The 57,671-nt window shown below is 54.6% G+C and carries 48 protein-coding genes (1 of these 48 only partly in view); 24 read left to right on the top strand and 24 right to left on the bottom strand.

Features of this window, described 5'->3' with window-relative positions:
• The 7 genes from SV7mr_RS08580 to SV7mr_RS08550 form a co-directional block, all read right to left on the bottom strand.
• Positions 1–136 carry the start of a DUF1501 domain-containing protein gene (locus SV7mr_RS08580; RefSeq protein ID WP_145271068.1) on the bottom strand. 1,139 nt of this gene lie to the left of the window's left edge, so 136 of the gene's 1,275 nt are visible here — the first part of the coding sequence; it begins with the start codon at positions 134–136; the stop codon falls past the left edge of the window.
• A 27-nt stretch (positions 137–163) separates the two neighbouring features.
• Complete coding sequence (locus SV7mr_RS08575) at positions 164–2,842, bottom strand: PSD1 and planctomycete cytochrome C domain-containing protein (RefSeq protein WP_419188272.1); 2,679 nt, start codon at positions 2,840–2,842, stop codon at positions 164–166.
• On the bottom strand, positions 2,811–3,998 hold the full coding sequence (locus tag SV7mr_RS08570) for a hypothetical protein (protein ID WP_145271061.1): 1,188 nt from the start codon (positions 3,996–3,998) through the stop codon (positions 2,811–2,813). The genes SV7mr_RS08575 and SV7mr_RS08570 overlap by 32 nt, the downstream gene beginning before the upstream one ends.
• A 52-nt stretch (positions 3,999–4,050) precedes the next feature.
• On the bottom strand, positions 4,051–5,577 hold the full coding sequence (locus SV7mr_RS08565) for a PQQ-binding-like beta-propeller repeat protein (RefSeq protein WP_145271059.1): 1,527 nt from the start codon (positions 5,575–5,577) through the stop codon (positions 4,051–4,053).
• Positions 5,574–6,977 (bottom strand): FecR domain-containing protein, encoded by a 1,404-nt coding sequence (locus tag SV7mr_RS08560; protein WP_145271057.1) that lies wholly within the window; start codon positions 6,975–6,977, stop codon positions 5,574–5,576. The genes SV7mr_RS08565 and SV7mr_RS08560 overlap by 4 nt, the downstream gene beginning before the upstream one ends.
• A gap of 2 nt (positions 6,978–6,979) precedes the next feature.
• Entirely contained in the window at positions 6,980–7,522 is a 543-nt protein-coding gene (locus SV7mr_RS08555; RefSeq protein WP_419188271.1) for a sigma-70 family RNA polymerase sigma factor, read from the bottom strand.
• A gap of 166 nt (positions 7,523–7,688) precedes the next feature.
• A complete protein-coding gene (locus SV7mr_RS08550; protein WP_145271053.1) occupies positions 7,689–8,321 on the bottom strand; it encodes a hypothetical protein in 633 nt (210 codons plus the stop codon).
• Positions 8,322–8,632: 311 nt separating this feature from the next.
• Here SV7mr_RS08550 and SV7mr_RS08545 point away from each other — a divergent pair, with 311 nt between their 5' ends.
• The 3 genes from SV7mr_RS08545 to SV7mr_RS08535 all read left to right on the top strand — a co-directional run bounded on the left by SV7mr_RS08545 (position 8,633) and on the right by SV7mr_RS08535 (position 12,999).
• A complete protein-coding gene (locus SV7mr_RS08545) occupies positions 8,633–10,102 on the top strand; it encodes a NupC/NupG family nucleoside CNT transporter (protein ID WP_419188270.1) in 1,470 nt (489 codons plus the stop codon).
• A 292-nt stretch (positions 10,103–10,394) separates the two neighbouring features.
• Positions 10,395–11,030: a DUF3179 domain-containing (seleno)protein gene (locus SV7mr_RS08540; protein ID WP_419188269.1), complete on the top strand. Its 636-nt coding sequence runs from the start codon at positions 10,395–10,397 to the stop codon at positions 11,028–11,030.
• Positions 11,031–11,472: 442 nt separating this feature from the next.
• Positions 11,473–12,999 carry a hypothetical protein gene (locus SV7mr_RS08535; protein WP_145271049.1) on the top strand — a complete coding sequence of 509 codons (1,527 nt, stop codon included), beginning with the start codon at positions 11,473–11,475 and terminating at the stop codon, positions 12,997–12,999.
• 186 nt (positions 13,000–13,185) lie between these two features.
• Here SV7mr_RS08535 and SV7mr_RS08530 read toward each other — a convergent pair whose 3' ends face one another.
• On the bottom strand, positions 13,186–14,391 hold the full coding sequence (locus SV7mr_RS08530) for a hypothetical protein (protein ID WP_145271047.1): 1,206 nt from the start codon (positions 14,389–14,391) through the stop codon (positions 13,186–13,188).
• A gap of 443 nt (positions 14,392–14,834) precedes the next feature.
• Here SV7mr_RS08530 and SV7mr_RS25200 point away from each other — a divergent pair, with 443 nt between their 5' ends.
• The 3 genes from SV7mr_RS25200 to SV7mr_RS08515 all read left to right on the top strand — a co-directional run bounded on the left by SV7mr_RS25200 (position 14,835) and on the right by SV7mr_RS08515 (position 17,034).
• The gene (locus SV7mr_RS25200; protein ID WP_419188268.1) at positions 14,835–15,053 is read left to right on the top strand and encodes an outer membrane beta-barrel protein; all 219 of its coding nucleotides are present in this window, start codon (positions 14,835–14,837) and stop codon (positions 15,051–15,053) included.
• On the top strand, positions 14,957–15,316 hold the full coding sequence (locus SV7mr_RS08520; protein ID WP_145271045.1) for an outer membrane beta-barrel protein: 360 nt from the start codon (positions 14,957–14,959) through the stop codon (positions 15,314–15,316). The genes SV7mr_RS25200 and SV7mr_RS08520 overlap by 97 nt, the downstream gene beginning before the upstream one ends.
• 431 nt (positions 15,317–15,747) lie before the next feature.
• Positions 15,748–17,034, top strand: a complete 1,287-nt coding sequence (locus tag SV7mr_RS08515) for an outer membrane protein assembly factor BamB family protein (protein ID WP_419188267.1) — start codon at positions 15,748–15,750, stop codon at positions 17,032–17,034.
• Between the two features lie 88 nt (positions 17,035–17,122).
• Here the strand turns inward: SV7mr_RS08515 and SV7mr_RS08510 are convergent, their stop codons facing one another.
• Together SV7mr_RS08510 and SV7mr_RS08505 are read right to left on the bottom strand one after the other, a co-directional pair.
• Positions 17,123–17,443, bottom strand: a complete 321-nt coding sequence (locus SV7mr_RS08510; protein WP_145271043.1) for a hypothetical protein — start codon at positions 17,441–17,443, stop codon at positions 17,123–17,125.
• Positions 17,431–18,324, bottom strand: a complete 894-nt coding sequence (locus tag SV7mr_RS08505; protein ID WP_145271041.1) for a metallophosphoesterase — start codon at positions 18,322–18,324, stop codon at positions 17,431–17,433. The genes SV7mr_RS08510 and SV7mr_RS08505 overlap by 13 nt, the downstream gene beginning before the upstream one ends.
• Before the next feature lie 324 nt (positions 18,325–18,648).
• Between SV7mr_RS08505 and SV7mr_RS08500 the strand changes: the two genes are divergently transcribed.
• Positions 18,649–19,851, top strand: coding sequence for an SHD1 domain-containing protein (locus tag SV7mr_RS08500; RefSeq protein ID WP_419188266.1), 1,203 nt, complete (start codon positions 18,649–18,651; stop codon positions 19,849–19,851).
• Between the two features lie 550 nt (positions 19,852–20,401).
• Positions 20,402–22,000 carry a cation:proton antiporter domain-containing protein gene (locus SV7mr_RS08495; protein ID WP_145271037.1) on the top strand — a complete coding sequence of 533 codons (1,599 nt, stop codon included), beginning with the start codon at positions 20,402–20,404 and terminating at the stop codon, positions 21,998–22,000.
• A 72-nt stretch (positions 22,001–22,072) separates the two neighbouring features.
• Here the strand turns inward: SV7mr_RS08495 and SV7mr_RS08490 are convergent, their stop codons facing one another.
• Entirely contained in the window at positions 22,073–22,267 is a 195-nt protein-coding gene (locus SV7mr_RS08490) for a hypothetical protein (RefSeq protein ID WP_145271036.1), read from the bottom strand.
• Between SV7mr_RS08490 and SV7mr_RS08485 the strand changes: the two genes are divergently transcribed.
• The 3 genes from SV7mr_RS08485 to SV7mr_RS08475 all read left to right on the top strand — a co-directional run bounded on the left by SV7mr_RS08485 (position 22,266) and on the right by SV7mr_RS08475 (position 24,581).
• The gene (locus tag SV7mr_RS08485; RefSeq protein ID WP_145271033.1) at positions 22,266–23,045 is read left to right on the top strand and encodes a potassium channel family protein; all 780 of its coding nucleotides are present in this window, start codon (positions 22,266–22,268) and stop codon (positions 23,043–23,045) included. The two genes, SV7mr_RS08490 and SV7mr_RS08485, sit on opposite strands and share 2 nt — an antisense overlap.
• Positions 23,046–23,135: 90 nt before the next feature.
• Positions 23,136–23,450: a 2Fe-2S iron-sulfur cluster-binding protein gene (locus SV7mr_RS08480; RefSeq protein ID WP_145271031.1), complete on the top strand. Its 315-nt coding sequence runs from the start codon at positions 23,136–23,138 to the stop codon at positions 23,448–23,450.
• Positions 23,451–23,603: 153 nt separating this feature from the next.
• Complete coding sequence (locus SV7mr_RS08475; protein WP_145271029.1) at positions 23,604–24,581, top strand: M90 family metallopeptidase; 978 nt, start codon at positions 23,604–23,606, stop codon at positions 24,579–24,581.
• 53 nt (positions 24,582–24,634) lie between these two features.
• On the opposite strand, the gene SV7mr_RS08470 is transcribed toward SV7mr_RS08475, so the two are convergent.
• From SV7mr_RS08470 to SV7mr_RS08445, 5 genes are all read right to left on the bottom strand, one after another.
• On the bottom strand, positions 24,635–25,897 hold the full coding sequence (locus SV7mr_RS08470; RefSeq protein WP_145271027.1) for a DUF1559 domain-containing protein: 1,263 nt from the start codon (positions 25,895–25,897) through the stop codon (positions 24,635–24,637).
• Positions 25,898–26,047: 150 nt separating this feature from the next.
• On the bottom strand, positions 26,048–26,230 hold the full coding sequence (locus SV7mr_RS08465; protein ID WP_145271025.1) for a hypothetical protein: 183 nt from the start codon (positions 26,228–26,230) through the stop codon (positions 26,048–26,050).
• Positions 26,231–26,594: 364 nt separating this feature from the next.
• Positions 26,595–28,247, bottom strand: coding sequence for a serine hydrolase domain-containing protein (locus tag SV7mr_RS08460; RefSeq protein WP_419188265.1), 1,653 nt, complete (start codon positions 28,245–28,247; stop codon positions 26,595–26,597).
• Positions 28,248–28,542: 295 nt separating this feature from the next.
• Entirely contained in the window at positions 28,543–28,731 is a 189-nt protein-coding gene (locus SV7mr_RS08450; protein ID WP_145271020.1) for a hypothetical protein, read from the bottom strand.
• The gene (locus SV7mr_RS08445; protein WP_419188264.1) at positions 28,728–29,663 is read right to left on the bottom strand and encodes an NAD(P)H-binding protein; all 936 of its coding nucleotides are present in this window, start codon (positions 29,661–29,663) and stop codon (positions 28,728–28,730) included. The genes SV7mr_RS08450 and SV7mr_RS08445 overlap by 4 nt, the downstream gene beginning before the upstream one ends.
• Before the next feature lie 136 nt (positions 29,664–29,799).
• Between SV7mr_RS08445 and SV7mr_RS08440 the strand changes: the two genes are divergently transcribed.
• Entirely contained in the window at positions 29,800–30,417 is a 618-nt protein-coding gene (locus tag SV7mr_RS08440; RefSeq protein WP_145271016.1) for a DUF1990 family protein, read from the top strand.
• Between the two features lie 143 nt (positions 30,418–30,560).
• Here SV7mr_RS08440 and SV7mr_RS08435 read toward each other — a convergent pair whose 3' ends face one another.
• Genes SV7mr_RS08435 through SV7mr_RS08415 form a run of 4 tightly spaced genes read right to left on the bottom strand, consistent with a single transcriptional unit; the run spans position 30,561 to position 39,643 of the window.
• Positions 30,561–31,970 carry a DUF1501 domain-containing protein gene (locus SV7mr_RS08435; RefSeq protein ID WP_419188458.1) on the bottom strand — a complete coding sequence of 470 codons (1,410 nt, stop codon included), beginning with the start codon at positions 31,968–31,970 and terminating at the stop codon, positions 30,561–30,563.
• 59 nt (positions 31,971–32,029) lie between these two features.
• Complete coding sequence (locus tag SV7mr_RS25195; RefSeq protein ID WP_419188263.1) at positions 32,030–35,218, bottom strand: DUF1553 domain-containing protein; 3,189 nt, start codon at positions 35,216–35,218, stop codon at positions 32,030–32,032.
• On the bottom strand, positions 35,218–36,657 hold the full coding sequence (locus tag SV7mr_RS08420; protein WP_419188262.1) for a DUF1501 domain-containing protein: 1,440 nt from the start codon (positions 36,655–36,657) through the stop codon (positions 35,218–35,220). The genes SV7mr_RS25195 and SV7mr_RS08420 overlap by 1 nt, the downstream gene beginning before the upstream one ends.
• A complete protein-coding gene (locus SV7mr_RS08415; RefSeq protein WP_419188261.1) occupies positions 36,647–39,643 on the bottom strand; it encodes a DUF1553 domain-containing protein in 2,997 nt (998 codons plus the stop codon). Before SV7mr_RS08415 ends, SV7mr_RS08420 begins: the two co-directional genes overlap by 11 nt.
• A 584-nt stretch (positions 39,644–40,227) precedes the next feature.
• Here SV7mr_RS08415 and SV7mr_RS08410 point away from each other — a divergent pair.
• The 9 genes from SV7mr_RS08410 to flgL all read left to right on the top strand — a co-directional run bounded on the left by SV7mr_RS08410 (position 40,228) and on the right by flgL (position 49,507).
• A complete protein-coding gene (locus tag SV7mr_RS08410; RefSeq protein ID WP_145271008.1) occupies positions 40,228–41,052 on the top strand; it encodes a flagellar hook-basal body protein in 825 nt (274 codons plus the stop codon).
• Positions 41,053–41,154: 102 nt separating this feature from the next.
• Entirely contained in the window at positions 41,155–41,934 is a 780-nt protein-coding gene (gene flgG / locus SV7mr_RS08405) for a flagellar basal-body rod protein FlgG (protein WP_145271006.1), read from the top strand.
• A gap of 16 nt (positions 41,935–41,950) precedes the next feature.
• Positions 41,951–42,982 (top strand): flagellar basal body P-ring formation chaperone FlgA, encoded by a 1,032-nt coding sequence (gene flgA, locus SV7mr_RS08400; RefSeq protein ID WP_419188260.1) that lies wholly within the window; start codon positions 41,951–41,953, stop codon positions 42,980–42,982.
• Positions 42,983–43,074: 92 nt separating this feature from the next.
• On the top strand, positions 43,075–43,716 hold the full coding sequence (locus SV7mr_RS08395; protein ID WP_145271002.1) for a flagellar basal body L-ring protein FlgH: 642 nt from the start codon (positions 43,075–43,077) through the stop codon (positions 43,714–43,716).
• Positions 43,717–43,734: 18 nt separating this feature from the next.
• Complete coding sequence (locus tag SV7mr_RS08390; protein ID WP_145271000.1) at positions 43,735–44,985, top strand: flagellar basal body P-ring protein FlgI; 1,251 nt, start codon at positions 43,735–43,737, stop codon at positions 44,983–44,985.
• A 49-nt stretch (positions 44,986–45,034) separates the two neighbouring features.
• Entirely contained in the window at positions 45,035–45,421 is a 387-nt protein-coding gene (locus SV7mr_RS08385; RefSeq protein WP_145270998.1) for a rod-binding protein, read from the top strand.
• Positions 45,422–45,473: 52 nt separating this feature from the next.
• Positions 45,474–46,004: a hypothetical protein gene (locus SV7mr_RS08380; RefSeq protein ID WP_145270996.1), complete on the top strand. Its 531-nt coding sequence runs from the start codon at positions 45,474–45,476 to the stop codon at positions 46,002–46,004.
• Between the two features lies 1 nt (position 46,005).
• Positions 46,006–47,967, top strand: coding sequence for a flagellar hook-associated protein FlgK (gene flgK, locus SV7mr_RS08375; protein WP_145270993.1), 1,962 nt, complete (start codon positions 46,006–46,008; stop codon positions 47,965–47,967).
• An 82-nt stretch (positions 47,968–48,049) separates the two neighbouring features.
• On the top strand, positions 48,050–49,507 hold the full coding sequence (flgL, locus tag SV7mr_RS08370; protein WP_145270991.1) for a flagellar hook-associated protein FlgL: 1,458 nt from the start codon (positions 48,050–48,052) through the stop codon (positions 49,505–49,507).
• 36 nt (positions 49,508–49,543) lie between these two features.
• On the opposite strand, the gene SV7mr_RS08365 is transcribed toward flgL, so the two are convergent.
• Positions 49,544–50,932, bottom strand: coding sequence for a serine hydrolase (locus SV7mr_RS08365; protein ID WP_145270989.1), 1,389 nt, complete (start codon positions 50,930–50,932; stop codon positions 49,544–49,546).
• A gap of 629 nt (positions 50,933–51,561) precedes the next feature.
• Here SV7mr_RS08365 and SV7mr_RS08360 point away from each other — a divergent pair.
• Entirely contained in the window at positions 51,562–52,461 is a 900-nt protein-coding gene (locus SV7mr_RS08360; RefSeq protein WP_145270987.1) for a YybH family protein, read from the top strand.
• A gap of 107 nt (positions 52,462–52,568) precedes the next feature.
• On the opposite strand, the gene SV7mr_RS08355 is transcribed toward SV7mr_RS08360, so the two are convergent.
• Positions 52,569–53,006, bottom strand: a complete 438-nt coding sequence (locus SV7mr_RS08355) for a hypothetical protein (protein WP_145270985.1) — start codon at positions 53,004–53,006, stop codon at positions 52,569–52,571.
• Here SV7mr_RS08355 and SV7mr_RS08350 point away from each other — a divergent pair.
• Entirely contained in the window at positions 53,005–54,054 is a 1,050-nt protein-coding gene (locus SV7mr_RS08350) for a hypothetical protein (protein WP_145270983.1), read from the top strand. The two genes, SV7mr_RS08355 and SV7mr_RS08350, sit on opposite strands and share 2 nt — an antisense overlap.
• Before the next feature lie 119 nt (positions 54,055–54,173).
• Positions 54,174–54,818 (top strand): DUF3124 domain-containing protein, encoded by a 645-nt coding sequence (locus SV7mr_RS08345; protein ID WP_145270981.1) that lies wholly within the window; start codon positions 54,174–54,176, stop codon positions 54,816–54,818.
• Here the strand turns inward: SV7mr_RS08345 and SV7mr_RS08340 are convergent.
• Both SV7mr_RS08340 and SV7mr_RS08335 read right to left on the bottom strand, forming a co-directional pair.
• Positions 54,815–56,632, bottom strand: a complete 1,818-nt coding sequence (locus tag SV7mr_RS08340; protein WP_145270979.1) for an exo-alpha-sialidase — start codon at positions 56,630–56,632, stop codon at positions 54,815–54,817. The genes SV7mr_RS08345 and SV7mr_RS08340 overlap by 4 nt on opposite strands.
• A gap of 366 nt (positions 56,633–56,998) precedes the next feature.
• A partial coding sequence (locus SV7mr_RS08335; RefSeq protein ID WP_419188259.1) for a hypothetical protein occupies positions 56,999–57,671 on the bottom strand: 673 nt, incomplete at its 5' end.

Here is a 57,671-nt window from a genome sequence, read left to right as displayed (position 1 = left end):
CCAAGAACACAAAAATCGCCGAGCGTTTTTGCGCGCCGTCGGATGCCAAGGCTTGAAGCCCGAGGTACTGACTAAGCGTTAGTCCCCCCAAGGTACCGACTTGGATAAAGTGACGCCTGTTAAAAGCTGTGTTCACGGTTCTCTCCTCAACTGCTTCTCTGTCTCAGTGATTGAGCAAGAATTCCTTTGAATTCATCATCGCCCACAGCAAATCAGCCATTCCCTCGGCGATCGTCGGTGATTCGCTAAGGTGCTTTTTGGCTCGCGCTCGATCCGCTTGACTCGGCATTCGGCCGACGGTTCGCAGCCAGACTTGCTGGATCAGCAAACCGGTATCTAAGCGCTCTTCGGCTTCTTCGGCATCTTCAATCTCGATCAACCAACCGCTGTCGGCCAAACGCATTCGCATCAACGGATCGTTCTGGGTGAAGATTGCCTGTAACAAGGTCGGCTGATTGACTCGCTCACAATCGCATACGATGGAACGATCGGGTTTGCCAAAGACCTTCATTGCGTGGGTCCCTGCCATCCGCATCGACAAATGCCCAGATGCCCGGCGTCTCAAGTTTGCACGCACCTCACCTTGATCTTCCGGAGCTGCCGTGACTTGCTTGACCCCATCGTAAACGACTTCAGCAGGAATCCGTCGTGGAATCGCTCGGCTAAAGTTACGATGATCATTGCGATTCGATTCGGTTGGTCTCCAGCTTCTCTGATACGTTTGACTGCTGGCAATTTGCCGGTGAAGCCATTTCATGTCATAACCATTGTTCACAAATTCTCTAGAAAGCCAATCAAGCAACTGCGGATGGCTAGGCGGATTCGCAGGCGTAAACTGATCTGGCGGCTCAACAATCCCACGATGAAAGTATCCAGCCCACACTCGATTCACGAACGCTCGGGCAAACCATGGATTATCTGGATCCTGCATCCAATCCATGATGGGCTTACGAGGATCGTCTCCGACAGCAAGCTTGACTTGGCCACTACGAAGGAGACCGAGCGTCATGACCTCTTCTGTCACCGATCGCGTTTTGGTCCTCGTCACAGAATCAAAGAACCGAGAGAAGTCATTGAAATCTGCTTGGGTCCATTGGTCAAAGGGATGTTTATGACATTCAGCGCATTGCAACTGAATCCCCAAAAACGCGTGAGCAACCGACATCGCGGTGTCCTTCGGCTCCTCCAGACTCTGCCGCGTCCAGAAAGATGGCATGCTGCCGCTTCGTCCCGAAAGATCGGCCAACATCAAACCAGCAACCACTTGATCGTAGGGCTGGTTCTGTTGCACGCGCTGATAGATCCACTCGTACCATTGCGAGGCTTTGACATAGCCATCTTCCCTGGCGACCTCCAACAGGCTACTGATTGACTTTGGATGACATCCCGTGAAATCACACAACTTGTTCGTACACCAAGCAGCGTAACTGGGTCGCTCCAGAAGTTCCTCAATTTTGAGTAACCGCTTGTCCTTTGATTGATCATTCAGAAACTGCAGCACCTCGTCGGGCGCAGGAAGTGTGCCAGTCAGATCAATGCTGACACGACGAAGAAACTCGGCGTCTGTACAAGGTTCGGATGCAACGAGGCCAAGTTTACCGAGCTTGGCGTTGACGAAACCGTCGATGGGATGGACCCCGTTCGCTCGAGGCCCCTCGGCGGCCTGGTGATTTGGCTGTGCCATAGGTGCCAATGGCCGTAGCACAGGAATCGCTGCGACCCCGTTATCGTACAAGGCAATGACGTGAGTGTCGCCTTCTCCCGTGGAAGTGGCCAGCCCGTTGCTGCCAACACGCACAATCTCACCCTCGTTGGTTTGAAAACGACAAAGGCAGGTTACGTCCTCTCGTGTTCCGTCCTTCCACTCCGCGATGATCTTGAGTTGCACCTCCTGCCCAGCCTCTCGGAAGAGAATCTCACTTGGCTGACAATGAAGCGCGACAAGTTCTTGATTGGTTGCTTGCGGGGAACTGTCGACAGCGTCCGGCCACGACGCCCCACTGTCAATCCACTGCTTCAAAACCGCAATCGATTCGCTGGGAAGCTTTCCGCTGGGCGGCATCTGCAGCCCATCATCGCGAAACTCAATGGCTTTCATCAAAAGACTCGCGTTAGCATTCCCGGGCACAACGGCCGGTCCTGTATCGCCACCGGCCAGCAAGGCCTCGCGATTGCTTAACGAGAAGTTGCCTTTGCTTGATCGAAAGCCATGACATTCGTAGCAATGATCCTCGAAGATTGGCTGGATTCTTTCTCGAAACAGTGCGTCGGCAGACTGCTCAGACTCCCGCGCTGGAGGATTTCCGGCCACGGCTGACGCCTCCTTGTGAGCCCCTTTCAGGACGGGCCCAGTGGCCCCTGATTCGATCCAGCGAAGCAACAGATGATGCTCCCATGTCCCCGTTGCGAATCGCTGACCGCCCTCGTGATCGGTCTGTTCGGTGGCTTTCATTACGATCAGGCTGTCTTCGGGATCGCCTGTTCGCAACCGCGGACCGCTTCCTGAGTGCGAATCCGCCCGCAGCGCTCTGTGGTCGGACTGAAAGTCGAATCCAAACAGCGACAAACGCAAATTGCCTTGCCCTTGGAAAGACCCATGACATTTCGCGGAGTTACACCCAAGCCGTCCCAGCAACGGCACCACATGTCGTTGAAAGTCCGGAACCGCTCGCGTGTCGCGTTCAGCAAAACGCTGCGATGCTGGGCGGAGGGCCTTGGTGACCTCCGCTTCTTCGGCTCCGAGAGGAGAGCCGAGCAAAACGAATAGAATGAACAGTCGCTTCATCGAGTAACACCTGCCTGCGTTGACACTACTGATCCATTTCCAACGTTTCGGTGACATCCACCGCATCGCTTTGCTTGTTGCGATGAGAGACACTGACTCGAATCTTGTCGCCAGCGCTGATCGCTTCATAGGCATCACGATGCCCACCAAAGAAGCCAGCGACGCGGATTCGTTTGCCAACAATGCAGGCCGCGTCCGTGGCTTGGCTGCCCTCAGCGGGCAGGCTCTCGGCAACCTCTAACAGCACCTCGTAGCCACTCGCCTCGACAACCTTTCCCACAAGTTCTCCCTGAAAGCCTCGAAACTCGTTAGGCGGGACACCGAAGTCTCCAGGCCGGAAAGGAGAGGTGCGTTCAAGCACATGGAACTTGTAACCAAAACCGAGAACGCCAGCTTTAGGATTGAAATCGCCGGTGCGGACTTTGATCGTTTCGCCACGTTTGATCCGCAGCAAGGAATCCAGAAATTGCCCCGAAACACCGACCAACTTCACCCGCGTCCCGATGAGTTTGGCATTCAGTTGTGGCTGGCTGCTGATCACATAATCGACATCGATTTCCATTTCACCCAGTTCGATGTCTTTCGACTTCAAGCGACCGATGACAATGGCGTAGAAATTGAAACTGCCAGGCCGAGCTCCTGTTTTGGTTTTCGCTCCTAACTTGGTCTTTACTCCGCCAGTGGCTTGGCCTTTTTTAGCTTGTGCCCCGGCTTGGTTCTTAAGGTATTCGATCACCTGAGCTTTCGAAGCCTGCTTCTTTTCAATCCAAGCACGCGCGGTTGGATCGGCCATCAACGTTTCATATTCGGCGTCCCAATCCACTTTCTTCGGTGGGTTCGCTTCTTCTGATCCAGCCGCCTTGGTGTTCATCGTTGCCGCCAGGTTGGCCGCGTCTTCTTTCGACAGTTTGCCGGCCTTCACCATTTCATCAAGCTTGCTCTGGAAAGCACTCTTGCCTTTCAAATTGCCAGCGTCTGGGGTTGGCTTGTTTCGATCTTGCTGCTTGGCGGTTTTTCCATTTTGGTTCTTCAACCAATTGATCACGTCTTCCTTGGTGGCTTGTCCGCTTTCAATTTTCTTTTGCACACTCGGATCGGCCTCCAGCAGTCGCTCGTACGCCGACTCCCAACGGGCGGTGGACTTGTCTTGCGCGAAAGCGAATTCACAACACAGAGCAAATGGAATCAGGAGCAACAGGGTAGCTATTTTCATGGTAAACTCTTTGGGGATTCGAAAGTGTTTTGCAAAAGCATAGGAACGCAGCTCACTTGCCTTGAGCTGACTGAAACAATTCGATCGCTTCCTCGGGCGTCAACTTGCCAGCTGCGACCATGGCTTTTAGTTGTGCACCGAGTGCGGCGAGGGGACTGTTCGCTTGAACGTCTGTTTTCTTTTTCGCGGGCTCCGGTTTCCCGGCATTTCGTTTGGGATCAATGTCTGCTGCAATCTGTGCCTCAGTCCGGTGCGACCCGGCTGATACGCAATAGAGGTGAGTCGTGGACCTGAGAATCAGCATGTCGCCGGCAACAGCAGGCGAGGCAATGAATTCGGCATTGAGTTCATTCGATGCCAGTAATCGAGGTTCGTGCTGTGTTGCTTCAAGCACTTTCACTTCACCTTGTTTACTGCTGAAATAAAGTTTGTGATCAGCGAGTATCGGTGACGCCCAATGGTCGCCCCCCAATCGCTTCTTCCAAATCTCTTGACCGGTCTTGGCATCAAGACAGCGAGCAATCCCGCCCTTGGCGGTCACCATGAAGAGCAACCCATCAACGAGAACGGGCGAGGGAATCGCTGGAGTACTTTTGAAGGTGGACCAAACAACATGGGAGTCCGTCACATTTCCCGTTCCATCGGGTCGGATTCCGATCAATGAGTGATTGAGTCCACTCGTAAACACGTAGACGAGTCCATTAGCATAGATCGGCCGCGCAGCCACATTGAAACCGCCTGGGTGGATGGTGCGCCACAGTTCATCACCTGTTTCCGGATCATAGGAAATGATTGCTTCAGCTGCGGGCGCAATCAGCTGACGGCGACCTCCAGCATCGATTAGGGTGGCGGTTGCAAACGATTTCTTGTTGTCATTTGGCTTGCCTCCTTTCTTCGGGGACAGTCCGCGTTCAGAAAGCGTTTCTCGCCAATCCGTTTCAACATTGCGATCGACCTTCCACCGCGTGGCCCCCGTCGTTTTGTTGATCGCAATAAAGAATTGCTGGTCGGTACCATCAAATGCCACATACAGATTCTTCTCATCGACGATTGGCGACGATCCCTGGCGAACAGGTTGATAGACCCGCAAGTCGCGGCGTTCCCAGATCTTTGCACCGGACTTGCGATCCAAGCAGGCGATCCCCTGCGAACCAAAACTCACGTAGACGCGATCCTCTTCAACCACCGGAGTTGGCGTCGCCGGACTGTTCAGATGCGGCGAGTCGAAAACGTAAGCGGGATCGACTTTTCGTTCGATCATCTCGAACACCTTGATGCTCTTGATCACCTCGCCCGTCTGAAGGTTGATGCAGATTGCCCGGGCTTCTTTCTTTTGGTCACTACCAGTGGTCAACCAGATCTCGTTTTCCCAAACCACTGGGGACGACCAGCCTGAATCGGGAATCGCCACCTTCCACCGCACGTTTCTGGCTTCATCAAATTCAATGGGCAGCTTGCTTTGCCGGGCAATGCCATCGCCGTTTCGACCACGAAATTGATTCCAACTGTCGTCAGCTCGCGATGCTGAACTAACGAATGAAACAGCGATCAGAAAAGCAAAGTAAAAACGAGTCTTCATGGTTTATCCCTCAGGGGTGCGTTTGCCAATTCGACACTGGTGATTTCGAATTTTCCGGAGGAAGATTTGGCAACCAACCACCAGTCAGTCAGCTCTAATCCAACCGGAGAGACATCTGTCTTCCTATCGTCCCGGAATTTGTTAAGCGGAAGCTCCATTTCAAACTCCTCACCCACGGCAAACTGGCTAGCGGGGATGGTTGTGCTGTACTTGCCTGCAAAACCGCCATCTGGGAACTCGACGTTGAGTCCGATTTTGACAGGGGTCCGCGAAAACGCCCGTCCCCGCACGAGGATGCTGGACGTTGCCTGCAAGTGGACCGGATGGTCCTGTGAACGACCAACGGACAGAACAAGCAGTGCTCCAACGGGTGAAGACACAGTCCAAACACTGCCAGCCGAATCGTTGAGATGGGCGGTCTGCTTATAGACCTTCAGTGCTTCTTGTTCGGACATTTTGCCACTGGCAACTGCCTTCTTGAGCTTCACACCAATGCCCCAAAGACGTGAAGTCCACTTCCCCATGACGACATCCTGGCGCAGCTCGCTCTGCCAACGATTCACTGGTGAATTGAGCGATTGCAGCGGCAAGGCGTTTTGATTTTCAAGCGATGCAAATACGCATTGCTGAGCTGGCACGTCGACCTCTTTCCCGTCGGGCAACCGCTTGAGTCGAACGCTTCCTTCCTTGACCGTCAGCCGCGTTGATTCCGGCGACGTTTCGACATTGAACTTCGTTCCCAGAACAGTCAACTCCGCAGTGTTCGTGCTGACGATCAGCGGGCGACCGCGCGGTTGTCTTTGCACACGAGCCGAAAGTCTGCCATGCCTTAGATACAACTTCTTTTGCATTTCGGATCCAGCATTCAGTGAATCATTCGAAATCGTCATCGCCGAGAGCCCCGCAAGCGTCAGTGCGGATCGATCTTTAAACGCAAACTCAACAGAGGCATCGGGCGACAACAATTCCAGCGTCCCGCCAGGCAGTTTTTCTCCTACTGCAATCGCGTTGGTCACATGGCCTCCGTCCCCCGTCCAAGCAATCGGGCCGCTTACAGAGGTGACGGTGATGATTTCCTGGGGTGAGCCTGGCAAGAGAAAGGCTTGCGTGACGACCGCGATCAGCGCCACGGTGGCCAGCGCTAGCAAGATCCGAACCGTCATGCGGCGACCGCGATGGTTCTGTTGCCAGTGATCGGCTGATTCGTCTGAAGATGCTTGCTGGACGTCGTCCCGCGATCCCAACTGGGCTTCCTGGCGAAGATTCGCATCCAGTTCCGATTGAACAAGAAAGTCCTCCTGGAGTGCTTGGTCCGATCGCAGTCGGCGATCGAGCTCACGCACCTCTTCTTCGGAGGCGACTCCATGCAAATAACGGCAGATCAATTCATGGGAGTCCATGCTCACTTTGCCTCCGTCGAAATGCGCAAGTGAACACACTCGGTGAGTTGATTGCGGAGTCGCGCCAAGAGCTTATACAGCGCGTTGGGTGACTTTCCCCTCCGCTCAGCCAAACGAACCACCGAATCGAGTGAGTGATGAGGCGCGAGCAACAATTCGCGATGCTCGCGTGAAAACTGTGTGAAACAGCTGTGGAACGCTCGCTCACGGACAGACAGTTCCATCGGATCGCGTCTCTCCGACCGCTCCGCGAGTTTCTCCAACACTTCATCGCTCAAGATCGGTTGCCGTGAGCGGAGTTTCTCCAATTGCCGGAGACACTTGAAGCGAAGAATGACTCGGGCCCAAGGCACAAACCCATCTTCGCTTTCAAGCTGATCTCGTTTTTGCCACATCGTGATGGTGGCTTCTTGAATTGCCTCATCCACCAAATCCCAATCGGGTACGAGCGTCCGCGCGTATCCTCGTAAAACAGGCTCGGCACGAACCAGCAGCGCCAGAAACTGGTGCTCGCTGAGCTCGAATCTTGGTATTGGATGTTCCATACCTGCTTTATTCGCCCCCAATCCCAAAACCTGCCACAAAAGCATGAAAAAGAAGACATTGCCGAGCGTTTTCGAGTCAACGCATGAAGGTTGCTGTCTGCTCGTTAGCGATGGCAACCTTGATCAGCTGGTGACGTGTTGTGATTCAACTGAGAGAGTGCATCAGTTATTCAGAGACACTCATCCTGAAGTCTCGGACAGAGAGCTTGCCATGGGCGAAGGTCAGCATGACCATGCTCTTCTCGCGTGCGAGGGCTGCATGATCGATTTCAGTTTGAAAATCGCCAATGGTCAACAACGCTCGCTTGCCGACCACAGCCAACTGAACCGGTACCCATTTCCCATTCACGCGGGCAAGGTCCGGCATCCCTGCGGGTTTGATCGTGTCTCCCTTATTCTGTTTCGACGACTTGGTGGCCCAGGCAATGACTCGCGTCGGCACCTTCGATTGCCCCGCAGGTGCGTCTTCTCGTTCGTCGGCAAGCGTGACACGAAACACATGTCCGTCACCGTTTAGCGTGAAAACGACACGTCCACAATCTTCTGCCTTCATCTGGAATGAGATTTTGGCGTCACTGAACTTGCGCGGCCACTTCAAAATCGGACCATGATTCTTGAATTGTTTATAGAGGTCAGGGTCACAAACGCAACTGGCAACTCCATCACCAAACTGCCACGCGCCCCGTTCCGCCAATCGTCCCTGAAGCTTGGCATCGCGGAAATCATCATGGAATTCTTCACCAGAGGCAGCATTTCCAATCAACAAAAACGCAAAGACGAAAGAAAAGATTGTTTTCATGTGCGGGTTCAACTCTTGTTGTGCTGGTTCAGCGTGAAACGGAAACGAAAAATGCTTGCGTTATTCTAACTTGAGATGGCTTGGACTGATTGATGTGCTTTAAGCCACCGCCCAAAACCAGACAGATTTTTCGCGTGGCGCCAAAACATTTAGGCTGGATGCGTTTGCAACTTTTAAGGCAAACGCGATCGCGGTCGGTTGCCTGCCCAGGACCGTCACTTCCCGCTGCCAGTCTGTCTGCAGCCTAGGCGGATTAACGCTAGAATATCGCTCATGGTCCACCCGCCACGCCACAATCGTTCGCTGCGCTTATGTATTTGATCGGAGAAGTCTCGCATCTCAATTTCGTCAGCCTGATTGGGATCGTGACCATGCTCGCGCTGGCTGTTGCCGTCAGCTCGGATCGAAAACGCATTCCATGGCGACTTGTCGGGATTGGTCTGGGGCTTCAAGCAATCTTGGCGGCGATGTTCTTTAACTCGCAAAGCTGGACATTTCCGAAGACCCACGATTCCTATCAGAGCCTTGCAACACTTAGCGACAACCAACCGCTCGCTGACATCTTGGACGGTCGCTTCGAAAACGTCGCGGAATTGAAACTGGCGGTGCAGTCGGAAGAGGTCACCACGGAAGAGATCTCCCGTGCGGTCGCCAGCGGTGTGGCCATTGATCGCTTTCACAACGGAATCGTATTTTGGATCGTGGAGTCCTTTTTCGGCACGATTCAAGAAAGTGTAAACGCCGGGGCTTCCTTTGTTTTCAACGTCAATCCTGACCCCGTTGATACCGCCAACAAAACACACCCTCGTGCACTGCTGACGACATTTGCGTTTGGCGTTTTACCCACGGTGATCTTTTTCGCTGCACTCACAAGTGTCCTCTACTACCTTGGTGTGATGCAGCGTTTGATTCGAGCGATGGCTTGGGTGATGCAAAAGACACTGCGGGTCAGCGGTGCGGAAAGTTTGGCAGCGGCGGCGAACGTTTTCGTCGGGCACACGGAAGCTCCGCTAGTGATCAAACCCTATATCAATGCCATGACGCGAAGCGAACTCAACGCGCTGATGGTGGGCGGCTTTGCAACCATCAGCGGCAGCCTGATCGCCATCTTCGCAAGCCTTGGCGTCAGTGCTGGGCACCTGCTAACGGCCTCGATCATTTCCGCGCCAGCAGCATTGGTGCTCGCCAAAATCATGCAACCCGAAACCGAGCAACCGCAAGCGTTGGAAACCACCGAAGCCGAAATGGACCAGAGTGCGGTAAACGTGCTGCAAGCCGCCGCGGACGGAGCGAGCGAAGGCCTAAAGCTAGCCTTGAATATCGGTGCGATGCTGATCGCTTTTTTAGCCTTGATCATGTTCATGGACATTCTACTGCAAGGACTTGGCGGACTCGTGGGCATCGAATTATCTCTGCAACGAATCTTCGGCACACTGTTTTATCCAATGGGTTGGATCATGGGAATCGAGCCAAAGGACTGCACGATCGCGGGGAACCTATTGGGCAAAAAGCTAATCATCAACGAATTCGTGGCCTACATGGGTCTGCTGGAGAGTGACGCGCAGCTTAGCGAACGCTCCAAGGTCATCCTGACCTACGCGTTGTGTGGCTTCAGCAATTTCGGCGCCATCGGCATTCAGCTTGGTGGGATCGGTCCGCTCGCCCCCAAACGAAAAAAGGACCTCGCCCAACTTGGCCTACGGGCAATGTTTGGTGGCATGCTGGCTTGCTGCATGACCGCATGCATTGCCGGCGTGATGTTTGGCATTCTCAGCGAGTGATCTCACGCAGGTTTCGCAACCGCCCCTCACGGTGGCAGATCGAAAGAAAAACGATTTTCGCATCTACGAGAAACTTCTTGCGATTCCTCTGGTTAGTCTGTTGTAGCGCAAACATCATGCTGCGACGACGGTGCCTGGGAATCATTCTCAATCTTTGACAAGGCTGTTGTGGAATCTGAATGATCCACGATCGGGCTCCGATTGAGATGAAGTTAATGACGAAAACTCCCACGCCGATCTGCCAGCAATGGGATTGACGATCGGAAACAATAATGATCTGCGGAGTGAATGCATGAAGAACGGACACCACAAGCGATTTCTGACTGCCCTAGCGATTCTCATCGGCGTTGGATGTCTCGCTGTATTGTCTGTAGCGCATTGGTACCTCAAAGCCGGCGATGCGTTGGCTTTCGAGCTACGTCCGCCAACCGCACAAGAACTTGCCAAGGCTGCTGAGTATGAAAAACTCGTCGCGGGAGGAGTGTTTCACAAGCCACTAAGCCGTGTTGTTGACTACCCCGGGATCACAGCCCCTAAAATGATGGATGCCAACGCAGTCGACCTTCCCGATTCGACCGAAATCGTTGGCGTTGAGATCAACGGAGAGTTCCGCGCTTTTGTGCTCAATGCAATGCTGAGCCCTCGCGAGCATATCATTAACTTGGTCGTGGACGAATGTCCATTAAGTGTCACTTACTGCAACCTGGTCGATTGCGTTCGTGTTTTGACGCGTGCTGGCGACGGACCGATCCCGCTAAACGTCGGTGGAATGGACCAGGACAACCAAATGGTTTTCCTGCTAGAGGGCGCGCGATACGGGCAAGCATCCCCCGGTCTGCCACTCATCGATCACCCCTTCAATCGAACAACTTGGGGCGAGTGGAAAGGCCAGCATCCAACGACAAGGGTTTACCTTGGCAACGGATAACCAGTGCTAGCTGGTCACACGATGCCGCCGAGCGACAGGTCCCCCCACGTGTCGGCAGTGGAGGTCACTGGAAACGTTGCTTCGACTCCCGATCAATGAGAATGCGTTCGCCTGAGATCATTCGGTCTTTACGCGTTCTTGGGCGACTTGCTACGGTTCATGAAAAGACGTCAGTCTGAGCGATTGAATGCCGCGCGTGAATGCCGGTTGATCGCACCCGCTTGGCCAGCAAATCTCACCGCCGGGTTTGGTGAACACCATCCAGAACACGGATCGCTGATCGGACCACCGGTGTTTCACAAACCAATACGCCAACGTCTGCTCGGCGACTCGGAGCGCCAGGCGTGCTGCGGCATCTAAGTCCCCGCAGGCTGCTGCTCGCTGATCACTTCTCCGTGTTACCCGCTCAGTGCCACCGGACTTCTTGAACACAGACGGGATCATGACGGAACAACGTCCCAACGAAGCTAGAATCATTTCGGTGCATGGCACCTTCGCTGCTGCCGATTCTGATCACGGGAAAAAGTGGTGGCAACTCGAGAGTGTCTTCCAGCGCAAGCTTCGATCCAAACTGCGTTCCACCCATCGCATCATGGGCGAAGGTGACGTGTTTCACTGGAGCGGTGAAAACAGTGAACGAGCGCGAGCCAAAGCGGCTGCCGATCTCTTGGAAACTCTCAAGCCGCTGGAATCAGCCAAGATCGACTACCATTTAGTCGGCCATAGCCATGGTGGATCGGTTGTTTGGTCTACGTTAAAACTCGCCACCTCGCGCGGGCTCGAACTAAAACATCTTAAAAGCTGGTCCACGGTGGGAACCCCGTTCCTGCACCACAAGTCTCGATCGCCCCTGAACCCGATTAGCCTCACCTATTTGGTGCTGAGCCTCTCGCTGATCTCTCCGGTGGCTCGATCATTGTGGTTCCTCATCCTGTTGGTCAGCGGACAACTCGATCAAGGGCTGGTCATCAACTCGCATGACGACGTCAACCCGATCATTGGCGTGATTCGCGCTCCGATCTTGGAACTGATCAATCAAATGGGAGTGCCGTTTGAGACCGTTGAAAACGGCATTCGTCTCGGAAGTTTCATTCCCGGTGGCGACGTCTCGTTTTCAGCCTATCTATTGGGCACCTTCGAAGGCTGGGGGATTCTGTTGGCGATCCTCCTGTTTGCCTATCTAACGTTGCTGCTTTGCAGTTACTGCGTGGCCCCGGTTTCCGAAGTCCTTCGCAATGGCTTGGAGAAGCGGCTGGATCAACGCACGTTTCAACGCTACGGCGGGACCTGGTTGGGGATCTGGAGCAAGGATGATGAAGCCATTAACGGCTTGAAGAAAACACTTGAGCTCTCAGTGTCGTTTTTAGGAACGTTGGTCCCTCGCGATCGCATCTACATTTCGGATTTCGTGTCCCTGCCTTCACGGCCTCTGCTGCGGTTGTTCGCTCCGTTTTACAACAGGCTTTTGCGGCCCGCACTGGACTCAAAGATTCGCAAGTTGGTCATCAAAACAGCACAGGGCAACAATCGACCTGCGGCAGACGTCGTCGCTGTGTCCCCGCATCCTATCGTCAAACAAGCGAACGATTCCGGAACAGCCATCCCTCGCTGGTTTGAGCACAAGATGCTGCACGCGGCAGACATGCAAGCACAAAAACTGGGCCCCAAACTGCGAGAGTTCCTGGGTGAGGCCACGTTCTCAACGGGATTGGAGAAAGTTGCTCGAGCGTTAGACAGCCATACGCTGGTTCACACGTCCTATTTTGAACATGCTGAAACGGTAAACCTGTTAGCTCTAAATATTGCCAGTAGCGACTCCCAGTTTCGTTATGCTCAGTCCGGCACAAACACGGATCTCCAAGCTTGGTTCGTTCACTTCCGAAATTGTCAGCGATCCATCATGGGCTTAGAACCGCTCCAGCCTGTCGAACCCGCACGCCGCAGGCTCACTCCACGTCGCGCAGCCTAACGCGTGAAGTGCTGCATTGCCTCACGCTCTGCAGCAGATTCGCCGCAGCATCTGTTCGACCGCAGGGCGCGGCTCGCCACTCGCCGGCCCCCCAGCCGCTGAAACGGTGCGTTGGCCGGCAATCCCTGCTTGCACGGATTCAACGCTGATCCCAAGAGACAGCTGAGTTGCTTTGGCCGAGTTGCCTTACAAGGGCAGTGTCAACAGAGGGGCGGAATCGTCGATGGCGGCCTCTGTTTGAGTATCGAAGATCAGCTTCAAGAGAAAGAACTTGGCTTTGCTATCCTGATCGCGACTATCAATATAGAACCAAGTGTCACGATATTGGACGGCAACTGAAGCACAGGCGGGACGCTTGTCGCAACACTTGACAACGAAGCCGCCGACCATTGAGTCCGAGATGGGATAATCAGCCAACGCGGGGGCGACACCACAACGCAGGTCGCACTGCGGCACCTGCACTCCTCGGGACAGCAGAAACAGCATCTCGAAAAGCGACCGCATGCCAATTTCGATATCCTGACGCGGCAGGTCCTCTTCTTTCAAATAGCCCTCGTACCCTGGTTCAAGCTCAAAGGTCTTGGACTGTGGGTCAATGCCAAGCATCTGGACAAGATTCGCATGCTCTGGCGTGCCAATGGCTTCCGCCGCGAATCGCAACACAGTGAGCTGCTTGGTCTTGCTAAGCGTCAAGCTGTCCCCGTTACCTGAATCGACGAATGTATAACCTGAATTGAGCGCCTGGATCCGGTCCGACGCTGTAATCAATTGTGGGTCCAGGCCTTCGTTGATCGGCACTAACTTTTCGATTCTTCCGACCTCCAGCAAGCGCTGATCCTGCAAGGAACGAACACTCAGGGCGATCATCAGAAACTCGTTGGTCATCTCTGCTGTCCCCGGCATCTGTCCATGATGAGACGGGGCGATGTTGACGTCGTTGATCGACTTGATCATCAGCGGCCAAGTGATCGAAGCCGGCCAGCCCATATAGGCTGCTAAGTACAGCACATCAAGAGAAACCGGTTTCAGCGCAGCCGCAATCAGTTCCCGACCACCTGGGTTAAACGAAACGGTGGGACGTTCCGATCGCGGGCCAGTCAAGCCTGCCGCAAGAGCATCCGGGCCACCTTCAGGAACATTTGCTGCCAGCGTTCCGGAATACGTCCAGTTTCGCTGTGCGGTGATGTTGGTCACACGAAGCAGGCCTGGATATTCGTCGTATCGAAGCCTGACCAAATTGAGCAGCAACTCCTGGTTCCCAACCTCGACCGTCGACTCGTTGTATTCCCGCCAATCACTCACCATCCGCTTTGGCCCCGTCGCGCAACCCGAGAAAAAGGTTGCGACGATGCACAGAAGCACGATGGGAAATTTTGACTTATCTACTGGCATTTCACTTTCTTCAAGGCTTAGCGTTGCAGTCAACGCAAGGACTGCATCGCGCTTTGCTCGACAGGCTCAAGCGGGTTGTTGCGATCTGACGGGATGCGTTTAAACTGGGTGAGCTCCGAACCAACGGTCTCGACGGGGCCTCGGATCGATCCACTAGCCTTCTGGTGGCCTCGCGGTTTCCTGGCTGCGGCGGCTCGTTCCCATGAGCCAACCCGTCGATCCAATCTGCTCCAAGCAATTCGTTTTGGCATGATTGAGTCGCCTGTAGGGAATCTCGGCAATGAAACGGATGTGACCACAGAGTCAATGAGTCAGAACAGCCACTGGATCTAGGACGAGCCTTAATCCCGGCACCATGCTCAACGCTTTGGCAATCGGCAAACTTTGCGCGTGCGCAAGAGTTCACCAACCGGACACGATACAGCTGGCTCGTTGGATTACCGTTGACTTGCAAGTGGGATGATGTTTTCCATCACTGGCTAGGCTTACAAGAGGCCAGTTCAGCGGACGGCGGCCAAGCAGATTGGGACGGCATCGGCCAGTACCTCACTTATTCAGTCAACCGATGCACGAATCGTGGAATGCGACTCGAGTGGTTTCGCGACGAAGAAGGAACCCCTGTTGGACTCAATCGTTCAAGCAATCCAAACTCTGCCCGTTAGACGGAAACTTCTTTTCGCTTTCTGTGGGAGCGAACAACGCACCGACGGACGACGTCGTTTTCCGCCCCGAACTGCGTGCGGATCGGTTTGATGGATCAGATGCTGCCCGCCCATTTAACGATGGAACAGATAACGGCCAGCTCGTGCTTGGGTTCGATGTCATTGTCGGTCTGGAACTGACAGGCTTGGGCGAGAGCCAAAAACGAATTCGACCGAGCGATGGCATGTTGCGACATCGCTGCGGTGTCAGTTTTCGACGATGAAGGCCCCGCGTGTGCCTTGCCCAGTCCGCCTTCCTGGAACGGGTTGCTCGGATTCCCAACTGGCAGATTAAGGTGACGCGAGTCGTCCGGATCGATCACAAGCTTCTGGCGTCAAAGCACGTGCCGGCCGGTATTGGAGGAATCCACATCGCGATTCAAGCTCACTCGGCCCGCCGTGCAATCGGGCTTCACACGCATCGGCGGCATTCTTGGCCACGACAATCGCTGCAACATGCTTACCTGGTCGAGGATTGTGTGGCCGATGAACGTGCAAGGTCAAACGGGCACCCATTCGGGAATCGCCTACGCTACAATGGTGAATGAAGAACATTTGCCCAAAGAGTTGTGACGACTCGTGTTGGTTTCTCCGTGTCAGAGACGGCAATGTTTCCCCGGTCCATTTTCGTCGCGTTTCGTTATTCAATTCCTGAATGGGTACCATCCAAATGCCAGGCTTACGTTCGTTTGCACCTTGCCTTCCCGCCGTTTTGTTAGTCTCTAGTTTCGCTCACGCCGATTGGCCAAAATGGCGTGGACCGGATGACAGCGGAAGCATTGCAGTGGGCACATTCCCGCAGCAGTTGACCGCGTCGGAGACCGCATGGACGGCGGACTTGCCAGGGAAGGGCTGCTCCACACCGATTGTTTGGCAAAACCAAATTCTTGTCACCGCACCGATTGATGGGCAGGATGCGATTTTAGCGTTCGATCAATCCGGCAAGCCCAGATGGCAGACGTCCTTTGATCAAGAGACCGCTGGCAAACACCGCAACGGATCGGGCTGTAACGCGTCACCGATCACCGATGGTTCAGGGGTCTTCGTTTACTTTAAAAGTGGAATGCTGGCCGCGGTCAACCTGGATGGGACCAACCGCTGGCAGACCGATTTGGTGAAACGCTTTGGTCCAGACAATCGCTATTGGGACCACGGCACTTCACCTGTGTTGACCAAGAATCATGTCATCATGGCGCGAATGCACGAAGGCGATTCGTGGCTAGCAGCGTTTGATAAGAAAACCGGCGAACTGGCTTGGAAGGTCGCGCGCAACTACACCGTGCCGAAAGAATCGGATCAGTGTTACACCACCCCGATCGTGATGCAGCACAATGGCCGCGAAGTGGTCCTGGTCTGGGGCGCTGAGCACCTCACGATGCACGACGCGGCCGATGGCTCGGTGGTTTGGAGCTGCGGCGGCTTCAACCCCGAACAAAACAAGTTATGGCCTGCCATCGCAAACCCAGTGATCATCGGTGAGATGGCCGTGATCTGTTTTGGTCGTAACGATCGCGGCATCCCACGAATGTTTGGCGTCCGACTTACCGGCAGCGGCGATGTCACCGAGACCAATCATGTCTGGGTGCGCAACGACATCAGTTCATTTGTTCCCTCACCCGTCGCCTACAAAGGCAAGGTTTACCTGGTCCGAGACAAGGGCCAGATCGAGTGCATTGACCCCGCCACGGGCAAAACCGTTTGGTCCGATCGGTTCCCCAAACACCGCACCTCATATTATGCGTCCCCGTTGATCGCCTCTGACCTCTTGTACGCTCCGCGCGAAGATGGAACCGTCTTTGTCGCCAGTGTCGCCAATGATCAGTTTCAACTGCTCTCGGAAAATGAGTTCGAGCAGCCGGTCATCGGGTCGCCCGTTCCCGACGGGAATCGCATCTTGATTCGAGGTGAGAAGAAACTCTTCTGCCTTACAGACGAGAAGTAAACGCCTGCGAAACAACGGTTCCGCAGGAAGTGTCTTTTGGGGAAACACCGAGACCACCGGCGGAACCAGACGGAAACGCGTTCGAGGTTCAGTCGTCGGTACCGACTTCGCCACCGTAGTCCGTGAAGATCGATTTCACGTGCCCTGCTAAAAGTCGGATCAGCGATGGATCGGCGGACGAAATCGGCTTGTTGACATCAATGTCACCTTTGCGAGCCGCCAACACGATCGCAGCAAGGACGTGCTGAACGTCCACCGGTAGATCCGTTGGTTCCTCAAGCGCGATCGCTAAATCAAAGAGAGTCTCAGCCATCGCGGGATCAACCGTCGCTTGGCCGGACGCGGTGACCGTGATGCCGGGAACAATTTGACGCTGGTTGCTCATGTCAGTCAAACTCAGATGGTCCATCGGTAATCGCTTTGCTTGCGAGATCCCTTGACTTCAATCGTGCCATCAGCATCAAGGCTTAGCAGGGAGTACCCATTCTGGTCGGCTCCCGAACCTTCGACCATCGCGACAAGCGTGCAGTAATGAATTCCGCCGATGTCCTTCAAGTCATTCTTGTGGCTGTGCCCCTGGAACACCGCCAGCACGTTGCCGGAAGCTTCGAGCACCTGTCGCACCTGGGCACTGTTCTTGACTCCGTGCTGGTTGGTCACATCAAGACGTTGATGAGCAAATACAACAGTCTTCTTGTCCGTTGCCTTTAGATCAGACTCCAGCCACTCGACTTCAGCAGCCGGAAGATTGGGGTCGGTCCACTGAAAGTTATTGCGACCATAGGGCTCTCCGTCGCTGCGAAAGCACGCATCGAGCACGACAAAGTGGAATGCTCCGGAATCAAAGGAATAGTACGATCGTTGCTGTTCAACCCCGTCCAAAAACTCCTGTTTCGTCAGCGTCTGAACGCAATGATTGCCAAGCACGTAGTGCCGATGTTTGTGAATCGCAGCAAAGTCTTTATTGATCCGCTTCAGATAACCAAGCTCGGTCTGGACACTGTCGGCGGCGTCGATCAGGTCGCCAAGTTCAACAATGAATGACGGATCATGCTTTCCAAAATGCTCGGCGGCTTCGGCAAGTTTATCAGGCGTTTGCCGGTAGTGACGTGAACCAGCGGCCGGCTTATCGGCATAATGCAAGTCGGTCACAAGCCCAATCTGCAACGCAGAACGACCCTCATCAGCGACGACTTGCTTAGCAGAAAGAGCCGCTGTCGCCAGAACAAGCGAACCGTTGCTTAAGAATGCACGTCGACCGACGCGCGTGTGATGATTGTCAGCCGTCATTCCGAATCCCCTCTGCCACTCGAACCGTTCATTGGCCGCCCAACGTCACGCAGCCGGTTAGTTATACACTGAATCCTGACCGCCCCCATCCTAGCCACAAGTCGCTAACGCTGGGTTCAATCAGCTGCACATCCTCTGAAGCGAACCTGCGGGTCGCCACACGCCTGTGCCGATTCTCTCTTCTGTGGCAATTATCTGTTTTTCAGGGATTCATCCGCCTACTGACTGTCTAATCTGTGCCAGAAAGATCTCAGCGGTGACTTGCGTTGATTTTGCCGTCGCTGACACCGTCAAGCCGTCTCAATGTTTAGCCAGAGGACATCCATGTTGCCGAATCGTTTCCAGCGTCTTTGCGCTTTTTCCATCGCTATCGTTCCCTTGGTGTTCCTTCCAACGCGTTTCGTATCGGCCGACACTTGGACTGACAAGACAGGCCAATACAAGGTCGAAGCGGAATACGCTGGCGTTGAAGGGGCGAGTGTGGTGTTGCGAAAGTCAGATGGCAGCACAATCAAGGTGCCGATCAATCGACTCAGTGACGCCAGCCGTGCACAAGCCAAAAAGCTTTACGACGCTGCCAAGACACCGAGTACCGGCAGTCAACCCGCCGCGCCAGCGAATCCCTCCTCAACCAGCCGGGCTCTTATTGCTCGGAAGCTAAAGTTCAATGCGCCCGTGGCTCCGGCGATCCCAGCGTTGCCATCTTTTCCCGAAAATGCTTCCTTGCAAGAAACAGTGGACTTCGTTGTCGCCCAGTTTCAAGCTGGACACCCGGAAGTTTTTTGGCACGCCCTGCCGGCGGAAGTTCGCAACAAAATTGATAGCCAAGAAATCCGCACCGCGATGAACAAGTCCCAGGGAAACGATCAGAAAGCAACCGAGGAGGTCGTTGGTGTTGCTTTGAAAGTCGTGCAGATCCTGGTGACAAAAAAGCAGTTCATCATGAACTCGCCGATGATGGCACAAGTCCCTCCACCCATGATGCCAATGATTCGTCAAGGCTACGACCCTACGGTCGGCACGGTGTTTGAAACGGTGATGTTGATCGATTCACTAAACCGTGAATCTGAGCAGCGCACCATCACAGAGATCCTCGATGAGCGAGGTCCGAAATTAGGAGCACACATCAAAGGTTTACTCAAGATGGCGCCTCCAGGAATGGTCAGTTCTGTCATGGATGGAATCCAGGTTGAACAACAGAGCTCAAACTCCGGTATCATTCGCGTCCCCAATCAGGAAGGCGGATTAGACGAAACCGAAATGGTTGTTCTTGGTGGCCGGTGGGTGCCCAAGGACATGGCAGTGGCCTGGGATGCATCGAAGGATAACTTGGTCGAGATGATGGACTCGCCAGAGCAGATGCAAGGCAATCCGTTCAGCGGACAAGCGGCATCACAAATGGTGATCATGGCTAACGGAATCCTTGATCCCATGCTGGCCGCCAATAGCCAAGCGGAGTTCAATCAGGCGGTCATGCAAGTCATGAACATGGCGCAAATGTTCATGCCTGCTGGATTGCCACAGTAGTCTGCAACACAAGCATCCGACTGGCTCCAATCTGATAACAGGGACGGGGCCAGTCGATGGCTGGATTCGATCCTCCCCAAGCCTTGTTCTGCCCCAAGGCAAGCCATCCGAGCATGCCTTGATGCAGCATACCGCTCCAGTCACTCTGCCAGGGTCTGTTCGCCCTGGAATCTGCGTTCGGCCGATGGCGGCCTGTTGAGCGGTCTTGCCGTGGCATGGCTCTCTTCAATGCGATTTGCCGCATGGATCGGGACTCTCCCTGACTAGCCACGCGTTGGGGGGAATTGATGCCTGGCCGTGAAGACCTGATTTTGACCATCGTTTGACGCCCCAAGCTCTGGTGACCACCGGCCTAGATTGCCTTCGTGGACTGTGCGGCTTCACTTTTTCGCCTACTGCCACTGGGGCCGGTGTTTGAAGCCATCACTGGCATGATTGGCGACCGCTTTCGGACGGTTTGAACCTTTCAGACTTTCGAGCCGAGTCTTGACAAGCGATGTTGTAAGCAAGAGGCTCCTCACGAAGATTCACCCTCACCATGGCTTGAGAAATGACGCTTGCACTCGTCCACGACCTGATCATTCTTATCGCGTGTGGACTGGTTGCCGCCATCATCTGTCGCATGCTAAACGTCTCCATTCTGATTGGCTACTTGGTTGTCGGAGCTGCCGTGGGACCTGGAGTCTTGGGCTGGGTCAATGACGAGAATCATCACATCTCTCACTTTGCCGAAGCCGGTGTGTTCTTGCTGCTATTTTCGATTGGGTTGGAGTTTTCCATCGACGATCTGAAACGGCTCGGTCGAAGATTCATCATCGGTGGTGCGTCGCAAATGTTGTTTGTGGCCATTCCCGTCGCACTGGTTCTGCTTGGGTATGGTCTGTCATGGCAGGCAACTTTACTGATCGCGGCCGCGGCAACTTTTAGCTCAACGGTGTTGGTCTTCCGAGCGCTTTCCGAGATTGGACATTCCCAGCTTCCTCATGGACGCCGCGCGATTGGCATTCTGCTGTTCCAAGACGCCGCATTAGTACCGTTATTGTTGATGGTCCCGATGCTGACCGATGACGGCGGTGCGCCGTCGGCCGCCACGATCATTCAGCTCGTCGCAATCTCGCTGTCATTCATCGTTGCAGTGATCGGTATCCGACACGTTTTAGCAGAGTGGATCATACCGATCTTTTCGTCCTATCGCAGCAGCGAGCTGGTGGTCCTGTTTGCCGTCGCCTCCATCAGCGGCGTCACTTTGGCCGCTTATCATCTTGGGCTGCCCGCTGCCGTTGGAGCCTTTGCAGCCGGGTTGATCTTTAACGGCAATCGCTGGTCACACCAGATTGATGCACTGATTCTGCCATTCCGCGAAACCTTTGCGGCGATCTTTTTTGTGGGGCTGGGCATGATCTTTGATCCCAGCCTGCTCTGGCATCAACCGGTCTTGCTGCTTGTGCTTCCCGCCATCATCGGATTGAAAGCCATCGCAGCCGCACTGGCACTGTCTTTGACTGGTTTAAAGTTCCGAAATGCAATGGGAACCGGGATCGGACTGGCACACGTTGGAGAGTTTGCCTTTGTCTTACTCTTATTTGGCGTGGATTCCGGCGTTCTAGCAGAGACCGAATACCAGATGGCTGTCTCGATCGCCGTCGGTTCGCTGGTCCTGACGCCGGGACTGATGCGGGCGGGCATTCGTTTAGTCAGACCTGGCGATGAAGAAGCCACCGCCGCGCAGGTCAGCTTGTTTTCTGCACAAGCCAAGTCTGCACTAGTGGTCGGTGCTGGACCGATGGGCCAACAAGCAGCGCTCCATTTGCAATCAACCGGACATGATGTTTGCGTCGTGGACCTCAGTCCTGTGAATCTACATTCGTTGGCGCAGCAAGGGATTCGTACGATTACCGGTGACGGCACGGACCCGACAATCCAGGAAAATGCACAGGTCAGCCTGACGGAACTTGTTGTGATCGCAGTCCCTGACGATGGCGTCGCGATGCAGCTGACGACGTCTGTCCGTGATTCGAACCCGGATTGCAAGATTTTGGTGCGCTGTCGCTACGTTCACAGCATACCGAAACTCAAAAAGCTTGGGGCGACGGAAATGATTGCAGAGGAAACGATCGCCGCAACGGCGCTACTGAAGCTGTTCGATTAGCGACATCCGTTCAGGACCAGAAGCATTTTGATCGGTCGATCTAAACACACCCATCTGCTGTGGGTTTGGCTGTCATGTGACGTTTGCCAGCATCATGACTCGAGACCCTGTGGCAATCCGAGTGACCTTCGAAGCGGGTTCTGCTACAGTATCGTTTTGCGTCAACGCGACAACTTGAAACGACAATGGCACACCTGCGATCGTCGCCCTTCGATTGTCAATCGGATCGCTGGCAACAACTTTAGAACCGTCTCGACGAAGTGGCATGAAAAGTCAACTCCATCCAGCCAATATCAAAGAGGACGTTGCTGGCTTGACCTTAATGGTGTCCTTGCTAGTCAGCCTGCTGATCCTGCCTTTATTCGAAGGCTTACGATCCGGGCGAACCATTTTGATCGTAGGTTTCTCCATCGTCTTTCTGGCGACGATTTTTTCCGCCAAAAAAGGATTTCGTTTTGGGATTCTGATCTTTGCGTTGATTGCCATCCCGGCCAGTTGGGCGACGCTATTGGTCCAGTCAAAGCCTGTCTTTATTGCACACTGCATCGTGGGCTGTGTCTTCTTCTGGTATGTCGGCGCGGCCACGGTCACCAGTGCACTCCAGCGGCACGTCTTAGCCGTCGACTCCGTCTTTCGTGCAATCTCGGCCTACTTAATGTTTGGGCTGGCTTGGGCACTTGCTTATTGGGCCATTGATGTGCAGTGGGACGACTCCTTTCCCACGATCAGTTCGAGTGCCCAATTCAATCCCGATTCGTCGGAGCCCGTGAAGTTCTCTGAATTCATTTATTACAGTTTTGTCACCATGTCCACGCTGGGATACGGCGACATCACGCCTGAAGGTCGCGTGACGCGAACCATGTCCTGGATCCAATCGGTCACGGGACAATTCTATGTCGCGGTGGTGATCGCTTGGCTTGTCAATGCGTTGCCAAGGCCGCCCCGCAATGAGACTTCCACAGCAACTGCCACAGCAACTGCCCCGGCAACTGCCCCGGCAACTGCCCCGGCAACTCCAAAAGAAATCGAGTCGGCAAAGGATTAGGCGTCCTGGCTGTTCAACGGCTTACACTATGTGAGCGTTGTCCCAGCGTCTGAGCCCCTTATCACGCAAACCATCCCCGGAGTCGTTCCAATGCCAACGATCTATTTTGGCGACCAGCAGATTGTCTGCCAGGAGAACGACAACTTGCGCCGCGTCTTGATGCAGGCCGACGCACCGCTCTACAACGGCATCGCTGGACACATTCACTGCCGAGGTCTGGGAACGTGTGGAACCTGCGCGATCAAGGTCATCGGAGAAGTCACCGAGATGACGCGCATTGAACGCTGGCGGCTAAGTTTCCCGCCACACCAGGCAGGCAGCGGCCTACGACTGGCCTGCCAATGTCGAGTCAAAGGCGATTTGACGATTGAAAAGCGATCGGGAATGTGGGGTTCAGGAAAATAAACGCTGAAAAACGGCATGAAAAACGCTTATTGCGTTTCACGCTTTGCCCGTATAGGACGCCAAGCACTGTAGCGGCCGGAGTCCGCTACACTGCGTTCGGGTTCCAGTTCCGTCCTCAACGCCATCCCTTATCTGTGAGTTCATCGCGATCGCATGCTTGTCAGTGAATCATCCGACCAAAAAAACCAACAACTCGCACTCACGCTGGCAGTTAGCACCGCCGTCGCTTGCTTGGCCCTGGCCTTGTTGTCTGTCTACTGCTTGGCGTTGCTGCCTGCGGCTTACTTGCTGTACTGGCAGGTTCGGCGACGAACCCTGCGCCGCAAGCAAGTGATTGCCACTCCCTTTCGCGAAGAGTTGCGGCTGATCTTCGAGCGTGAAGTGGCCTTGTACCAAGCCTTGGACGAAGCTGGAAAACAACGCTTTCAAGACTTGGCCAAGGTCTTGCTGGACGAAGTCCGCATCACAGGTGTTCAAACTGAGATCGATGCTGAAACCGAAGCCTTGGTAGCCGCCAGTGCCGTGATCCCTATTTTTGGCTTCACCGAATGGGAGTACTCGCGGCTGGGCGAAGTGCTAATTTACCCGGACCGCTTTGATAGCAACTACAGTACCGACTCGGAAGTCGATCGCAGCACACTTGGAATGGTCGGCATCGGACATCTCAGTGGTGTCATGATTTTGTCGAAACCGGATCTCGTGGCTGGCTTTAGAAACTCAAAAGACAAACGCAATGTTGGGATTCACGAGTTTGCGCATTTAGTGGACCGTGGAGACGGCGTGATTGATGGTCTGCCGCCCGGTGTCGATCTTGCCACCGCCGCACCATGGATCGAGTGGGTGGGCGAAGAACTGAAAAGCCGTCCCGAAGGCCGGCATCACATTGACGACTACGCCTACACCAACGAAGCCGAGTACTTCGCGGTGCTAAGTGAATACTTCTTCGAAGCACCCGAGGTTCTGGAATCGAAGGCACCAGAGTTGTATCAAGCGATGCAAACCATGTATCGACAGAACACAAAAAGCATTCTGTCAAAACTGGTCGATCGCAAGAAACGCGTCGGCCGCAACGCTCCCTGTCCATGCGGGAGCGGCAAGAAGTTCAAAAAGTGCTGCCTCAAGAAACGCTAACCGTGCGTGAATTGAGGCCATCACTCCCGGCGATCAGGAGCTGCAATTTCTCGCTAGTTCGACTCTTCGATCAATTCACTACTGGCGCGTGTTCCCATCGCTCCCCAAAGACCAAACGGACTTGGCGAGCCGGCAGGATTGATCGCCCACGGGTCCCAACGAACCGGTGGCGCCGACGGATCACCCGCTTCGATGGAATTGGTAATGAAGGTCACTGAACCATCGGCTAGCAGCACATGACAACCGCCGGGGTGACGACTACTGGGTGGCAAGATGCCTTCATTGTGTCGATTGCCTTGCATGCAGATTTCAGAGTTAGGAGGCAAAATAGTATTCATCCCAGTAAACAGCGGACGCCCATAAGCCCATTTGAATCCACGAGCCATTTCCGAATCAGGACCGGTGATTGCAGGTGAATTGACATAGGGTGCTCCGGAAGCCCAGAACTGTGGTCGCTCTGGATCCAACATCAATTGACAAGCCAATGCATTCTCAGGGCCCAACGGATTGCCACTGCCAGCCATGATGCTAGATGCAGCCGCAGCCGGCCAAGTTCTTGCATCACGGTCGCCTAAGTCCGTGCAGATTTCGCCCGCAGCAATCGTATTGGAGAGGCCATCCAAGATGTCACGAAATCGCGTTGAGCGACTTGCCACAAACACTCCACGACACGCAGCTTGCTCGGCTTGAGCCCAGCTAGAGTTTGGCACGACCCCGTTGTCAGGTTCAGCACCCACATGCATGTGGTGTGGAGAGTCGCCCAGGCATGCCGCGTAATTCGTCCGCCCTTGTGCTGGAAAACCAGACCCTGGATCACTGGGACAGCGCAGTGTTGGCAGATTGGTCAACCAGGGCTCGTAACGGTTCCCAGGCAAACTGTGATCCTCAAGATTCATTCGTGGATCGGGGCCCATGGCTTGAAAGTCAATGATGCCGTCTTGATCGGAATCCATCGGGTTACTGATCTGCACCCAGACGTTTTGCTGTTCAAAGAACGGGGTCAGTCCAGGCAACCAGCTTAACTCGTTCCGATTGTGGCCGCCGCCGCCAGGAGATCGCAGTGCGGGATTCGGAGATCCTGAATTGAACCGATTGGTGGTCCCGGCTGAATGGGCCGGAAGCATTCGGTATGCCGAATGGTAGTTGTGCAGCGCGATGCCGATCTGTTTGAAGTTATTGCTACAGCTCATACGACGCGCGGCTTCTCGTGCGGCCTGAACGGCAGGCAGTAAAAGGCCGACGAGGATGCCAATGATGGCGATGACGACAAGGAGCTCAACAAGCGTGAACCCCTTCGCGGGACTTTGACGTCTCATGGAAGGATTGTCCTAGAATGGGGATAAGTTGGACTTTGGTAGGGCAGGATCGGAAGGAACAGCAGGGGAGGATGCGCGAATGACACCAGATGCTAAAACAGCACCGTTGCCGACGCTCGCTGGGGCCTTCACTTCAACGCGGGTGCAAAACTAATTGGTCAAATCATCCGATTGATCCAAGGCCGCACCGCTGTCATAAGTTTGTGGGAGCTCGGCGGCGTAGTTCGCAAGATCATCCGCATCAGGCGCTGACGGTTCGCTTTCTGCACAGCCGACAAGAAAGAATGAACTCAGCAAGGTTCCCAAGGCGAAAAGCTGGAAAGATCGATTCACGGTCACGTCTATCTCGAAATGTCTGGCGGGAAAAGAGAGGAAGGGGAGGCAGGCTGACTCGGGAGGGAGCGAGGTTAAGGGTGACAGACCCCCACCTATGAGAGAGCAAGAAAACATAGGACGTGAGGCAACACAGTCAAGGCAACATTGTCGACTGGCCGACAAATTCTAAACCCGTCGGTGTTCGATCTGATCGATGACCGATCGTGCCGTTTGTCCTGATCGCAACGTCAAGGTTTCGATCACCCGCAGCAGGGGACTGAAGACCCCCGTCACCCATCCGTGGCGAACGCCAAAGCGTCTGATAGGGTTCGCCGTTGCTGCATTCGCCGTTTGGCCCGTTTTTTGCCAACGCCGATGCGCGTCACTGCGAAACGGGCGCCAATGGCTTGATCCTGCGGCTGGCTTCGCTGGCGATGTCAAGAAATCGCTCATCGTGGGGCCGTTGCTGTAAACCTTGTTCTGCGTACTGCAGCGCTTTTGCGTAGCGTCCATTATCAAGGAAAGCCTGGGCGGTCTTGCGCACCATCCAAACCTTTGATGGTGTTCGCGCGAGATCTTCTTCAAGCAGTCGCAACCCCGTCTCCACATCTCCGTCGGCAATGAGTCGTTCAGCCAGCAGTAGAAAGGTTCCGCCCCAAGCGGCTGGCTTGCCTCGCTCATCGAACCACTGCAGCGCTGCTTCGAGGCCTTCGGACTGAACCAAGCGCAGAAGACGTTGATTCTGAGAGAGTCCAGGCTTGGCCGGTAGACGGTACGGCTGATCGTTGACGATGGCCGTCAGTTCAGCACTCAGCCGAGTCACTGATCTCCAGACATCCGCAGCACCGACCGGGTCTCCTTGGTTACAGAGCACGATCACAAAGGCATCGTCATCGACTAAGCGATACTCCATGGCTCGAAAACCGTTGATGGCACCACCATGGCTAATGACCTTAGAACGTCGCTTGGTCACTGGATGCGTGCGGGTGGTGATCTGCCAACCGTAACCATAAATGCTGCGTGCTCGGCCGCCTGCCGCTTTCACTTCGGGCACCTGACTGTTGGGAGTAAACATCAAGTCGCGGTACTGTTTGTTCAGCAGCTTGTCCGTCGTCAACGCTCGATCCCACAAGAACATGTCGCCCACCGTGGAGTACATTCCGCCTGCGGGACCGGGTGTCGTGGCCATCGAAATGTAGTCGGCATTTTCAAGACCAAATGCGCCTCGGGTATAACCGCTGGCCCGGTGCTGCAAAATGGCTTCGTTACGATCTAAACCGGTGTTTGCCATGCCAACGGGATCCAAGATTCGTTCCTGCAACTGACGCCCGAACGACTTCCCCGTCACCTTTTCTATGATTCGCCCCAAGATGCAGTAGCCAGCGTTACAGTAGCTATAGATCGTTCCTGGTTCGTGCTGCAGGTCGCCGCTGCAGTACTGCTGGATGAATTCATCGGGCGGAAAACTCAAACGGGAAAGCTTGCTGCGATAGTCAAAGCTTGCCGTAAAGTCCGGCAGGCCACTTTGGTGTGCCAGCAGATGATGAATGGTGATTTGATCACCGGAGTCTTTTCGATAATACGTCAAGTGATCCGAGATGCTATCGTCCAACGAAAGGCGACCTTCTTGCACCAATTGCATCACCAGCATGCTGCAAAACTGCTTGCTAACAGAAGCCAGTCGGAATTTTGTCTCGACGGTGTTGGGAACTTGCCACTCCTGATTTGCCATCCCAAACGCGTTTTCGTAGAGGACTTGGCCATCTTTGGCAACCAACACGGCGCCGGAGAAAAGACCGGTCTCCGCTGTGGCTTGGCAGAGCTGGTCGATCGCGGCCACCTTGTCGGTGCCAACCGCAAGGTAGCCTTTGGGAAGTTCGAGCGTGGTTTCCTGTGCTGGGGTTTCCTGTGCTGGGGTTTCCTGTGCTGGGGTTTCCGGTACTGGGTGTTCCGGTACTGGGTGTTCCGGTACTGGGTGTTCCGGTACTGGGTGTTCCGGTACTGGGTGTTCCTGTGCTGGGGTTTCGGTGATCATGCAGACGCCATTCAACGTCCATGCAACGAAACACAGCAGCATGAGCCTTCTGCAGAGGCTTCGATCGAGCAAAGGCAACATGTCGAGTCATTCCAATTCGGGCACAAATCAAACCTGCCCTCATTGTAGCTAGAAATCAAATCAAGGCGCACTTGGCCCGTTCACACAGCAGCATCGCGCCGCTTGCCGAGCGCTCAAACAACCCACCACAACCCGTGTCGACAGAGACCTGGCGACAGAGACGGGGCGAACGCCAAGACGACATGCGAACTCTCCGGCAGCCTACGGGACTGGCTCAGTCGGACTTTTGCTCAGCGTTATCTTGCTCAGCGGACTCAAACGCCGCGCAGCGAAAGACAGGTTGCGGCGGGTACTTGGGAAAGCGCTTGTCTTGCATCGAAAACTGGCACAGCAAGAATCGCGATCCCTTTCCCGAGACAACTTCTCGAAGATGCAGACAACCATTGCAAAGCGTTTGATTCATGTTGCTAACTGCGACTCTGCGATCGCTCGTCCGATCGCTTCGGAAACGCCTATTGGTCTGACCGGGAACGTCTCCATTGCGTTGGAGTTTCGCACGACGGTCGGGTTCTTTAATCCTTCGATCAGGTGCCGTCCCACTTCGTATTCAGCCGGCGTCACCAAGGCCAACCAAAGCCCCGACAAGTAGGGCGTCAAGATTGGAACAAAGACCAGATGCCGCCGGAGGCCGCGCTGTCGAGCATACTCGCGAATCAAACCGCCGTAGGTCACCACGTCGGGACTGCCAATCTCATAGACACCGCTGCCACATTGTGGCGAATCTTTGGCTGCTAACAAGTAGTCCAGCACATCCTGAATGGCGATCGCCTGTGTGGGTGTGGTCAACCAACGTGGACAGATCATGACCGGCAAACGATCGGTGAGACTTTTCATCAGCTGAAAAGAGAGACTTCCCGCCCCAACCACCATGCCAGCGCGGAATTCGATCGTTTCAACAGAGGATTGTCGCAAGATTTCGCCAACCTCGTGGCGACTTCGCAAATGAGGCGACAACTTCGGGTCTCCGTCATCGCCCAGGCCGCCAAGGTAAATGATTCGCTGCACCCCGGTTTGCTTGGCCGCCTCGCCAAAACAGCGTGCCGCCTGCCGGTCCTGCTCTTCAAAGTCTCGTGCATTGGACATCAAATGCACGAAGTAGTACGCTGTCTGAACACCCTCCAAGGCCCGCATCAACGAATCGCGATCCTGCACGTCACCAGCGACGACCTGCGTCGATTGGCCGACACTCTGGCGTAGCTTGTCTGGATTTCGCGTCATGCAACGCACGCGAATGGACTGTTGTTCTAGGAACGGCAACAGACGACCGCCCACGTATCCAGAGGCACCGGTCAATAGCACCGTTGGCCGTTTGGAGGATTCCGTAAGATCGGACACTGGCCTTTCTCTCCCTTCGTTAAACACTTGATTTGGCAGCGGTCTACAGTATGTCATCCCACGTTGATCGCAGTACCGAAACCCTCTTTGAGCGACTTTCCCCAAGATTGTTCCTGAGTGACCTGACCAATCCCTTATGCAGTCCCTGTCTTTCCTTAAGCCGAACCACAAATCGCTGTCGAACGTTATCTCCCGGCAGAAGGGCGTCCAGTTCAGCTATCCCGAAATTGGGGCGACCGCAACGCAACCACCGGATGGCTACGTGGTTGATCACACCCGTGTGAGTTTAGGTCACGGTAAACCAGTCTTTCAGAGTGCCAAGCAGGCCCTGAAACGTTGGCAACACATGCGTCTGGGCTGGGTGGACGTTTGGTCTCCGGACAATGAACTCCACGTCGGACAGGATGTTGCGATCATGGGCTGGGCGATGGGAGCATGGTGGACCAACGTGTGCAGAATTGTTTACACGGTGGATGAAGTGGGCGACGTGGTCCAATTTGGTTTTGCCAACGGCACCCTGCCAGGCCACATCGCCAAAGGAGAAGAACGCTTCCTGCTGCAATGGGACCAAGCGACTGATGAAGTGCATTACGACATCTTGGCCTTCTCCAAACCGAACCGGCTATTCATCAAGTTGGTATACCCGATTGTACGCAGTCATCAAAAACGATTTGGCCAACAGTCCGCAGCCGCGATGATCAAAGCCGCTGCCGAAGGAGCCTGCCATGAAACCAACGCCAGCGTGTGCATGTAATGCAATGGCTTCTCGGGGAAAGTATCATTTCGGGAAAACATTCGCGTGTGGTGAAACGGTGACGAAACGCGATCTCGCTGAACAGAATCAACGACAACTCAGCGTGCTTTTCTTGCCACAGGTTTGCGTCAACGCCAAACCGACTACGCCAAGACAGCTTTGATCACCTGTCCGTGGACATCGGTCAGTCGACGTTCAAAGCCATTGTGATAAAAGGTCAGTCGTTCATGATTCAGCCCCAGCAAATGCAAGATGGTGGCATGAAAGTCATAGACCGTGGAAACATTCTCAACCGCCTTGTATCCGAATTCGTCCGTCGCCCCGTAAGTGAACGGCGCTTTGACACCAGCGCCCATCATCCACGCAGTGAAGCCATCGGGATTGTGATCTCTTCCACTGGCCCCTTTTTGAAAGGTTGGCATGCGGCCAAATTCAGTCATCCAGACGACCAACGTGTCCTCCAGCAACCCACGTCGCTTCATGTCCCGCAACATTGCAGCACAGGGCTGATCGAGCACCGGGCCGTGTTTGCTGTACTGGCTGGCGATCTGTTTGTGCCCGTCCCAGTTGCTCACGCCTTCTCCGCCCGTTTGATACGCACCATTAAAGAGCTGGACAAACCGCACGCCACTTTCCAGTAAACGCCTCGCCAGAATGCAATTCCGTGCAAACTGAGCTTTTAAGGGATTCTCGGGATCATCGGCTCCGTACTCCTTCAGCGTGCTCGCTGATTCTTGAGACAGATCAGCGACTTCGGGAACACTCAGCTGCATTCTGGCAGCAAGATCGTAGCTGGAAATTCGCGCCGCAAGTTCACTGTCACCTGGAAACCGTTGCAGATGCTGTTCGTTGAGACGCTTTAAGAAACCACGAGTGGCGAGATCCGTCTGCTGCGTCACCCCGGCTGGAATTTCCAAGTTGTGCAGCGGCTTGCTGGCATTGAACTCGGTGCCTTGGAAAGCGGCTGGCAAGAATCCAGGGCCCCAGTTATTGACGCTTGATTGCGGTGTCCCACGGGGATCAGGAATGGCAACGTACGCCGGCAGGTTTTCATTTTCAGTTCCCAAGGCCCAGGTTGCCCAAGCACCCATGCTGGGAAATCCATCGAGCGTGTAGCCGGTGCTCATGAAGTTTTCGCCGGGGCCGTGAGTGTTGGTTTTTCCGGTCAGCGAGTGAATGAAGCACATGTCATCGGCCAAGTCACCCAATTGCGGAACCAAGTCCGAAACCATTTTGCCGGACTCTCCTCGTGGACGAAACGTCCACGGGCTTTGGGTGAGCATGCCTTGAGCCCCTTGGAATGTCACCAGCTTGTCAGCCCCCGGCATGGGTTGGCCGTTTCGCTTTATCAATTCTGGCTTGTAATCAAAGGTGTCAATCTGGCTGCAGGCCCCAGCACAGAATATCACCAGCACTCGTTTAGCAGCCGGCTGATGGTGTGGCTCTCGAGGCGCATAGGGCTTGCCAGGATCGATCAGTGGACGCAGCGGAGACTCTTCCGCGCTGGCGCTCTGTTGATGCAACAAACTGGCCAAAGCGATCTTCCCCAGCATGGCACCAGAGCCCTGCAGGAAACTGCGTCGATTTTCTTTCGTTTGCACGGTGAAACTCATCAGGGGATAAAGATAAACTCATTCGCGTTCAGAATCGCTCTGGCAAATTGCTGTAAGCCATGTGACTCGATAAACCGTTCGCTCTCGGCGACCTCTTGCTGTGATGGCGGCCGTTGAAAACAAAGGTGCCAGGCTTGCTGCACCTGCTCACTCGGGTGATCGGATGCCGCTTGCAATCGCTTGGCCAGATGGTCGGCTTGCTGCATCACGAAGCGACTGTTTAGCAAATTGAGAGCTTGCAGTGGTGTTGTGGATCGACTGCGTCGCGGCACAACCATACTGGCATCGGGACAGTCAAAGACACCGAAGACATGCTCGCGTTCTTGTCGGACGCGAGTCATGAAAACCATCCGTCTCCAGTCCGCAGGGCCGTAATCTTTCTTGGCGTGATAGTGCCGCACATTTTCCATTTGGACTTCAAACGGACTGAACCCTGGTCCTTCAGCATCATCGGTGACAAGGGTACCGGAGACCGACAAGATCGAGTCCCGAATCGCTTCAGCTTCTAAACGACGCGGTGGAAAACGCCACAACAAACGTGTCCCCGCATCGACCCGCAAACCGTCTGGATGGGGACGATTGTCTTGCTGCCAGGTTTGTGACAACAAAATTTGGCGATGAATGTGCTTAAGGGACCAACCATTGCTGGTCAACTGGTTTGCCAGCCAATCCAACAGTTCTGGATGAGTCGGTCGCGCGCCGTTGATGCCAAAGTCACTCGGCGTATCAACAATGCCGATTCCAAAATGAAACTGCCACAAGCGATTCACAATCACTCGCGCGGTCAGTGGATGGCTTGGATCGGCAATCCATTGAGCCAGTTTGAGTCGACGTTGCTGTTCCGCCGAATCCAGCGCCAACTCAGGAGCCCCAAAGGCATCAATGCCCCCTGGAGCGACGCGTTCACGTTTCGCATCGGGCTCACCTCGATAAAGCCGATGAGTCGCTCCCGGCTGAGCAAAGGTCCCGGCATAAACGGTGACGGGCTTTGCCAATTCCTTACGCCGTTCCGTAAGTGCTTCCAACTCCGCAAGCCACTGCCTGCCCTGATCCGCCAGGGCCTTTTCAACACCGGCGAATTGATACCGTTGTCGCTGCATGCCCGACCGCTGGTCCGAGTAACGATCCGCTGAACCAGCGAGTACGCTCCAAGGCTCCTTGTCAATCTGCGTTTCGATCCGATACTCGACCGCCAAGCGATCGGAGATCTTACCAGTGCGATCGCGTCCCCACTGAATGCGATCGATTTCCACCGGCTTTGCGAAATCGATCTGCACCCAGCCCTGATCGTTGGACGCCACAATCCAGCTGCGTGGATTCCCGTGCTGTCCGTCGTTGATGTGCGGCAACTTGTGGAGTGGGTGCACAAAATCGCCGGACGAACTGGCAGTTGCACCCTCACTGGCCAAAGCGACGTTGCGATCACCAGAATAGATTTCCAGCTCATCGAGACAAGCTTGTGATCCATTATTCGTCTGACCGATCAGAAACCGCACTCGACTGGCAAGCCGTGGTGGGAAACGTTCTTGGTTCAGCGTTACGTTCACCGCTGGGCGTTTACTTGGTGGCGTCGCTGTCTGCTCTTCCACAAACTGCGGCTGCAACACAATCGAATCCGCGGTCACTGCTGTGCCTTGATCACCGGCCACAAGAATGATCTGATCATCAACGCTCAGCTGATGCACCCCTGCGTCGTACCAACCACTCCACCGAGACTTATTATCGACCACTCCTGTCCCATCGGCATCAAGCTGCTGATTGACGTTGGCGATCTCAACGTCGCCAGAGGAGGATCGAATAAGGTACCGGGAGTCTTGGCAGTGCGAGGCGTGCCCCGCTCCCCAACTAAGCCAGAGGCGATAACGCCCACTGGCCTTGGGCCGATAGACAAGCGGCGTTTTGCCTGCCGTTGCTTTCCACCAGGTGTAGCTCTCGTCGCCAAAAGACGCTGAGCTGTGACCAGGTTTCTTGGCCGTCCCCTCGGGCTTGGCAAGATGCTGTGCCTCGGCTTCATCGATCACCAGCATTGCGGGTTGATCGACGGGAACGAAGGGATCGAGCCTTTCCTTGAGCGTTTCGATCTGCTGATCAAGCTCGACCAACCGCTGTTGAATCTCGGGCCGCAGCGGTAACGCTCGATCACCATGCCTTACGCCGGCAAACACGGCTTGCAGAGCGTAGTAATCGGTCTGTTGTATGGGATCGAACTTATGGTTGTGACAACGAGCACAGCCAGTGGTGAGCCCCAAGAACGCGGTGCCCGTGGTGTTAATCATGTCATCCAGCTCGTTCATGCGCTGCATCAGTCCGAGCTTGGGATCTTGGCCTTTAACCAAATCATACGGTCCGGCAACCAGGAACCCCGTGCCAATCGGTTCACCTAACGCATCACCGGCCAGTTGTTCGCGGACGAACTGATCATAAGGTTTGTCACTATTTAGCGCCTCGATCACCCAGTCTCGATAGTGCCACGCATTGGGTCGCTCACGATTGGTTTCGAAACCATGGGTTTCACCAAACCGAGCCAGGTCCAACCAGAATGTAGCCCAGCGTTGTCCGTAGTTTGGACTCGCTAACACTTGATCGACCAACCTCGGCCAGGCATCAGAACGCTTGTCCGAAAGAAACGCCTTCACCTGCTCGGTCGTTGGTGGCAATCCATGCATGACCAAGTAAAGTCGACGAATCAGGGTTCGGCGGTCAGCTGGCTGGGACGCCATCAAACCATTTGACTCTAAGCGTCGCTGAATCAGATCATCAATCCCATTTGCCTCGATCCGCTTCACGGGTAGAAAAGACCAATGCTTTAATTCGAGCTCAACTTCAGCCGGACCATAACTTTCGGGAGTCGCTGCGCCGCTGGCAATCCATTTCTCCATGAGCTCGATCTGCTGCTCGGACAGAGAATCATCGGGCGGCATTTCCTTGTCGGGCTCTTGATGACGGATCAGCTTTAGCAAGTAACTCTTATCTGGACTTCCTGGCACCACCGCGGGCTCACCAGAATTTCCTCCCGCAAGCATCGCAGAGAGCCGATCAAGACGTAGCTGGCCTTCCTGCTCATCGGCTCCATGGCAATCATGACAGTGTTCCTGCAGGATGGGCTGGATGTCGTTGGCGAAGTCAACTGCCGAGGCATCAAGCACCGCGGCCGCGACAACGATCAAGCAACAGAAGATCCGAAACATCACGCTAAAATCTCCCTGATTAAATGGCCATGCACGTCCGTCAATCGGCGTTCAATCCCGTTATGGTAGAACGTCAAACGTTGATGGTCGATGCCCAGCAAATGCAAAGCCGTTGCGTGCAAGTCATAGCTATAGGTCGGATTGACGACAGACTGGAACCCCAGCTCATCCGTCGCCCCATAACCCACGCCACCTTTAATGCCACCGCCGGCAAGCCAAGCGGTAAAGGCCCCTGCATTGTGATCACGCCCCTTGGCCGCTGCACCCTGTGCGGCCGGCTGGCGACCAAATTCCGTGGTGCAGATCACAAGCGTCTCCTCAAGCATCCCTTGCTGTTTCAAATCCGTTAGTAGCGCCGCGGCGCCATTGTCCAAAACGGATCCCCAGTATCCGTGGTCGCGCGGCAGATCTTCGTGGCTATCCCAATTGGGACGAATTTTCTTGGCAGTCGTATTCTCGGCACCGCAGTAAATTTGCACAAATCGGACACCACGCTGCACCAACCGCCTGGCCAGTAAACACTGCCGTGCGAACGGACCGGCTTCAGGGTGCTGCAATCCATAAAGCTCTTGGGTTGCCTTGGATTCTTGCCCAAGGTCCGTTGCCTCAGGAGCGCTCAACTGCAGCCGGGCCGCCATTTCGTAAGCTTTGATCCGAGCCTCCAATTCCGAATTGCCAGCTCTGGACGTTTGATGCAAGCGATTCAATTTGCCCAGGAAATCGAGCCCTGCTTGCTCGCTCGTTTCAGTGACTTCTTCGATTCCAGCGGCCGGGAACAAATCGGCAATCGGCTGCTGACGGTTATTGGCGTCAAGTGTTGTCGCCTGATGTTGCGCTGGCAAGAAACCCGCACCCCAGTTAATGATGCCACCCGGTGGCAGGCCACGTGGATCGGGCAACACAACAAACGCCGGTAAATCATCGGCCTCGCTGCCCAAGCCATAGGTCACCCAGGATCCCATGCAGGGAAAACCTGGCAACGTGAAACCGGTGTTCATCATAAAACACGCCGGGCCATGCAACGCAGACTTGCTATGCATGGAATAAATGAAGGCCATGTCATCGACGCAGCCCGCTAACTTTGGAAACAGGTCGCTGATCCATAAACCCGACTCACCATGCTGACGAAATTTCCAATGACTGCCCTGACAATTCCCCGGCTTGGATGCAAAGAACTGCAGTTTCCCGTCGGGATCAAATGTTGTGCCGTTTCGCTTGGCCAGTTCGGGCTTATAGTCAAACGTATCGACCTGGCTCATCCCGCCGGGACAAAAGATTTGAATCACCCGCTTGGCTTTGGCCAGATGGTGCGTCCCCGATTCACTCGAACCGGCGTTCGCTTCCTCAGCCAGCATGGCGGCCAGCGCGAAACTACCGAGACCGCCACCGGCTTGTCGCAAGAACTCTCGGCGCGACGGTTCGTTTGGATTAGTCGACATAGACAAACTCATTGGCGTTGAACAACGAACGACACAAAACAAACAGCCCCTGCTGCTGGACCAGTGAAACCGCCCATTGCAACTCTTCCATTTCCGCAGCCCTCCCCAGCGCCAACTGGAAGGCTCGTTGAACTTGATCGGAAGGCTTGGCTCCCGCCTCTTCGCTCACTCGCTGGGCAAAGTAACGTGCCTGCCGCAACATCAACTCATTGTTGTACAACGCCAGTGACTGCAGCGGCGTCGTGGTCGTCAAACGCTGGGGCGTCATGTTCGCTGGATCAGGGCAATCCAAGGTCGTCAGAAAACGATCAGGAGTTGTTCGCACGCGATAACGGTAAATGCTTCGCCGCCAAAGTGGCTTGGAGTCGGCGGTGACGTAGGTGTAGATCGGAGCGTACGCCTCCTGATACGTGAAGTCCTCAAAACCAGGGCCGCCCTGTTGCATGTTCAGCTTGCCACTGACATGCAGCACCGAATCGCGAATCACTTCGGCTTCGACACGCCGCGGATTTTGCCTCCAAAGCAATCGATTGTCGGCATCAACGCGCGCTGGATTCGTTCGCTCGCTCGACGGAGTATCGACCCGATGGATGACGCTGACCTGTTGATAGGTTCGACTGTTTACGATCAAGCGGTGCATTGCCTTGAGCGACCCCTGATTGGCAACCAGTTCGCCGGCAAGCCAATCAAGCAGCTGTGGATGAGACGGCCGGGCCCCACCGTAGCCAAAATCACTCGGTGTACTCACCAGGCCGGTGCCGAAATGCCACTGCCAAAGACGATTGACGATCACGCGCTTCGTCAACGGATTGTCGCGATGCGTGATCCAGTTGGCCAGCGCGACACGGCGTTCACCCTGATTCGACTGCAGCGTGCCAAGCTGCGGCTGCAGCATCGACAGGGCAGCAAACGAACCGGGTTCCAAGGCATGGCCCGAGGGACTTTCCGGGTTACCGCGACTGAGCAACCTGACCTCCGGAACCGAACGCTCCGCCCCCTTTTCTGTCGACGCCACCCCATAGAACTCTGGCGTCGGTCCAAGTTCCAGAAGCTGCTGCTCCACTCGGTCGCGCCGTTGCTTTAACTTCGCAACCCGACGTTGAGTTTCCTGACTCGGACGAGGAAGCTTAGACAGCCTGAGCTGCGGGTCGCCAAAACCGATTTGATCCATCCCATAGCCATTGCCGCCATCGGTGGCCAAGAGCGTCAAAAACTTGGACTTGGTAGGAATGTTCACGTCAATCGCCTGCAAACCATCATCTCGCTTCAGTTTCCTAAATTCCGCAACACGTTTTCCATCAAGGAATACCCAAGCATCGGCAACATTGCTGCCTGAAGCGCCAAAGTAACCGAGCTTGGCGGTGAACCTGAGTTCGCCCGCTAGCGACTGATCACCTGCTGTCGCCTCATCATCCGCTCGCTGAGTCACTTGTTTGGACAGGAGAACCTCACGAGCGGCTGACAAGTCAAAGGTGATCCCGGCATTCGCATGCAACCCGATCAAGTGATGACCGGGACCAGTGAAATCTATCCCGTCGATCGTCGTGGAGTGCTGACTCGCCACCGGCCCGTTACGAATCATGTCCCAAGCCTTGCCCGACGTGGTTGGCAAACCAGAAACTGTGACCTCTGTGGAACTGATCGGCACCTCAGCTTGGCCGGCTTTGCCATCAGCAATGAACACTCCATCGACCAGCGGATGGTCTGACCGAGAAAACCGATTGACAATCACGTTGCCCAAGTTTCCGAAGTCCCGTGTTTGCACTTTCGCGTTCCGCGGATCAATGGCTTGACGGAACATCCCGGTTCCAAAGCCATTGCCACCCCCAACGACATCGGCCAGATCAATGCTACGACCGGTCAACTGAGCCGCCGCGGCATCCAGCGCATTGCGCTGCATTCGAAGCGTTTCTTTCTGATCTTGGTAGTCTTGCAACGCTTGCTCGCTAACCACTCGATCCGTGCGTTTGATGCCTGCGAAGACGGCCCTTAGTTGATAGTACTCTCGCTGGGTGATGGGATCGAGCTTATGATCGTGGCAGCGTGCACAGTTGACGGTCATTGCCATCGAAGCCGTCATGACCTGCGTGGCCATGTCATCTAAATCAAGTGAACGAGCAGCCCGTCTTAGCGCAGGACTCTTTGTTTCGACTTGGCCAACGAAGTCCCATGGGCCAGCAGCTAAGAAGCCCGTCGCAATCACAGCTTGTGGATCATTTGGCCACAATACATCACCGGCAATCTGTTCCTGCAGGAATCTGCTATACGGCTTATCGTCGTTGAAAGCCTGAATCACGTAGTCACGATAACGCCAAGCGTTGTCTCGGCGTTTGTCACGCTCAAAACCGTGCGTGTCGCCATAGTGTGCGAGATCCAACCAATGCTGCGCGAAACGCTCACCATACCGGGGCGAGTCGAGCATCCGATCCACCAGCTTTTGATAGGCGTTCGGATCTGGATCACTGACAAATCGCTTGATCTGCTCAGGAGTCGGTGGCAGCCCATGCAGATCGAACGACAACCTGCGAATCAGCGTTCGTCGATCCGCGCGTTGCGCGAAGCGAAGATCATGCTTTTGATGCTTAGCGCTGATGAACTCATCGATGCTGTGCGGCTTCGGAAACACTTGCAAGGGCTGATACGCCCACCAGGACGCGTCCGCCTTGGAGGCTTGTTTGATTCGCACCTCCGCTGGCCATGCTGCGCCTTGCTGAATCCAACGGCGTATCGTCTGCACCTCGGCATCCTTCAACCGCTCAGCCTCTTGAGGCATCGCAGGCGGTTCACCTTCCTGTGCCATGATGACTTCCAGCAGATAGCTCGCATCAGGCTGACCAGGAATGACAAACTCATTTTCATTCAGATCGTCAACACTCGCCAAGGAAAGTTCTCCCTGGCGGTCATCGTCTGAGTGACAGCGAATGCAATGTTGCTGAAAGATCGGTGCAACTTGCTTAGCAAAATCCACCTTCTGTTCAGCAGACACCCACGAGGCACCAACAAAGACAAGGCAGAACAGTGCGCAGCAGGTGATCCGATCAACTCGGAAGGTCGATCGACACAGGCGAGAAGTTGCGTTCACATCCACGGGACCAATCTGAGGAAGATTCAGGAGCGGGGCAGGGGAGGTCGTTCTTCCAGAGCAATTGGAGTTCGACAAGGTGGGACTCTAAGACAAGCTGGTCGCCATGAACGGGGAATCGTCGAGCCCGGGTCGGCTCAGCTGCGTTGCAGGCCAATGTTCCGTTTCTAGCCACAGTTCGTCTTGAGAGTTCGTTCCATTAAAACTCATCGTGGGCCACGTTGCCACAATGAAGTGTTAAGAAACGCGCCACCGTCCACAGATCGTTGCCTAGCGACAGCGCGCCATGCTGCACACCATCAATCGACTTGAGCCAAATCTCTGCGGCGAGTCCGTGTTCTTTACACCGTTCAAATAGGCACTTTCCAGCAGGCTTACGGACTGGGATAAGTGTCCGCACGGCTTGGGGCGAACCCTCCTTGCTTCTTTTCCAACCCCTCGCCTTCCACTCACCGTTTGCATACGAATCTTCGACACAAACGGTACAGGTGATCAATTTCAACATCGCGCAGGAATGTCTGCTTGCCCTCAAGTCACATTCACGCGTCGCGTTCGATCACCTGAAGTCACGAATCGATACCACCACGTTTGAGATTCCGATGTTTAACGGACTGTATAGCGGTGCGTCGGCAATGAATACATTGTCTCAGCACCAAGAGATCATCAGTAGCAACCTGATGCACGTCAACACACCGGGGCACCGACGCAATATCCCCGCCATTCGTCAGCGTTTTGACGCAGACGCTGGGCGACGTGGCGTGGCGTTGGGGCCTGAAGTTGAATCGGTGCAACGCGACTTCAGCGCTGGTCGATCGGTTGCCACCGGTCGGGCGTTGGACGTGGCGATCGCCGGTGATGGGTTCTTTCTTTACAACAACGGTGGTCAAGAGATCCTCTCGCGCAACGGACGTCTGTACCGCAATCCAAACACAAATGAACTTGTCAGTGAAGACGGGTTCGCCGTTCAGGGGCGCGGTGGTGCCATCAGCATTCCACCTGATGTCGCCACTCGAAGCATCACCATCAATGATGACGGAACCGTGTCCGCCGACGGTCAAGAACTCGGGCAACTACGAGTGGTCACCGCACCGAACAATCAAGAATTGGAACCGATTGGCACCCTGGGCTTCATGGCCCCCAACGCTGGCATGGTTGACGCCGACACCACGCTAGAACAGTTCCATCATGAGCTATCCAATGTCCAACCCGTCAACGAACTGATCTCGCTGATCGTTAACACACGGCAATACGAAGCCATGCAACGTGCAGCGCGTTCTATCGGGGACACACTTGCCGAATTCATTCGTAGCTAACACCACACCCTGCCCAGTCGGAACTGAGTTCAGTCCCGTTTGGCATTCATTCACTGCGTCCTCCGTTTCACTGCAATCTTCCCGTTGATAGGAATCTGATCCATGCTGAAGGCCTTTTATGCCAGCGCCACTGGGATGCGTGCCCAGGAGCTGATGATTGACAACACCGCCAACAACCTGGCCAACGTCAACACCACCGGATTTAAACGCAAACACATTAACTTTGCGGACCTGCTTTATGACACCACTCAGCCCCCCGGTGCGACAACGTTGAATGCGGGCTTTAAACCGATCGGATTGCAGATTGGTAGTGGTGTGCGAGCGGTGGGTACGACGAACCTGTTTTCCCAGGGGACGCCAACCGAAACCGGCATCGCGACGCACATGGCGATCGAAGGTGATGGTTTTTTCCGTGTGATTCAAGGCAATCAAATTGCCTATACGCGTGACGGTTCCTTCACCACCAATGATCAAGGTCAACTGGTCACCGCCGAAGGGTTCTTTCTAGACCCTCAAGTCACGATCCCACAGAACGCCACCAACCTGGCGATTTCGGCAACGGGCAATGTGAGCTGGCAAATCGACGGACAAACCGTCAACGGGCCTCAACTTCAACTCGCTCGCTTTATCAACCCCGAAGGTCTGCAGAACCTCGGTGACAATCTTTACGCGCAAACCGCAGCCTCGGGCCAGGAAATCCTTTCCAATCCAGGCACCGATGGAGCGGGACGAGTACGCCAGAAGTTTCTGGAGTGGTCCAACGTTGAAGTGGTCTCCGAATTGGTTTCTTTGATCACTGCTCAACGCGCTTATGAAATCAACTCTCGGGCGATTCGCGCCGGAGATGAAATGCTGTCGTCCGCCAGCGACCTGGTTCGATAACTTAGGAGATAGCACAATGTTTAAACGCATGAATTGGTTGATGATGCTGGTCGGTCTGGCCATGTACACAGCCCCTTGTGAAGCGATCGAGACCCTGACGGTTCAGTTGGCACAAGACTCCATCACCGTCCCGGCCGGGATTGTCAAGCTTGGCGACATTGCAACGGTGACAGGTGGAACAGCAAGCTCACGGGAGACGCTCAAGCGTCTGGACCTGGATCTGCTTGAGGAAAAAGATTCCTGCACGATCCATCCTCAGAAAGTCAGTTTCCGCGTGCGGATTGCTGGCTTCTCGGCTAACGAAGTGCGCATTCTGGGTCATCGAGCAGTCACGGTTGAAACTCTCAATCCAGCACGTGTCAAAGTCCAGCTTGAGGAAGAGCTTGCGAAGCAAATCGCCAGCCAATTCGCACTGGGAGACGACTCACTGATCGTTCGATTGACCGAACGCAAGCAACTCGATCACCTGATTCTTGATGCGGGTTTCCAAATCCGCCTGCAACCGCAGGCGGTGCTGCCGCTAGGACGAAAGCGACTGCCGGTTGAACTGGTAATGGATGGTGAAAAGAAGAACCTCATCCTGGATGCCTTTGTCAGCAAGATCTCCCAGGTTGCCGTCTCAATCGCTCCCATCGCCCCCGGCATGCAAGTGGATGCTTCGATGATCAAAGTGGTGGAACGCGAAATCAGCGAGTCGACCGACTACGTTGATCCTCAGAAACTGATTGGCAAAACCGCAAGTCGAGCGATCCCCCGGCACACACTGCTGGTCTCCAATCAGTTTGTCCACAATCGTGTTGGCCAGCAGTACGTCGTCAAACGAAATGACGTCTTGGATATCGTGATCCAGCTTGGCGGCGGACAGATTCGGATGAAGAACGCAAGGGCCATGGAACCCGGTGCCAAAGGGCAAATGATTGAAATCCTTAATCCGAACACCAATACAAGGATCAACGCAATTGTCGTGGGTCCCAACCTTGCCGAAGTCCCTTTCACTCCTCAGAACGGGGCGGTGGCACGTGGCCCCGCCCCCAATCCAGTTCGTTAATCACTTAGGAATGCCTTACCCCTTCAACGGATCGACGCTATCCCGCAACGTCAAACCGTTGATTACAACCTCAACAACTGTTGGATGGACCCATGAAACCGTTCAGATGGAAAGCGTTGGTTGCTTTATTGGTCTTAATGGCCAATGCCGCGATCAGCCCACCGGGCGTCGCCGACGCGCAAAGCCTGTTTGAAAATCGCAATGACAACCGAGTAGATTGTTATCAAAATTTCACAGCCAGGAAACGCGGTGACACAATCGCGATCGTGATCGTCGAAAACACGGATATCGAAAATCGAGACCAGCGACGAATGGACAAGGCCGGAGCCAGTTTGTCATCGCAAGGGTTCGACTATGCATTAAGTGGTGACGTGGGTGGAGCTGCAGGTGATCTGCAGGTCTCAACCAACTCGGAACACGCGAGAGACTTTCGCGGCGACGCACAGTATCGCAGTGAACGCGAACTGAATGATCGCATCAGCGTGACCGTGGTCGATGTGCTCCCCAACGGCAATATGGTCGTGGAAGGTTCACGGACGATTTCACTGCAAGGCGATGTGCGTTGCCTGAAGATCACTGGAACGGTTCGGCAATTCGACGTGCTTCCCAATAACTCGGTGCCTTCGTACAAGGTCGCGGACATGAAACTGACCATCGATGCGACCGGTGCAGAACAAGCGTTTACAAGTCAAGGTTGGTTATCACGGCGATTCAATCGCTGGTGGCCATTTTAGTCCTTAGGGAGATTCACGATGAAAATCACAAAATCGGCGATCCTCCCCTCAAGGATCATTGCGCTTTTCGGTGTTGCAGCGGTCAACCTGAGCTTCATTGCCAGCGGGCAGCAACCGCCACCAACAGCAGTGCCTGCGCAACAGCCACAAGTGCCCAATGCGCCGATCCAGCAACCGCCAAATGTGCCGATTAGCCCTGCGTCCATTTTGTCACCGAACATTGAAAACCGGCGTTTACAACGACCGAGCCGAACCGTTCGAATCAAGGATGTCACGTTTGTTGAAGGCGAGCGTGTCAACCATGTTTCCGGCGGCGGTTTGGTGTTTGGATTAAGCGGTACGGGAGCACGAGCACAACAAACACGCGTGATGGCCAGGAACTATCTGGAGCGACAGGGCGTCTATGTCCCCGTTGTTGAAACCATCAACATGTCGGCCGTGATGGTTTCGGGACAGATCCCTCCACACGCCCGCCCCGGGGAAAAGATCCTGGTCACCGTCTCGGTTGCTGACGACGCAACCAGCCTGCGAGGCGGAACCCTAGAGGGAACGGTCTTGCGTGGGATTGACGATCAAATCTACGCCGTCGCTAGCGGTCCGGTCATTGCCGACGGGATCGCCGCTCAAGGCAACGCAGCGAGCGTCACCAAAAACCATCCAACAGTAGGTGTTTGCGAAGCGATTGTGGAACGTGAGATCCCCTGTGATCAGCTATGCCCCAATGGCATCTTTCACCTTGTCCTGCGGAACAAGTCCTTCGGCACCGCAACGGCGATCACTAACGTGCTCAACCGGTGGCTGCCTGGGTCTTCCTACGCGCTCAATCAGGGAACGGTCGCAGTGCGCATTCCGGACTCGTTTCGAAGTGCAGTCACCGAGTTCATTTCGATCGTTGGTAACATCGAAATCACAACCGATCTGCCGGCCAGGGTGGTGATCAACCAGAAGACCGGCACGATTGTGTTCGGGCATAACGTCAAGCTGGAACCGATCGTCTTTGCCAGCGAGAACTTAGTGATCTCGACCAGTGAATCACCAGTCGCCAGTCAGCCAGCACCGTTCAGCGGCGGCCAAACAACGGTTTTGCCGCGAACAGAGATCGATTTGTTTGAATCAGGCGGTCGGTACAACTTGCTGCCCGGCGGCTTGGCGGTCGGTGACTTGGCCGCAGCACTTAACTCGCTGGCCGTTTCGCCAAACACGATGGTGCGCATCATGACGACACTGCGCAACCAAGGTGCTTTGAACGCAGAACTGGTGATCGAATAAGCCTTGTGCAATTGAAGTTCATTCCAACTCCTTTCCATTGGATTTAACCATGGTCAACAACATCACTCCCGCCATGCCTGGCCCGATGCTTAGCATTGCCAATGCTGACATGAAATCTGGCAAGAACATGGAAGAGATGGGTTCCGAGTTTGAAAGCGTGTTTCTTTCCATGATGATCAAGGAAATGCGTCAGACCTTGGAAACCGGATTCTTTGGCGAAGAAGGTAGTGACTCCTTCGGCGGGATGTTTGACCTCTTCATCGGCAAACACATGGCCGAAACCAGTCCGTTGGGCGTCGGTGATCTGATGCTCCAACAATACGAGAAGCATCAATCAAACAGCCACGCATTCACTTCCGCGGGCTTACCTGAACAAACTCAAGATCAACCAAGCGGTGATCAAGCGTCACCTTCCCGCGTCACGACACGGGTTTAAGTGCTTACCAAACTCAAACCGTTCGCATCTGCGTTGGCAAGGAGGCCAAACGATGAAACTTGCAGAAGATCAAGTCGCTTCTCGGATTGAGCGACAACTGGCTCAGGAAGAACAGGTGGTCCAGGCTCTGGAATCCTTGAACGAACAACTGTCGGTTTTATTGACCGGCAGCGGCATCAACGGGCCCAGTGAGTCAGACCTTCTGGGCCTGGACCCAATGATTAAACGATTACAGGCTTGCGCGAAGCAGACCGGGCTTTCCCGAAACGCCTTGCTCCAGGACTTCGATCCGTCATGGAACGAATCCAAATCGACGCCACCGAATCGCATTCGGGGACTGATTCAGGCTGCCCCCCTGGATCAGCAAACTGCGTTGCACGCCAAACGTGATGAATTGCAACGCCGCATGATCGAGGCCCAGCAACAACTGTTTGCCAATCAAGTTGTTGTCTTCTACAGCACAGAATTTCATCGCAGCTTTCTCCTTGGTGTGCTGCAGTGTGAGCCGAATGACTCTCAATACGGCCGCCAAGGACAACCGTTTAAGCTAGGACCCGAACGCGTCATCGGAAGGAACTGCTGACATGCAACGTTTTTCAATTGGTCTGTCCGCCTTAAGGACCAGCCAGTATTTGCTGGAGTCGGTCTCGAACAATATCTCCAATGCGGGGACGGAAGGCTATCATCGCCGGCAAGTCGACCTGCAGGCTCGAAATCCGCAAACACGCTATAACTTTCGCGTTGGCGACGGTGTCGATGTTGGCAGCGTCCGCCGGTTGCGCGATGCGGTTGCCGAAGACACCCTGCTGTCAGTCTCCGGCGATGTCTCCCGAGTCGATCGTTTGGTGACGGTGCAGCGGCAAATCGAAGCGGCACTGTTAGCCGGTGACGACGCGATCGGGCTAACTTTGGACACGTTCTTTTCAGATATCACTCGACTCTCCTCGGCCCCCGGTGAAGTCGCTCTGCAGACCTCAGTCCGTGAATCAGCGGCTGACTTGTCCGACCTGCTGCGAAACTCTGCTGCGGAACTCAATGGCATTCGCACCAACTTAGAGATGCAGATCTTCAATGAAATCGAACAAGCCAATCAGCACTTCATTGACGTCTCAACCACTAGCGATACCATCGCCCGACAACTGAACCAAGGCTTCACACCGAATCACGAATTCGACCAGCGTGACCTGTCTGTAACCCGGTTGAATGAAATCGTTGGACTGCGTCGTTACGATGAGCCCGATGGTGACATGACGTTGATTATCGGTCGGCATGCTTCCAAGCAAGGCCTAAAACCCGACCGTATCAATGTCGTGCAAACCGGCCAGCAGATTGAGCTGTATCTGAACGATTCGTCACAGCCCTTGGAGATCGAAGGCGGCCGCCTGGCGGGGCTCTTGGAACTTTACAATTCCACTGTGCCGCAATTCAATGATCGGCTCGATCACTTGGCCAACGAGTTGATTCACCAAGTCAATCAAATCCACGCCACCGGACTTGGGTCTGCCGGAGGCTACCAATTCAGTATTGGAAATGTTCCCGTCTCCGACTCCACTGCGTTACTGCAGGATGCGTTTCCCAATGCCAACCTCTCCGCAGGCGAGATCACCGTTGGGCTAGTGGATGAAAATGGCGTGCGCACCACCGAAGTCATTAGCATCGACCCAGCCGCGGACACCCTGGACGATGTCCTGACGACTCTTAATGCGGTCACCGGGTTTAGCGGACAAGTTCGGGCGGATGACCAAAAAGTCCAGTTCATGGCATCTCCCGGCCGACGGTTTGATTTTGCCGGAGGCTTTGCAACGGAACCAGACATGACCCTGGTCACTGGCACGAGTGTCGCCACGCTCACAGGTGCCTATCAGGGTGATTCCAATCAAGAGATTTCCGTCCAAATCAGTGGCTCTGGATCGATCGGCTCTGCAAACAGTTTGGTCGCCGAAGTCTATTCAGCTGGCGGTGATTTGTTGCGTCAATTCAACCTGGGTGACGGCTACGAACCGGGCTCGGAAGTGGAGCTCTGGGAAGGCGTTCGCGTCAGCTTCTCAGCTGGAGACCTGAACAACGCCGATCAGTTTGGCACTCGGCTAACAGCCAATGGCGACACGTCGGGACTGCTTTCGGCAATCGGAATCAACGCCTTCTTCTCGGGTTCCAATGCGAATGACATCGCGGTCGATGAAGCTCTTCTTAGCGATAGCACTCGTTTTGCGGTCGGCCTGAGCGGTGATGTCTCAGACACGCGAAACCTACGGCGCATGATGGATCTTGCTGACGCGACCATTATGCCGGACTCCCAGACACTGTCACAGTATTCAGACCAGACGGGGATGCTTCTTGGTTTTGAGATCAGTGCAAACACATCCTTGTCAGCGAGCTTGAACGCGTATCAAAACCGGTTGGAGCAAGAACGCGACTCGGTGTCGGGCGTTGATCTGAACGAAGAACTGGTCAATCTACAGCGTTACCAGAAAGCCTATGAAGCGGCTGTTCGAGTGATTCAAGCCAACGACAGTTTGCTGACCGAACTGCTCAACATTATTTAACATCATCAGTCGCCACCAGAGTCAACTCCATTCTGGTGGCTGATTATGCCAGTAAAATTCCTCCGCAAAAAGGAAAGGACTCATGGCCTTTCGGGTTACAGCCAATACCTTCGCACGCAATGCGATCCACTTTTCGAACCTCCAGAACCAGAAACTGTTTCGGGCACAGCGCCAGATTGCATCGGGGGCGGAATTCGAAGTCCCGTCGGACCAACCGCTGGGCTATCGTCAAGTTCGTGCACTGCAAACACGTGTCTCGCAGATGGATTCTGAGATTTCTGTGATTCAGCGAGCGACATCAAACCTGAACGCTAGCGTTTCCAACTTGGAAGAGGTCAATTCGATTCTCACCAATGCTCGAAACTTAGTGCTGCAAGGCATCCAGTCCATTGAAGGCGTGGAACGAGAGGCATTGGCCAATGAAGCCGAGCCCTTGCTGGAACGACTAGAGGCGATCGCCAATTCACAACATCATGGCGAATATTTGTACGGTGGCTCTCGCTCGGAAACAGAACCCTTCGCGTTCACAGCCGCCGCGACTGCCAATCACTTGGTCGACGCCCAGTACCAAGGCACCAGTCTACGCGGTCAAGCGCATATCGGCGACGCCTTGTCGGTCGACATGTATTACGACGGCCGAGAGATTTTCGGGGCTCCCGGACGTGACCAGACACTGGTCATCGGAACCACAGGCGCAGCGCATGGCGGTGGAACCGATAGCCTGCAAGGCCGCATGCCGCTTGAAGTGACCCACATCGCGACGACCTACGCCGCCGGATCAGGCGTCGCTCCGGGAACCGACTCGGTCGCCGAGGACACAATTGTTGGACCAATGGGCGCGTACACGTTGACGGTCATCGATTTGGCCGGTGATGGCTCATCGGGAACCGTTGCACTTAACGACGGGACGCCGGTCGCCTTCACCAACGCCGACACCAACCTGCGCGTTATTGGCCCCGGTGGAGAACAAGTGTTTGTGGATACCTCGGCAATTACCGCTGGCTTCAACGGCACCATCGACATTGAATCCACAGCCACGTTAAGCATTGACAACGGGCTGACCACCATCCCCGTCACCCACGCCGGTGACCAACAGGTCGTTGACTCCGCCACCGGCCGCTACACCACGATCGATTCCACAAACATTCGACGCACAGGAACTGACTCAGTCGAGTTTCCCGGCAGTTCCAATCTCTTTCAAGTCCTAGACGGCATTCAACGCGACATCAGAAACCAACGCGGACTGTCTGTGACGGAGTACGCCGCGGCATTAAACCGCCGCCTGGGTGAACTGGATGAGATTGCCAACAACGTCTTACACGTCATTGGTGAACAGTCGAGCGCGCTGCAAACCATGGAAAGCTTGCAAACACGAGTGGAGGACATGAAACAGGCTGCTGAGGTCGAGATCAATGACCTGCAAGTGACGGACTTTCCCAGCGCGGTACTGAACTTGGAAACCAACCAGACGATGCTGCAGTACACCTATGCCGTGACTGCCAGCGTGACTTCGATCGATCTGATCAGTTTTTTAGGTTAACGCATACTCGGCTAAAAACGTCATCCGCCAGCGAACTTAATCCTGGTCAGCAAAGACTGCGGTCAATGCGGGGGCAACCAGTGCAGCCGAACCAGCTTGTCGTGATTGTGTCAGCGCGATCAATAGACGCTTGGCCTGTAGATCGAAGTAAGCACCTGTCCCTGTTGCACCTCCATGACCGATAAGGCGTCGCTCACCGAAGCGCCGTGTCTTGAAGCCCATCCCGTAATCCTTGCACCCAGGAGCGATTGCATACAGACGTTGGAGGGTTTCCGGTTGAATCAAAACGTTTCCATCAATGGCACCTTTATCAACATGAAGCTGTAAAAATCGCGTCATGTCATCAGCATTCGACACCAAGCCACCCGCCGCGTTGACAAACGTTGGCTGCTGGGACCGCAGCCGAGCAATCTGCCGCTTCACCTGCTCTACGTCGCGACCGGCCGCTTGATCCGCATAGATTGGCATCTGCAGAATGGTTTCCAAAGAGGGTGCGAATGTCGTCCTCTGCATCTTCAGTGGCTCCAGAAGCTCGACGGCTAGCACATCGGCAAATCGCTTTTTAAGTTTCTCTTCAATGGCAGCCGCAACGATCGCATAACCACGGAAAGAGTATGCAAAGCTTGTCCCGGGTTGGCGCACGAGTCCTCGCTCAGCAATCAGCCGCGCCACCTCACGCTGATCTGCTTTCCGGAGTGGTGATTCCGAAGGCAAGCGGGACCTGGTTCCGGCTGGAAAACCCGATGTATGCGAAAAACACTCAGCGATTGTCGGTGATCGAATTGGCTTGCCGTTTAGCCGCAAGCTTCCGAACTCAGGCAGGTACTCCGACACGGGGTCGTCAAAATCAAGATGCCCCTGATCCACCAATAAAGCCACAAGCGTCGCCGTGACGGACTTGGTGATCGATGCCAACGCCACAGGCGTGTTCGGTTGCCAGGGCCGATCGACCTGTTTGGTGAACGTGCCAAAGCCTTTGTCAAAAACAATCTTCCGGTCCGCGACCACGCGAATCGAACCTCCCGGCACCGCGGGTGATGCTGCCGCGTCATCGCCGATCGCGGTGAGCCGTTGCGTTAGAGTGGCCTCAACTGGCTTTGTCGTTTCCTCTGCAGCAACTGGTTTCGTATTTTGAGAAAGCCTGGCCAGATTCCGCACAACTTGTCGACGTTCGTCCACTTGCATTGCCATGAAAGCGTCCCGCGATTCAGCGTGCTCGATCACGCCATCCTGGTTCCGATCAAGGACGTTAAAGAGCCTCTGATCAACCAGCTCATCGGTCGTGATCGTCTTGTCATCATCTGAATCAAACCGATCAAACAACCGCCCGACCGGGGACAGTTGTGCTGGCAACTGTGCCGCTGATGGAGCGACAAAGATCGCGCCAAGGCAAACGAACAGCACGATCCGAAAACACTTCGTCATTTTAGGAACCCAAGGATCAGGGAAGTGCAGGCGTGAATGAGTCGGAGCAGCGATCGACGGGCCAAACCGAGATCGCTCACCACCAGCAAGATTGTATCTCAAACGACGAAGGCACTTCCACCAAGAGACCACGTCAAGACGGTCGCGGGACAAGATTCGTCAGACGGCGGCGCGAAGGCAGTGGCGGCGCCACTGCGGCGGCGAACAAGGCGCGGGACGTTCTCCATGTGCCTCCAATCGATACAGGCGACAATTGCGGATCGGGATTACCTTCAGCTCAGCATCAATCGCCGCGCGAACTGTGCTTTGAAAGCAATGCTATCTGCGGCAGGATGCAGTCTGCCGAGTGGTCGCGAACGTGCAAATTTGCGGACGCCAGCAACTCGCGGAATCCCCCCTGCAGAACTGCACATTTCGTTCGTTTGGCAAGGCCTCCAATTACCGCTGTTTGGCCCTCTTGGCCCTGTCCGAGGCGTTACACTGAGTGAACCGCAAGAAAACGCACGAAAGACCTCACAGTCATTCCTTCATGTCGCGAAACAGTCGCGGCTCCATTTTCATTCTCGCTTGATAGGGTAGTTAAAGTGATACGTCCGAGAATTGGCCGAACGAGCATCGGTTTTGTTCTAATGATCGGCCTGATCGTCATGGGTCAGACCATTGTTCGCGCAGAAACCGATGACGCGGAGAAAACAAACTCCGAACAGACCGCTGAAGACAAGGCGGCAGCGACAATCAAAGAGATTGGCACCAAGTACATCGCTGCCTTTAACAAGAAAGATGCCAAAGCCGTTGCCGACTTTTGGTCTCCAGAAGCCGTTTACACAGACGAAGTCACGGGCGAACAGTTCGTTGGTCGCAAGGCAATTGCTGACCTGTTCACGCGATTGTTTGAATCCGACAACGACTCGAAACTGGACATTGATGTTCAGTCAATTGACTTCCTTTCGCCAAACATCGCGATCGAGCGAGGCGCAGCGCTCTATTCATCGGACCCTCATGCAACCATTCCTTACTCGGCCATTTACATTCGCCGTGACGGACAATGGTTACTGGACCGAGTCACGGATAAAGAGCCGGTGGTTGCCGAGAAAGAGTCCTCAAGTCTTGAGCCTTTAGCCTGGATGATTGGCACGTGGACCGATCAGTCAGATGGTGTCACCGTTGACACCGTTTGCGACTGGACCAGCAACAAGAATTTTATTAGCCGCAAATTTCACGTTGCCATCGATGGTGAAGACGACGTGATGGGATTACAGCTAATCGGCTGGGATGCGAATGCGAAACGCATCAAGAGTTGGACATTCGACTCCGACGGAGGACATTCCCAAGCTAATTGGTCTCAAGGAAAAGACGAAGGCAGCTGGTATGCAGTGAAGAGCGGTGTCACAGGCGACGGCCGCAGAGTCTCCGCCGTAAACGTGATCACTCCCGTAGACGACAACACCTTCAAGCTCAAGGCCATGCAGCGATCCGTCGATGGCAAGATGCTGCCAAGCACACCTGAGGTCACCGTCGTGAAGCAGTAGTCATGAATGCGCTAGGCAATGCTCTACGCGGCGTTTGCTTCACTCGTCATGACCTAGCCAACGACCTTAATTCAACAATCCTGTTCAGCGCTGCGTGATGCACGCGTTCAGAAAAAAACATTCGAAACCAAAACCTTAGATACAGATATGAAACGTTTCAAGCTTTCCATGTTTCTTTGCCTTGGGGCAATGCTGATCGTTGAGATGCCCGTTGATGCTCGCGGCCCACGTGGGGGCGGAGGAGGCATGCGCGGGGGCGGTGCGAGTCGTCCCTCGCCTTCGATGAGCCGTCCATCACCTTCGATGAGTCGTCCATCGCCTTCGATGAGCCGTCCATCGCCTTCGATGAGCCGTCCATCGCCCAGTAGACCGTCACCAAGTCGTCCTTCAACGGGTCGTCCTTCAACGGGCTTTCCATCCACGGGTCGACCTTCAACGGGCTTTCCATCCACGGGTCGTCCTTCGACCACCCCTGGTTCGAATCTTGGGGGCGGATCACGTCCCAATTTTTCCAATCCTGGCAAACGTCCAAGCCAATCGGACATGCGAAACTTCCTTGACATTCCCCAGGCTGGCAGTCGTCCGGGCATGTCACCGGGCGCTGGCTTGGCTGCGGGGATCGGTGGCGCGGCTGCCGGTGGTGCAGCAGCAGACTTCTTGCAGAACCGCGACGCTTCGCCGGGGCAAATGCCTGCTCGGCCAGGAACGGGAGAGCGGCCAGGAACGGCAGACCGAGGTGATTTGGCCAACCGTCGTGATCCTGAAGCACGTCCTGGCGATCGCCGAGATCAAGTGAGCAATAACCGAGAGGATCGCTCAAACAATCGAGGTGATCGGACGGAAAACCGCGGCGATCGAACAAACGACCGCCAGGACCGACGAGAGCAATTCTCCGACAACCAAGCGGGTCGCATTGAGAATCGGGGTGAATGGCAGCAGAACCGAGAAGAACGTCGAGACTACGTCAATGACTATATGAATCGCTATCCGTTGCGAGGCGATTTCTGGCGAGAGAATCCTGCTTGGGGACGATGGGCGATTACGCGTCCGTATCGCTGGGCATCGTGGGCAGCTGTGACCTCATGGTTCCCTTGGGGCTGGTCACAACCGGTCAGTTATAGCTACGGAAACAATGTCTATTACGAGGGAGACCAAGTCTATTATGGAGACCAGGTTTATGCTTCGGCCGACGAATATGCTGACCAAGCTTCTCAGATAGCCACGAGCGCACCCGAGGCCCAGGACAATGAAGAGTGGCTGACGCTTGGTGTTTTTGCCGTCACGCAAGATGGCGAAACGTCTGGACCACCGCCGACCATGTTTGTCCAACTAGCGGTGAGCAAGACCGGAATCATTGCGGGAACTTTCTACAACCAGTCGACGGACAAATCCGTTGAGATTGAAGGAGCCGTTGACCAAAAGTCTCAGCGAGCTGCCTGGGTTGGCAAGGGCCAGGAACGCCCGTTGATGGAAACCGGCATCAACAACTTGACAGAGGATGCTGCTCCTGCTCTGATCCACTTCGAAGACGGCCAAACCGAGCAAGTTTTGCTGGTTCGACTGGAAGATCCAGAAGGTGAATCTCAGCAATAGCCCTCTTTGATCGCAAGTTGATCGTCGTGTCGTCTTAAGGTGACGCGGCGATCGCTTCCGGCACTTGCTTTCTATCAACATCGTCAAAGGGTAATTCTCCGGGGAGAAAAGTTGGCGTCATGACTAAAAACGACTTCGAACAAATTGATCAATCGTTTCGTCAGCTGAAGATTGCGGGTGCGATTGCAGTTGTTCTGATCCTGACCATGTTGGTCGTTGCGGTCATTCTTGATTTGCGTACAGAGACGTTTGAGAAAGAGGCGCGTTACCGCCCTCCAGCGGATCGCCCGCAAGACAAGCAGTCTGCGGCCGAGCGAATGGAGTTGCAGCGAATCAAACCCGTCCAAGGCCAAACCGTTTATGTCCCTGCTTATTCACATATCTATCAGGACAACGGACAGCCCACGCTACTGACGATCACGCTCAGTATTCGCAACACCAGTCCCGACCAAGAACTGATTGTCAAGTCGGTGCGTTACTTCAATACAGACGGAGAACAGTTGAAGGCTTACCTTAGCGAACCTTTGCCATTGGCTCCGATGGCATCGACAGAATTCTTAGTGGAAGGCGGAGACACTTCGGGTGGAGTGGGAGCAAATTTCCTGGTTCAGTGGATCTCGGAAGTAAAGGTATCCGAGCCGATCATTGAGGCGATCATGATCAATGCGGATCGGCAACGCGGTATCTCCTTTGCTCGACCGGGAAAAGTGATTTCCGAACTTTCTTCGACCACTTCGGATTCGTTCCAAACTCAGACACCTTAGTGGCCAACTGCCAGATCTTTCACAGGAATGATTGCTAGTTCCGCACTGTTTTGATTTCCCGGGCGACCACCGCTGTTGGAGTAGCCGACGTAAAGTTTTCCTTGGTGCTCGACAGCATAAGGGTAAGCCAGGCTCAAGCGTGCCGCTGATTCGCCCGCACCTTCGGGGCCCCGAGATCGTCTCACGACAAAGATTTTGGAAAACGTCTCTTCCCCGACTCTGGAGACGGCGATCGTCAAGGGAGATCGTCGACCGCCGTTGTGGCTTGCTGTGGTGCAAACGAGATACTTCTGACCAGTGCTTAGCGTTCCGGCCGCTGGCTTGCTCGTTGCCATAGGCAGATTACTCACACGGCTTGGCTGCCATGTCCTGCCATAGTCATCGCTGTTTGCCAGCAATGCCGCTGTCTTGTCCCCGTAGCGTGCGATGTTAAACACTTTTTCCCCGCTGACGAATAGAGAAGATTCGCCCCACATTCTCTTGACACTTTTCATGGTCGGGATTTTGACCAAGTCCCATTTCGTGAAGTCATTACCGTGACTGATCGCGACTGCTGCGGGACACACCTTGCTATGTGAATTAGGGGCTCCAATGAAACCAGGCATGATCCAGTTGCCATCTTTCATTTTGACCGGCTGATTCATCGGCCAAAACCCATTTCCGATCACAACACCGTGCTTCATCCATGTCCCAGAGGGTTCGTCAAACGAGTAGGCGCGGGTGTGGATGTCCTGCATTTTGTTGTAGTAAGCGCCATGAAAGGCCCACAGTTTCTTTTGGTCGGAGACCATCACACCGTGGCTGACGGCCAAGTTCGCTTGTTCCCCGGCGTCGATGAGGCGAAGTTCGCTCCAATTTCTTCCATCGTCATCGCTTACTCGATACTGTGCCTCCTCACTGACCGTATTTTCAGCTCCTTTGTTATGCCCGAACGAAGCAAATAGTTTTCCGTGATGCCAACACAAGGCAACGCCATGCAAGAAGGTATAACCATCCTTTACTTGATTCCACTTTTTGACGACGCGAAACTCTTTATTTGGCAGTTCACTGAGTTCATCTGCTGAAGGAAGTTGTTTGCCCGAATCCCAGAGTTCAACCGGTTGGGCGGCAGCGGGAATGTCAAGGGTCTTGAGGTAGGGCGAATACTGTCGCTGCAATTCGTCGCTCGATAGTGCGCGTCGATAGAGGTGGGCTGAGCTCAAGGCACCCATGAAACATTGACGGATAGAACCAGCATCATTGACGCCACCAAAAGTGAGTGGAGCGGTTGTTTCTTCGATGGGTTGCCTGTGCTGAATGGCGTCGACAAACTGTCCATTCAACCAGATTTCGGTTGAGCTTGAACGATTAACAATCGCTGCTTGGCACCAGTGTCCGGGTTCAAGATCGGTGGGTGATTCAGCTGTCAACCAACCTTGCTGACGAAGATACAGTCGAAGTTTCCGATCGTTGTCAATCAACAGGCTCCATTCGCGTTTATTGAGCGAGTATTGGTTTTTGGCTGCAATCATCTGTTGGCCGAATTCGAGCGAAAATGGGCAGAACCAGATCGTCAGCGTAAACGGTTTGCTGCTATCGAGCTTATCCGCCGATTGCCTCATTTCCAGCAAAGAATCACCGAGCAATGCGAGCGCCTTTCCATCTGGCCCTGGGCGTAAGGAAGCATTTTCCCCGAGCACGCTCCAGGCCTGGGACTGATTCGAATCGAGTTGCCAAGTCAAATCACTTATCGGTTGCTGCCCGCATGCCGCGCTGGCACAGACAAAGACAAGTACAATCAAACGAGCGATCAGATCAGGGAGTTTTTGATTCATAACGGACGGGAAGATAAGAATGAAGGAGTAAGTGATGGGAGTATAATCCCGGGTGTCTGCTTCGTGTTGCGTGAACGATCTTCCCGGGGTGTGTCCCCAGTTAGAAAGGGTGTGTCCCCGGTGAGAGAGGGTGTGTCCCCAGTGAGTAATGACGCAGGCGGAAGATTAGGCAGCCTAGCCAAGGCAGGCGAGATACTATGCGAATCGGACTTCGCTATCCCACTCCATTCGAAGCCGATCCACCAAGTTCCGCGCTAATTGCTCACTTTGTGCGCACAACCCTAGCCCGCAAGCTCTCAGAAAGCTTGAAAAAGATGACAGGTAATCGGCGGCCACCACCGATAGGGGCTTCCGTCTAACTGCGATTCAGATCTGCAACACCACGCGAGCCTGCTTGCGGATGAAATAGGCATCTCCGCTCACATGCTTCCGCTCCTCTGACATCGAGTCCAACGAACCGGCAACACTCCCAAACAACTCGCCAAATCGGTTCGCCATCGATAACCAAGCCTTCGCCGGTAACTTGGAAAACCTGAGCGCCGCAGGAAGCTCAATCTCGCCGTCCTCATGCATCCCCAGCGTCCATTTCAATAACTCCATGTAACGCTCAAAGCTGATCGGCAAGAACCCCTTGTCGCTACAACGCTTCCCCGATCGACTCGGCGCCGAACCTACCGCATCTTGCGCCTCGTCAAGCTCCAACTTCGATAACACCCGGCAACGATCCGCACCCTTCTCTCGCAAATCAAAGCGGTGCCGACGAGCCAACGCCTCCGCCTGAGCCTGATCCGCTTCGTACTGCGCTCGCAAGACCTCTGTGATCCGGTGCCCCAACGCCCCACTGCTATGCTGGTCAAATGGCTTATCAAGACCCGCTCGAATCCGATTCAAGTCGATGTAGACCGTGCATGCCAACAAAGCCGCATCATCGACCAACCGAGTCGATCCATAACGCCCAGCCCAAAAACTCCCACGTCGACCGTCTTCGTAATTCGCCCGCTGAGCAAGGTACTGATTGAGTTGCTTCATCAAGTGCGAA

Source organism: Stieleria bergensis (assembly GCA_007745635.1).
In the GTDB taxonomy this organism is placed as follows: domain Bacteria; phylum Planctomycetota; class Planctomycetia; order Pirellulales; family Pirellulaceae; genus Stieleria; species Stieleria bergensis.
Note: the sequence above shows the minus strand (reverse complement) of the source record. Positions and strands in the feature narration are given on the sequence as shown.

Excerpts from the sequence above, each read along its gene's own strand:
- SV7mr_RS08575 (WP_419188272.1), bottom strand. The coding sequence starts at position 2,842 with ATGTCACCGAAACGTTGGAAATGGATCAGTAGTGTCAACGCAGGCAGG.
- SV7mr_RS08570 (WP_145271061.1), bottom strand. The coding sequence starts at position 3,998 with ATGAAAATAGCTACCCTGTTGCTCCTGATTCCATTTGCTCTGTGTTGT.
- SV7mr_RS08565 (WP_145271059.1), bottom strand. The coding sequence starts at position 5,577 with ATGAAGACTCGTTTTTACTTTGCTTTTCTGATCGCTGTTTCATTCGTT.
- SV7mr_RS08560 (WP_145271057.1), bottom strand. The coding sequence starts at position 6,977 with ATGGACTCCCATGAATTGATCTGCCGTTATTTGCATGGAGTCGCCTCC.
- SV7mr_RS08555 (WP_419188271.1), bottom strand. The coding sequence starts at position 7,522 with ATGGAACATCCAATACCAAGATTCGAGCTCAGCGAGCACCAGTTTCTG.
- SV7mr_RS08550 (WP_145271053.1), bottom strand. The coding sequence starts at position 8,321 with ATGAAAACAATCTTTTCTTTCGTCTTTGCGTTTTTGTTGATTGGAAAT.
- SV7mr_RS08545 (WP_419188270.1), top strand. The coding sequence starts at position 8,633 with ATGTATTTGATCGGAGAAGTCTCGCATCTCAATTTCGTCAGCCTGATT.
- SV7mr_RS08540 (WP_419188269.1), top strand. The coding sequence starts at position 10,395 with ATGAAGAACGGACACCACAAGCGATTTCTGACTGCCCTAGCGATTCTC.
- SV7mr_RS08535 (WP_145271049.1), top strand. The coding sequence starts at position 11,473 with ATGACGGAACAACGTCCCAACGAAGCTAGAATCATTTCGGTGCATGGC.
- SV7mr_RS08530 (WP_145271047.1), bottom strand. The coding sequence starts at position 14,391 with ATGCCAGTAGATAAGTCAAAATTTCCCATCGTGCTTCTGTGCATCGTC.
- SV7mr_RS08520 (WP_145271045.1), top strand. The coding sequence starts at position 14,957 with ATGCACGAATCGTGGAATGCGACTCGAGTGGTTTCGCGACGAAGAAGG.
- SV7mr_RS08515 (WP_419188267.1), top strand. The coding sequence starts at position 15,748 with ATGGGTACCATCCAAATGCCAGGCTTACGTTCGTTTGCACCTTGCCTT.
- SV7mr_RS08510 (WP_145271043.1), bottom strand. The coding sequence starts at position 17,443 with ATGGACCATCTGAGTTTGACTGACATGAGCAACCAGCGTCAAATTGTT.
- SV7mr_RS08505 (WP_145271041.1), bottom strand. The coding sequence starts at position 18,324 with ATGACGGCTGACAATCATCACACGCGCGTCGGTCGACGTGCATTCTTA.
- SV7mr_RS08500 (WP_419188266.1), top strand. The coding sequence starts at position 18,649 with ATGTTGCCGAATCGTTTCCAGCGTCTTTGCGCTTTTTCCATCGCTATC.
- SV7mr_RS08495 (WP_145271037.1), top strand. The coding sequence starts at position 20,402 with ATGACGCTTGCACTCGTCCACGACCTGATCATTCTTATCGCGTGTGGA.
- SV7mr_RS08485 (WP_145271033.1), top strand. The coding sequence starts at position 22,266 with ATGAAAAGTCAACTCCATCCAGCCAATATCAAAGAGGACGTTGCTGGC.
- SV7mr_RS08490 (WP_145271036.1), bottom strand. The coding sequence starts at position 22,267 with ATGCCACTTCGTCGAGACGGTTCTAAAGTTGTTGCCAGCGATCCGATT.
- SV7mr_RS08480 (WP_145271031.1), top strand. The coding sequence starts at position 23,136 with ATGCCAACGATCTATTTTGGCGACCAGCAGATTGTCTGCCAGGAGAAC.
- SV7mr_RS08475 (WP_145271029.1), top strand. The coding sequence starts at position 23,604 with ATGCTTGTCAGTGAATCATCCGACCAAAAAAACCAACAACTCGCACTC.
- SV7mr_RS08470 (WP_145271027.1), bottom strand. The coding sequence starts at position 25,897 with ATGAGACGTCAAAGTCCCGCGAAGGGGTTCACGCTTGTTGAGCTCCTT.
- SV7mr_RS08460 (WP_419188265.1), bottom strand. The coding sequence starts at position 28,247 with ATGATCACCGAAACCCCAGCACAGGAACACCCAGTACCGGAACACCCA.
- SV7mr_RS08450 (WP_145271020.1), bottom strand. The coding sequence starts at position 28,731 with ATGAATCAAACGCTTTGCAATGGTTGTCTGCATCTTCGAGAAGTTGTC.
- SV7mr_RS08440 (WP_145271016.1), top strand. The coding sequence starts at position 29,800 with ATGCAGTCCCTGTCTTTCCTTAAGCCGAACCACAAATCGCTGTCGAAC.
- SV7mr_RS08435 (WP_419188458.1), bottom strand. The coding sequence starts at position 31,970 with ATGCTGGGGAAGATCGCTTTGGCCAGTTTGTTGCATCAACAGAGCGCC.
- SV7mr_RS25195 (WP_419188263.1), bottom strand. The coding sequence starts at position 35,218 with ATGTTTCGGATCTTCTGTTGCTTGATCGTTGTCGCGGCCGCGGTGCTT.
- SV7mr_RS08420 (WP_419188262.1), bottom strand. The coding sequence starts at position 36,657 with ATGTCGACTAATCCAAACGAACCGTCGCGCCGAGAGTTCTTGCGACAA.
- flgG (WP_145271006.1), top strand. The coding sequence starts at position 41,155 with ATGCTGAAGGCCTTTTATGCCAGCGCCACTGGGATGCGTGCCCAGGAG.
- flgA (WP_419188260.1), top strand. The coding sequence starts at position 41,951 with ATGTTTAAACGCATGAATTGGTTGATGATGCTGGTCGGTCTGGCCATG.
- SV7mr_RS08395 (WP_145271002.1), top strand. The coding sequence starts at position 43,075 with ATGAAACCGTTCAGATGGAAAGCGTTGGTTGCTTTATTGGTCTTAATG.
- SV7mr_RS08390 (WP_145271000.1), top strand. The coding sequence starts at position 43,735 with ATGAAAATCACAAAATCGGCGATCCTCCCCTCAAGGATCATTGCGCTT.
- SV7mr_RS08385 (WP_145270998.1), top strand. The coding sequence starts at position 45,035 with ATGGTCAACAACATCACTCCCGCCATGCCTGGCCCGATGCTTAGCATT.
- SV7mr_RS08380 (WP_145270996.1), top strand. The coding sequence starts at position 45,474 with ATGAAACTTGCAGAAGATCAAGTCGCTTCTCGGATTGAGCGACAACTG.
- flgK (WP_145270993.1), top strand. The coding sequence starts at position 46,006 with ATGCAACGTTTTTCAATTGGTCTGTCCGCCTTAAGGACCAGCCAGTAT.
- flgL (WP_145270991.1), top strand. The coding sequence starts at position 48,050 with ATGGCCTTTCGGGTTACAGCCAATACCTTCGCACGCAATGCGATCCAC.
- SV7mr_RS08365 (WP_145270989.1), bottom strand. The coding sequence starts at position 50,932 with ATGACGAAGTGTTTTCGGATCGTGCTGTTCGTTTGCCTTGGCGCGATC.
- SV7mr_RS08360 (WP_145270987.1), top strand. The coding sequence starts at position 51,562 with ATGATCGGCCTGATCGTCATGGGTCAGACCATTGTTCGCGCAGAAACC.
- SV7mr_RS08350 (WP_145270983.1), top strand. The coding sequence starts at position 53,005 with ATGCGAAACTTCCTTGACATTCCCCAGGCTGGCAGTCGTCCGGGCATG.
- SV7mr_RS08355 (WP_145270985.1), bottom strand. The coding sequence starts at position 53,006 with ATGTCCGATTGGCTTGGACGTTTGCCAGGATTGGAAAAATTGGGACGT.
- SV7mr_RS08345 (WP_145270981.1), top strand. The coding sequence starts at position 54,174 with ATGACTAAAAACGACTTCGAACAAATTGATCAATCGTTTCGTCAGCTG.
- SV7mr_RS08340 (WP_145270979.1), bottom strand. The coding sequence starts at position 56,632 with ATGAATCAAAAACTCCCTGATCTGATCGCTCGTTTGATTGTACTTGTC.